Source organism: Comamonas sp. FG99, assembly GCF_057808605.1.
This window is the reverse complement of the sequence record NZ_JBMDII010000024.1, coordinates 1-54155: the sequence shown is the minus strand read 5'-3', so window position 1 is coordinate 54155 and position 54155 is coordinate 1. Positions and strand designations below refer to the sequence as shown.

The following is a 54155-nucleotide window of genomic DNA, read 5'->3' as shown; positions in this document are numbered from 1 at the left end:
TGACCTCGGCCTCTCCGGGCAGCGGCACCTCCAACCACATGGCGCTGGAGCTGCTGGCCTACCAGACGGGCGTGAAGTTCACGCACGTGCCCTACAAGGGCAGCGGTCCGGCCGTGCAGGATGTGATCGGCGGCCAGGTGGACATGATGTTCGACACCGCGCTGGTGGTGGGCCCGCACATCCAGTCCGGCAAGCTGCGCCCCATCGCGGTCACCAGCTCCAAGCGCCTGGAATCGCTGCCCGATGTGCCGACCATCGCCGAGGCCGGCGAGAAGGGCTTCGACATGGGCTCGTGGCAGGCGGTGTTCGCGCCCGCGGGCACGCCCAAGCCCATCGTGGACCGGCTGCATGCCGAGATCATGAAGATCGTCGCCACGCCCGAGGTGCAGGCGCGCCTGAAGGGCTTCGGCATGGTGCCATCGAGCATGACGCCGGCCGAGCTGGGCGAGTACCAGAAGGCCGAGGTGGCCAAGTGGGCCAAGGTGATCAAGGCCGCAGGCATCAAGGCAGACTGATGAGCATCCCGACACCGCTTTGCATCAGCATGCACCCGGCGGACAACGTGGCCATCGTCGCCAACGACGGCGGCCTGCCCGCCGGCACGGCGATGCCCGGCGGCCTGGTGCTGCTGGAGCGGGTGCCGCAGGCGCACAAGCTGGCGCTGGTGGACATTCCCGAAGGCGGCGAGGTGCGCCGCTACAACGTGGTCATAGGCTATGCGCTCGGGCCGATACCGGCCGGCAGCTGGGTGCACGAGCGCCTGCTGCGCATGCCCGCCGCGCGCTCGCTGCAGGGCCTGCCCGTCGCTACCGCCAAGCCGCCGGCCATGGAGCCGCTCGAAGGCTATACCTTCGAGGGCTACCGCAATGCCGATGGCAGCGTGGGCACGCGCAATATTCTCGCCATCACCACCACGGTGCAGTGCGTGGCCGGGGTGCTGGATTTTGCGGTGCGCCGCATCAAGTCCGAGCTGCTGCCGTGCTACCCCCATGTGGACGACGTGGTCGGGCTGGAACACAGCTATGGCTGCGGCGTGGCCATCGACGCCGTGGGCGCCGAGATTCCGCAGCGCACGCTGCGCAACATCGCCCACAACCCGAACTTCGGCGGCGAGGTGATGGTGGTGAGCCTGGGCTGCGAGAAGCTGCAGCCCGAGCGCCTGCTGCCGCCGGGCTCGTTTCCCATCGCCGATGAAAGGGAGCCCGCGCTGGACGTGGTCTGCCTGCAGGATGAGGCGCATGTGGGCTTCATGTCCATGATCGACTCCATCATGGGCAGCGCCAGGGTGCATCTGGAGCGGCTGAACGCGCGCCGGCGCGAGACCGTGCCGGCCAGCGCCCTGGTGGTGGGCGTGCAGTGCGGCGGCAGCGATGCCTTCAGCGGCGTCACGGCCAATCCGGCCGTGGGCTTTTGCACCGACCTGCTGGTGCGCGCGGGCGCCACCGTGATGTTCAGCGAGGTGACCGAGGTGCGCGACGGCATCGACCAGCTCACCTCGCGCGCCTCCAGCCCCGAGGTGGCCGAGGCCATGATCGCGGAGATGGCCTGGTACGACGCCTACCTGGACAAGGGCCGCGTGGACCGCAGCGCCAACACCACGCCCGGCAACAAGAAGGGCGGCCTGTCGAACATCGTCGAGAAGGCCATGGGCTCGATCATCAAGAGCGGCACGGCGCCCATCACCGGCGTGCTGTCGCCGGGCCAGCGGCTGGCCGACCGGGGCATCAAGCGCGGCCTGGTCTACGCGGCCACGCCGGCCAGCGACTTCATCTGCGGCACGCTGCAGCTGGCCGCCGGCATGAACCTGCACGTCTTCACCACCGGCCGCGGCACGCCCTACGGCCTGGCCCAGGTGCCGGTGATCAAGGTGGCCACGCGCAGCGACCTGGCGCGGCGCTGGCACGACCTGATGGACGTGAACGCCGGGCGCATCGCCGACGGCGCGGCGACGATCGAGGAGGTGGGCTGGGAGATGTTCCGGCTGATGCTCGACGTGGCCAGCGGCCGCAGGAAAACCTGGGCCGAGCAGTGGCAGCTGCACAACGCGCTGGTACTGTTCAACCCAGCACCCGTCACTTGACATCAGGAGCAGGCAATGAGACCCAATCGACTCAGGGAAATCTGGCAGGGCGGCGGCGCCGCCATCAACGGCTGGCTGGCCATACCGAACGGCTTCGCGGCCGAGACCATGGCCCACCAGGGCTGGGATACGCTGACCATCGACATGCAGCACGGCGTGGTTGACTACCAGGCCATGGTGGGCATGCTGCAGGCCATATCGACCACGCCCACCGTGCCGCTGGTGCGCGTGCCGTGGCTGGAGCCCGGCATCCTCATGAAGACGCTGGACGCCGGGGCCTACGGCGTGATCTGCCCCATGGTCAATACCCGCGAGGATGCCCAAAAGCTCGTGGCCTGGACCCACTATGCGCCGCGCGGCACGCGCAGCTTCGGGCCGGTGCGGGCGCTGCTGTATGGCGGCGCCGACTACCCCGCGCATGCCAACGACACCATTGTCACCTTCGCGATGATCGAGACCGCGCAGGCGCTGGACAACCTGGACGCGATCATGGGCGTGGAAGGGCTGGACGCGGTCTACATCGGGCCCAGCGACCTGTCGCTGTCGCTGGGCTGCAGGCCGGTGTTCGACGGGCTCGACCCCAAGGCGCAGCAGGCGGTGGACCATATCCTCGAACGCGCCAAGGCCCATGGCCTGGTGGCCGGCATCCACAACGGCACGCCCGAGAGCGCGCTGGAGCGCATCGCCCGGGGCTTCCAGCTCACCACCGTGAGCTCCGACGCGCGGCTGATGGCCGCAGGCTCGCAGCAGGTGCTGCAGGCCATGCGGGCGAGCGCTCCAGCGCCTGCCTCGGGCGCATATTGAAATTTCTCATTCCCAAGGACAAAGACATGAAGCTTGGATTCATAGGCCTCGGCATCATGGGCGCGCCGATGGCGCTGCACCTCATCAACGCCGGCCACACGGTCTACGTGAGCGCGGCCCGCAGCGTGCCCGAATCGATCAAGGCATCGGCCGCCATACCCTGCGCCAGCCCACAGGAGGTGGCGGGCAACGCCGAGGTGATCTTCCTGATGGTGCCCGACACGCCGGACGTCGAATCGGTGCTGTTTGGCGAGAGCGGCGTGGCCGCCGCGCTGGGCCAGGGGGGCGAACGCAAGGTGATCGTCGACATGAGCTCGATCTCGCCGATGGCCACCAAGGCCTTCGCGCAGAAGATCAACGCGCTGGGCGCGGACTACGTCGACGCGCCGGTGTCCGGCGGCGAGGTGGGCGCCAAGGCGGCCTCGCTGACCATCATGTGCGGCGGCGAGCCGGCGGTGTTCGAGCGGGTGCGGCCATTGCTCGAAACCATGGGCAAGAACATCACGCTGGTGGGCGGCAACGGCGACGGCCAGACCACCAAGGTGGCCAACCAGATCATCGTGGCGCTGAACATCGCGGCGGTGGGCGAGGCGCTGCTGTTCGCCAGCAAGGCCGGCGCCGATCCGGCCAAGGTGCGCGCGGCGCTGATGGGCGGCTTCGCCTCCAGCCGCATCCTCGAGGTGCATGGCGAGCGCATGATCAAGCGCACTTTCGCACCGGGCTTTCGCATCAAGCTGCACCAGAAGGACCTGGGCCTGGCGCTGCAGGGCGCGCGCGAGCTGGGCCTGGCGCTGCCGCAGACCGCTGGCGCCGCGCAGCTGATGCAGGCCTGCGCCGCCAACGGCGATGCCGAGCTGGATCACTCGGCGCTGGTGAAGGCGCTGGAGCTGATGGCCGCGCACGACGTGGCTTGAATCTGGCCTAGGCCGGCGCCAGCTCCTCCAGCCGCGACAGCGCCCGCGAGGCGCCGCCCAGGCGCGCGGCCAGCAGCTGTGCGCGCTTGAGGTACAGGTGGGCAGCGTGCTCCCAGGTAAAACCCATGCCGCCGCAGACCTGGATGGCGGTGCGCGTGGCCTGCAGCGCGCCCTCGATGGCGGTGAATTCGGCCGCGGCGCAGGCAAAGCGCGCATCGGGCAGGCGCCCGTCCAGCGCCGCGCCGGCGTAGAGCGCGGCCAGGCGTGCGTTGTCCACCCCCATCCAGGCATTCGCCAGCTGGTGCTTGACGGCCTGGTAGCTGCCGATGGGCCTGCCAAACTGCACGCGCTCGATGGCATGGCCGCTGGCCAGCGCCAGCGCGGCCTGCGCCAGGCCGATGAGTTCGGCGCAGTGCATCAGCCGCCAGGCGGCGCGTGCATGGGCACGGGCTTCGGCAGGCATGGCCAGCGTCTGCCAGGGCGTGGCGGGCGGCAGCGCCACGGCGGCGGCCTGCAGCAGCGTCGGGTCCAGGCCGGGCTGCATGGCCGCGGGCGCACCGCAGAGCATGGTGAGCTGCAGGGGCTGGCCCGGGTCTTCGAGCCCGCGCACCACGAGCATGTCGGAGCATTGCCCGGCATGGTCCCAAATCCTGTCGTGCTCCGCTACGCAGTGCACGGCGCGCTCGCCTGCGGCGACGGACCGGGCCAGCTCGCGCAGCGCCGGTGCATCATCGGCTGCGGCTTGCAGCCACAGCGGCAGCAGCACCGCGCTGGCGGCCCAGGGCAGGTTCAGCAGCTGGCTGCCGGCGGCCTCGGCAACCAGACAGGCCTCGGTCAGCCCCAGGCCCAGGCCGCCCTGCGCTTCGGGGCGCAGCAAATCCATCCAGCCCATGGCCGCCATGCCCTGCCACAGTTGCTGCTGCGCCGGATCGCTCCAGGGCAGGGCCTGGCGCGCGCGGGCGAGCGGATGGCGTGCGGCAAAGAAGCGCGTGGCCGATGCGTGCAGCATCTGCTGCTCGGCGTTGAGTGCGAAATCCATGTGGTTCAACCCTTGGGCAGCCGCAGCAGTTGCTCGGCGAGGATGTTGCGCTGCACCTCGGAGGTGCCGGCGAGAATGGTTTCGGCCCGCGTCCACAGCGCATCGCGCACCCAGGCGGCCGCCTCCCGGTCGGCGCCGCCCGGCGCCGGCCCGGCCAGCGCGCGTTCGCCCAGCAGCTCGGTGGCCAGCGCCAGCAGCTTCTGGTGCGACTCGCTCCAGTGCAGCTTGGTGGCCGAGCCCTCGGGCCCCGGCGGGCCGCCGCGCAGCGCGCTGGTGAGCGCGCGCCACGACTTGAGCTTGAGCACATGGCTGTCCACCGCCAGGCGCGCGATCTCGCGGCGCAGGTGGGGGCAGTCGAGCTGGCTGCCGCCCTGGCCGTCCGGTGTTTGCGCGGCCAGCCGCCTGAGCGCATCAAGCTCCTGCGCAAAGCGCACCTGGCGCGGGATGAAGTAGGTGCCGCGCTCGAAGCTGGCCGCCGCCATCGCCAGGCGCCAGCCGCCGTTTTCCTCGCCGACCAGCGCGTCGAGCGGCACCCGTACATCCTCGAAGAAGACTTCGTTGAAATCGGCCTCGCCGGTGATCTGGCGGATGGGCGCGACGCGCACGCCGGGCAGCTTCATGTCGACCAGCACAAAGCTGATGCCCTTGTGGCGCGGGGCCGCGGCATCGGTGCGCGCCAGCACGAAGCCGTAGTCGGCGATGTGCGCGAACGAGGTCCAGATCTTGTGGCCGTTGAGCACATAGTGGTCGCCGCGGCGCTCGGCACGGGTAGCGAGCGCGGCCAGGTCCGAGCCCGCGCCGGGCTCGGAATAGCCCTGGCACCAGATGTCGCGGTTGGCCAGGATGCCGGGCAGATAGCGCTGCTTCTGCGCCTCGCTGGCAAAGTGGATCAGCGTGGGGCCGAGGATGCCGTGGCCGATGATGTTCACGCCCAGCGGCGCGCCGATGCGGGCCTGCTCCTCGTGGAAGAGGGCCTGGCGCGTCAGCGGCCAGTTCCTGCCGCCATATTGCTCGGGCCAGCCCAGGCCCGCCCAGCCGGCGCGGCTCACATGGTCTTCCCAGGCGCGGCGCCAGGCGAGGTCGTTGGGATCGGGTTCGCCCCGGCTCCGCGTCCACTCGGCCTTGAAGCGCGGGTAGTGCGTCTCGAACCAGTCGCGCAGCGTCAGCCGGAAGGCTTCGTCCTGCGCCGAATAGCCCACTTGCATGGAAATCTCTCTTGTATCTGGTTTAAAAAAGAATAGCTGTCAGCGCCTATGTATCAAAGATTTCAAATGCATTTATTGTTGAAATCGTTTGGTGGCAATCGCTAACAGCTATCAATATAGAAGTTCTTCAATCCACCTTGGCGCCGGATTCCTTGACCACCCGGGCCCATTTGGCGATGTCGTTCTTGAGGAAGGCGGCGAATTCCTCGGGGGTGTTGCCGATGATCTCCAGCCCCAGCGAGGCGAACTTCTCCTGGATCGCCGGCTCCCTGAGGGTCTCCTGCAGCGTGGTGTAGAGCCTGGCCACCGCCGGCGCGGGCGTGCCCGCGGGCGCCACCAGGCCCAGCCAGGGCATGGCCTCGTAGCCGGGCAGGCCGGATTCGGCGACGGTGGGCGTGTCCGGCAGCAGCTTGGAGCGCCGGGCGGTGGTCACCGCCAGCAGGCGCAGCTTCTTGTCGTTGATGAAGGGCTTGGATGAGGCATAGGCATCGAACATCACGTTGATGTTGCCGCCCACCAGGTCCAGCAGCGCCGGCGCGCTGCCCTTGTAGGGCACGTGCTCCATGCGCACGCCGGCCATGGTCTTGAACAGCTCCGACTCCAGGTGGGTCGAGGTGCCCGCGCCCACCGAGCCGTAGCTGCCCTTGCCGGGGTGGGCCTGGAGCCAGGCGACCAGCTCGGCCACGCTGTTGGCCGGCACGCTGGGGTGCACCTCGAGCACATGCACCACCGATGCCACCAGCGACACCGGCGTGAAATCCCTGATCGGGTCGTAGCCCACCTTCTTGTACAGCGCCGGCGCAATGCCCAGCGACGAGGCGGCGAGCAGCAGCGTGTGGCCGTCGGGCGCGGCGCGCGCCACATAGTCGGACGCGATCACCGTGCCCGCGCCGGGCTTGTTCTCGACGATCACCGGCTGGCCCAGCTTGCTCGCCATGCGCTCGGACAGCGCGCGCGCCATGATGTCGGCGGCGCCGCCGGGCGAGAACGGCACGACCACGGTGACCGGCTTGCCCGGATAGTTCTGCGCCTGCGCCATGCCGCAGGCGGCGAGGGCCGCGACGGCCACTGCCGCGATCATTTTCTTGAACATGGTTGGTCTCCTTCTTGGTTGGTAAAAATCGCCCCCACGCTGGCCCACTGCGTGTGGCGGCGGCCCGGCGGCAAAAGCGGGATTCAGGTAGCGGCAGGCACCACCAGCGCATCGAGCGCGCACACGCCCCGGCCCGCGGGCTTGACGAGCAGCGGGTTCACCTCGATCTCGCTGGCCTGCTCCTGCAGCGCCAGCACCGCGCGCGAAAAGCCGGCGATGGCGCGGCAGGCCGCATCCACATCGCCCCGGGGCTGGCCGCGAAAACCGTCGAGCAGCGCAAAGGCCTTGAGCTCACCCAGCATCTCGCGCGCCATGGCCTCGTCGACCGGCAGCAGGCGGTGGCTCACGTCCTGGTAGATCTCGGTGAGCACGCCGCCCAGGCCCACGGTCAGCGCCATGCCGAATACCGGGTCGTGCGTGGCGCCCAGGATCAGCTCGGCCGCACCCCCTTGCACGGTTTCCATCTTCTGCACCAGCGCGCCTTCGATGTGCGCAGCGGGCGCGTAGCGATGGCACGAAGCCATGACCTCGTCGAAGGCCGCGCGCACCTCGGCCGCCGAGCCCAGGCGCAGCTTCACGCCGCCGGCCTCGGTCTTGTGCGCGATGTCGGCGGACAGCACCTTCAGCACCACCGGGTAGCCCAGCGCCTCGGCGGCCTGCACGGCTTGGTCGGCGTTCGCCGCCGCGCGCTCGGCCACGCCGGGCACGCCAAACTGCGCCAGCCATTGCTTGCAGCGGTGCTCGTCGAGCACCGCGGGCAGGGCGCTGCGTGCCGGCGGCGCCTCGCGGCGCACGGCCAGCCAGCGGTTGTTTTTGCGGCGTTCCTGCCACAGCAAGAAGGGCGACAGCGCCGACACCGCCACGCCGATGTCCTCGAACACCGGCACGCCGCCGCGGCGCAGCTGCTCGCGCTTTTGCGCGGCGCCGGTGTCGATGGCGGCGAACAGGCGCGGGTACTTTTGCGCCACCGCGCACAGGTCGTCGGCCATGCGGTCGAGCAGGTAGCCGGGCGCATAGACCACCACCGCGTCGATCGCATCGCTTTGCGCCAGCGCCTCCAGCGCGGTGCGCACGAAGCCCGGATCGTTGACCACGTTGCCGGTCACGTCCACCGGGTTGCTCACCATGCCGTAGTCGGGAATGCCGGTGCGCAGCAACTGCTGCAGCGGCTGCGGCAGCGTGGGCACGTCCAGGCCCTGGAGCAGGAACTTGTCGGCCAGGATGGCTCCCAGCGCGCCCGAGATGGTGATGATGGCCACCCGCCTGCCCGCGCTGCGCTGGCGGTACTGCGCCAGGTTGGCCAGCTGCGCCATCTGCGCGAAGTCGTCGCTCTGGATGATGTTCAGCTGGCGGAAGGCCGCGCGGTAGATCTGCTGGTCGCCGGCCAGCGCCGAGGTGTGCGAGCGCACCGCTTCGCAGCCCTTGTCGGTCTCGCCGGCCTTGTAGAGGATGAGCAGCTTGCCCTGCCGCGCGAAAGCCTCGGCCGCGGCGATGAAGCGCGGGCCGTCGCGCAACTCCTCGATGTAGCCCATGCAGACCTCGGTGCCGTCGTCCTGCGCCAGGTATTGCAGGTACTGCGCGAAGTCCACGCAGGCCTCGTTGCCGGTGTTGATGAAATGGCTGAACTCCACGCCCAGGCGGCGCGCGATCGCGTACACCGCGGCGCAGACATTGCCGCTTTGCGTGAGCAGGCTGACCGTGCCGCTGCCCGCCTGCATCGGCGCGGTGTTGAACACCGAGGCGAAGCTGGTGTGCACCTGGCGGTTGAGGTTGGCAAAGCCCATCAGGTTGGGGCCGGCCACCACCATATCGGTCGTGGCTGCGTAGGCTTCAAGCTCGTCCTGCAGGGCCTGGCCCCGGGCGCCTTCCTCGGCGAAGCCGGCGGCATAGACGATCACCGCGCGCGCGCCCTTGGCGTGGCAGCGCCTGAGCATGGGCGTCACTTCGGCGGCGGCGATCGCCAGCACCACCAGCTCGGGCGCCTCGGGCAGCGATTCGATGTCGGCATAGCAGCGCTGGCCGAAGACTTGCTGGTACTTCGGGTTGACCGGGTAGATGCGGCCCTGGTAGCCGAATCTGGTGAGGTGTGCGATGGGCATGCCGCCGATGCGCGCCGCATGGCTGCTGGCGCCGACGATGGCGATGGAGGCGGGGTTGAGCAGCGGCTCAAGGCGGTGGGGCTGCATGGCTCAGGCGTTCTTTTCCGGGTGCTTCTGGATGGCCTGGGCCAGGCCCCGGTCGCGCGCGCTGAGAAAGCCCTCGGACAGATGCGAGAGCTGGTGCGTGTCGAAATGCGCCGCGAGAGCCGTGCGCAGGCCCTGCGCGTCCAGCGAGCGGTTGATCGAGCGCTTGATGAGCTTCAGGCCAAAGGGCGGCGCCTTGGCGATCTGCTGGGCCAGCGCGAGCGCGGCGTCGGCGAGATCCGCATCCGCCACCACGCGGTTGACCATGCCGATCTCCCTGGCCTCCTGGGCGCTGAGCCTGCCGCCGGTGAACAGCAGCTCCTTGGCCTTGCGCGCGCCCATCACCCAGGGGTGGATCAGCACCTCGGTGGCGGCCGCGCCCAGCGTGTGGCCGACCGGGTCGGAGAAATACGCCGATTCGCTGGCCACCACCAGGTCGCACATGTTGGCGATCATGAAGCCGCCGGCCACGCAGGCGCCCTGCACCTGGGCGATGGTGGGCTTGGGAAAATCCCAGATCTTCAGCGAATAGTCGAAGTAGCGCAGCTCCTCGTAGGCCCAGCGCTGCTCCACGCTGAAGTTCGCGCGTTCGGCCTGGGCCTGCTTCAGGTCGTGGCCGGCCGAGAAATGCTCGCCCTGGCCGCCGATCACCACCGCGTTCACGCTCTCGTCCGCGCGCGCCTCGTCCAGGGCCGCCGCCAGCTCGTCCAGCATCTGCTGGCTCTGGGCATTGCGCTGCGCGGGGCGCGCCAGCAGGATGCGGCGCACCGCGCCGTGGTGCTCTATCGCCAGGGTTTCATAGGCCATGGGGTGTCTCCAAATCAAAAGTCCGGAGGCAGTTTAGACTTGCGTTTTCCTGCATTGCAAACATAGAAAACTGTTTTTCCCACAATATGGACAAATTGGATGGAGTACCCGGCGCCCAAAGCCTGCGCCGCGCGCTGCAGCTGCTGCGCCTGCTGGCCGAGCGCCACGAGGCCGGCATCACGCTGAGCGAGGCCATGCAGGCCTCGGGGCTGGAGCGCTCGACCGCGCACCGGCTGCTGTCATGCCTGGCCGAGGAGCAGTTCGCCGAGCGCGATGCCGAGACCAAGGCCTACCGGCTGGGCATCGACGCGATGCAGCTCGGCTTGGCCTCGATGCGGCGCGTGCCGCTGCTCGACGCCTGCCGGCCGCTGATGCAAAGGCTGGCCCGCATGTCGGGCGATACCGTGTTCCTGGTGATCCGCCAGGGCGACTACTGCCTGTGCCTGCACCGCGAGGAAGGGCATTTTCCGGTGAAGGTGTTCACCATCGACGTCGGCGGGCGCAGGCTGCTGGGCGTGGGCGCCGGCGGGCTGGCGCTGATGGCGGCGCTGGGCGACGAGGAGATAGAGCGCATCTTCGAGCGCCATGCGGCCGAGTACGTGCAGGCCGGCTTCACGCGCGAGCGCCTGCGCCGCGCGGTGCAGCAGACGCGCGCCGCCGGGCATGCGGACATCGAGGACACCGTCACCGTGGGCGTGTCGGGCGTGGGGCTGACCTTCGCGGCCTCGGCCACCACGCTGGCGGCCATCAGCTTTGGCGCGATCACGCCGCGCCTGACGGCCGCGCGCAAGCAGGAGCTGGCTGCGCTGCTGCATGCCGAGCTGCCGGCGCTGCGGCCGCAGCCGGCCGGCGGCAAGCGCCGCTGATCAGGGCTTCCAGCGCTCGCGCAGCTCGGCGCAATGGTCCTGGGGCGGCAGCGCGGGCGTCTGCACCACCCAGTCGCGGTCGCTGGCGTCGGCCTGGGCCTCGGCGCCGGCCTGGCCCAGGGCCACGGTGGCGCGCAGCTGCGGCGGCAGCCAGGTGGGTATGCCGATGCTGCGCAGCACATGGCCGCGCCCGGCGATCAGCGCCACGGTGCGGCCGGGCTGGGCCAAAGCGGCGGCGGTGCGGGCCATGCTGGCATCCCTGGCGAGCTGGACGCGCGCCATCGGCACCAGCTGGCCAGGCGGCAGCAGGCCGCAGTGGCCGCTGCGGATGGCGTCGATCTGGCGCTGCCAGCCGGCGGCGGGCAGGTGCCGGTCCCAAGCGGATTGCTGCATGGCATCGCGCATCTGCGCGCGCGGCAGGTTGCCGCCATGCACCGGCACGCCGGCGCGCACCGCGGCCATCACCACCGGACCATAGCGCTGCCAGGGCCAGCCCTTGTCGTTCCAGGCCAGGGCCTGCCGCACCGCGGCTTCGGGCGCGTCGGGCGGCAGGCCGCGGGTGCTGCGGCCGGCGTCGGCCATCTCCAGCACCAGCGCCGCGAGCTGGCCGCGCGCGGCCAGCTGCGCCACCGTATCGTGCTGCCATTGCTGGTGTGCGCCAGCATCGTGCTGCTCGCCGAGCAGCAGCACATCGCCCGGCGCGAGGGGCGGGGCGGGCGGTGCGCTGGCACAGGCGGCCAGCGCCAGCGTGGCCAGAGCGGCAAGGTGTGTGAGGGGCTTGGGTTTGCGCATGCGGGCATCATAGGGTCTGCCCGCCCGGCGCTCTTCCTGGCCTCGGCCGCCTGGACCTGCGCCGGCTCCTGCGGCTTGCCGGTGCTGGGCGTGCGGGTAAGCCTGCCGCGGGCGCCGCCTATGCCGGTTTCTTGCGCAGCTCGCCCGGATTGCTTCCCGTCCAGCGCTTGAAGGCGTTGCGGAAGTTTGCGGCATCGCTGAACCCGACCAGGATGGCGATGTCATCGATGTTCATGCTGGTGGTCCTGAGGTACTCCGTGGCCAGCGAGCAGCGCACGTCGTCCAGGATTTTCGAGAAGGGCATGCCCTCGGTGTCCAGGTGCCGGCGCAAGGTGCGCGAGGTCATGTTCAGCGCTTCGGCGATCGCCTCCATCGGCGGAAACTGGCCGGGAGAGCGCACCAGGATCTGGTAGACCTTGCCGGCCACGCCGGTCGATGACTTGGCCTTGGCGATGAGGCCTTCGCAGGTTTCCTGGAACATGCCGGATGTCAGCCGGTGGGCCAGCGGCGGCCGCTCGTCGAGGATGCTGCGCGCGTACTGCAGCTCGCAGCGGGCCTGGCCGAACGCGCAGGGGCAGCCGAGGTAGTCCTGGTAGATGGCGGCGTGGGCGGGCGCCGGAAACGAGAAGTGCGCCTTGCGCGGGAACAGGGGACGGCCGGCCACATCCTGCAGGTGCGTCACCTGCTGCATGAACTGTTGCTCCAGCAGAAAGCGCCGCAGCTCGGGCGCGGCGGCGAAGGTGAATTCGTCCGGATACGTCCACACCACGGCATCGTGCGATTCGTTCCATTCGATGGTCAAGGTGGGGGAGGCCAGCAGGTGGTAGCGCACGCCGAGCCTGAAATAATCCCGCAGCGACAGGCAGGACATCAGCGCATAGCCGTACATGCCGTACGCGAAGAGATGCAGCTTGCCGCCAACCTGGAAGGGGGTGCGGGGATCGCAGCCGAGGCGCAGCGCATTGGTGCAGGCCTGGGCGTACTGGCGTACCGAGGTCCGGGTGGCCGCGTCGTGCAGCTGCTGCGGCGCGATGCCGATGCCCTGCAGGCAGGCCTCGGCGGCAATCCCCTGTTCGCTCAGCGTCTCGACGAGCGCGGCGATCTTGAAGGGCGCGTACATCCGCTCGTGGTGCATGGATACCTTTTCCTGATTCACCGTTTTCTCCGAATGTCCTCCAACCACCCCTGATTTGTCCGCACACCACGCTGGTGGCCGCCGCGCAATCTACCTAGCATAGCCGACTGCCAACAGTTCAGATCGAATAGGAGACAAGGCATGGCAGGCTTGGGCAGGAAGGTCATCATCTCGTGCGCCATCACAGGTTCGGCGCATGTGCCGTCGATGTCCGAATATCTTCCGCTGACACCGCAGCAGATCGCCGACCAGGCGATTGAAGCGGCCGATGCGGGCGCGGCGATTCTGCACCTGCATGCGCGCGACCCGGCCGATGGCCGGCCGACGCCGTCGCCGCAGGTCTACGATCAGTTCGTTCCCAGGATTGCGGCGGCCACGGATGCGGTCATCAACATCACCACCGGCGGCAGCGTGGCGATGACGCTGGAGGAGCGGCTGGCCTATCCGCTGCAGCTCAGGCCCGAGATGTGCTCGCTGAACATGGGCTCCATGAACTTCTCGCTGCACGAGATGGCCAGCCGCATCCCCACCTGGCGCTACGACTGGGAAAAGCCCTATCTGCAAGGCATGGAGCAGAGCATCTTTCGCAACACCTTCGCGGATATCAAATCCATCCTGGAGCAGCTGGGCAGCCACGGCACGCGCTTCGAGTTCGAGTGCTACGAGCTGGGGCACCTCTACAACCTGGCCTATTTTGCGGACAAGGGCCTGGTCAAGCCGCCGTTCTTCATCCAGGCGGTGTTCGGCGTCCTGGGCGGAATGGGCACCGACCCGGAGAACCTGGCGTTCGTGCGCACGACGGCCGACCGGCTCTTTGGCCGCAGCAACTACATGTTCTCGGTGCTGGGCGCGGGCCGCCACCAGCTGCCGCTGGTCACCATGGGCGCCATCATGGGCGGCAACGTCCGCGTGGGCCTGGAGGACAGCGTCTATCTCGGCAAGGGCGTCAAGGCCAAGTCCAATGCCGAGCAGGTGCGGCGCATCCGCAGCATCCTGGAGATGCTGTCGCTGGAGATCGCCACGCCGGCCGAGACGCGCGAGCTGCTGAGATTGAAGGGCGCCGGCCAGCTGCGGCGCTGATCGCCGGGCATCCGCCATACCCAGGGAAAACAAGACCACCAAGGAGCAACCATGAATGCGCAGACACTGCAGGAGCCGGACGCACTGCACGGTGCGGCGACACGCAAGGCGATACGCCATCTCGTTCCGCTGATGATCTTCATCTACTTCCTGTCGTTCATCGACCGCACGAACGTGGCGCTGGCCAAGTCCGCGTTCGAGACGCAGCTGGGCATCAGCGCCGCCGCCTACGGCCTGGGTGCCGGCATTTTCTACCTGGCCTATGCGCTGCTCGAGGTGCCGAGCAATCTGCTGGCCTACCGCTACGGCCCCAGGCGCTGGATTGCCCGGATTGCCGTCACCTGGGGATTGGTCTGCATCGCGATGATGTCCGTGCAGGGGGTGAATTCGTTCATCTCGCTGCGCATCCTGCTGGGCATCACCGAGGCGGGGCTGTTCCCGGCATTGATGTATGTCACCACCCTGTGGTTCGCGCAGAAGGACCGGGCCGTCGTGGTTGGCTGGATCTATATCGCGCCATCGCTGGGCCTGATCGTGGGCAATCCCATCGGCGGCGCCCTGATGCAGCTCGATGGCATGGGCGGGCTGCATGGTTGGCAGTGGATGTTCCTGCTCGAAGGTGTGCCGACGGTCCTGTTCGGCATCTACCTCTTCTTCAAGTTCCCGGACGGGCCTGCATCAGTTTCCTGGCTCTCGCCCGCCGAGGCCCGTTCCCTGGAGCGCAATGCGGCCGGTGCCCAGGCCGGCGGCCATTCGCACGGAACTTCCTCGCAGTGGGTGGCGGCGCTCAAGCGGCCGACCACGGTGCTGCTGGGCCTGGTCTACTTCCTCAACCAGGTCGGCTTCGTGGGGCTGTATTTCTTCGTGCCGGGCATGGTCAAGCAAATGGATGTGTCCAGCCCCTTCATGATCGGCTTGCTGTCCAGCGTGGTCGGCGTGGGTTTCCTGCTGGGCGTGCTGGTGCTCCCCAGGCTGCACCGCCGCGCGGCGAGCGACTTCGGCTTTCTGGGCTGGGTGACCGGCGGCCTGATCCTCAGCGCCGGCCTGTTTCTGGGGGCTGACTCGCCACCGCTCAAGCTCGCCATCATCTGCGCCACGGCCTTCTTCGGCGGCGGCATCCTGCCCAGCTACTGGTCCATCGCCATGCGGCGCCTGCACGGCCTGGAGGCCGCGGCGGGGCTGGCCTTCATCAATACCATCGGCTTGATGGGTGGATTTGTGGGGCCCTACCTGTTCGGCCTGGTGGAGGCGCGCACGGGCAGCAGCTCGGCGGGATTCGGCATCATCCTGGCCACCGCCGTGATGGGGCTGGCGCTGCTGCCGCTGCTGGCCCGGGCTTCACGGCCCGGCGCCGCATCCGGCCTGGCGGGGGCCAATCCCTAGGGCGCCCATGCCGCCTTGCGCCGGCCCTCAACACCATCCCCTTGCATTGTTTCATTGTTTATCGGAGGCATTGGACAGCCATGAGCATCATTGATCTGCTGAAACCCGCACCTGGCCTGAAGGTGCTTGTGACCGGCGGCGCGGCGGGCATAGGCGCGGCGATAGCCGGCGGCTTTCGCGAGGCCGGCGCTAGCGTCTATGTGTGCGACATCGATCCCGCGGCGGTCGAAGCCATGGCCCGCGGCGGCGCGGGCATCCACGCCGCGGTTGCCGACGTCGGCAAGGAGGCGGATGCCGCGCGCATCGTCGATGCCGCGGCCCAGGCGCTGGGCGGGCTGGATGTGCTCGTCAACAATGCCGGCATTGCCGGGCCGACGGCCGGGGTCCAGGACATGAGCCCGCAGGACTGGGAGCGGACGGTCGCCACCAACCTCAACAGCCAGTTCTATTTTCTGCGCCGCTGCGTTCCCTTGCTCAAGCAGTCGGGCGCGCCCAGCATCATTGCCATGTCGTCGGTGGCCGGGCGCCTGGGCTATGCGTTCCGCACCCCGTATGCCGCGACCAAATGGGCCATCGTGGGTTTGGTCAAGTCGCTGGCGATCGAGCTGGGGCCGGACAACATCCGGGTGAATGCCGTGCTGCCGGGCGTGGTGGCCGGGCCGCGCATGAGCCGCGTGATCGGCGCGCGCGCCCAGGCGCTGGGTATCGGCTATGCCGAAATGGAGCAGACCTATCTCGACAAAATCTCGCTGCGGCGCATGGTGACGCAGGAAGACATTGCCGCAATGTGCCTGTTTCTCTGCGCTCCCGCCGCCAAGAACCTGAGCGGCCAGGCCATCAGCGTTGACGGGAACGTCGAATACCTGTGACGGCCCGCAGGGGCCTTATTCCATGGCCGGATCATCCACGGCGCGAAGCCTGGCCGCAGACATGGCTGCAGCAAGGCAGGGCAATCATTCCGGCGCTATGCCCGCGGCCTTGATCACCTGGCCCCACTTCCGGGTCTCGGCGGCCTGGAACTTCGCCAGCTCCTGCGGCGTGCTGGTCCAGGGCTCGGAGCCCGACATGTCGAAGAAGGCGGTGGCCGCCTGGCTCTTGACCGCGGCGCCCAGCAGCTGGTTGAGCCTGCCGACCACGGCGGCGGGCGTTTGGGCCGGGGCGTAGGCGGCGAACCAGTAGCCCATGTCGTAGCCCTTGACGCCGGCCTCGTTCAGCGTGGGCACGTCGGGCAGCTGCGGGCTGCGCTTTTGCGTGGAGTAGCCCAGCGCGCGCAGCTTGCCGGCCTTGATCTGCGGCACGCCGGTGGACACGTCGGTGATCATCAGGTCGATCTGGCCGCCCAGCAGGTCGGTGATGGCCAGCGGATTGCTCTTGTAGGGCACATGCAGGATGTCGACATGCGCCAGCTGCTTGAGCATTTCGCCGGCCACGCGGCTCGACGAGCTGCCGCTGCCGAAGCTGAGCTTGCCGGGGTTGGCCTTGGCATAGGCCAGCAGCGCGCCCACGTTCTGGTAGGGTGCGCCGGCCGGCACCACCAGCACCTGGCCGCCCTTGCCCAGGCCGGTGATGGGCGCGAAGCTCTTCACAGGGTCGTAAGGCAGTTTCTTGTACAGGTGCTCGTTGGCCGCGTGCGTGGTGTTGGTGGTGATGAGCACGGTATAGCCGTCGGCCGCGGCCTTGGCCACCTGCTGCGCGGCGATCATGCCGCTGGCGCCGGCCTTGTTCTCCACCACCACGGGCTGCCTGGTCTGCTCGGTCACCGACTGGGCCAGCGCGCGCGCCAGCTGGTCGGTGGCGCTGCCGGCGGCAAAGGGCACGACGAAGGTGATGGTCTTGGCCGGGTAGGGCGCATCGGCCCGGGCTGCGGGGGCGAGGGCCAGCACGGCGGCGAGGGCCAGAAGATGGCGGCGGGTGGCTGGGGAAAAGTGCATGTTTGTCTCCTTTGGATTGGGTGAAAGTGGGTGGTTCAGGCCGGGCCGGCAAGGTGGGGCGCCAGCGCCTGCGGCAGCGTGATGGGCATCTCCAGCACGCGAAAACACAGGGTCTTGCCGTGGCTGTCGAGGTTGAGCGCGTCGTTGACGCCGCCGTCGAGCACCTCGTCGATGACCAGGTTCATCGCCTGTAGCCTGGGCAGCAGGTAGCGCGTGACCCGCGCGGGCCGGCGCTCGGCAAAGAGCTGCAGCACCGCGGCCTCGGTGACCTGCGCGCAGATCACCTCCCACAGCGCGGGGTGCCAGGCGATGACGCTGATGTTGGAGCGGTTGCCCTTGTCGCCGGTGCGGCCGTGGGCCAGGCGGTAGAGCGGGACGGTGATGGTTCCGGTATCCATGGTCTTATTCCTCCACCCACTCGAAGCCGGTTGGTATCTGGGATTGCGCGACGGCGCAGGACACCAGGCCCAGCCGCTGGCGCAGCGCGGTGCGCACGCCGCCGCCGCCCGCCGGGCCGCAGCAGTACAGCGCATTGATCTCGCGCGGCAGGCGCTCGGCGGTGGCGCGGTCGGCATGCTGCCAGGCCATGCGCAGGCGCACGTCGTGCGCGGCGCCGGACAGGTCTGCGCCCGCCAGCCAGCGGCTTGCATCGTCGCCCCAGACGCTGGTGACGCCGATCAGGTCGGTGCGCAAAGGGGAAGAGGGCGCAATGCCCTGCAGCCGCGCGGCGATGGTCTGCGCGGCCAGGCGGGCGCGCTCGGCCGCGCGTGCTCCGGCATACGAGATCTCGCCTTCGGCAAACCAGCCCGCGGCATGGCAGACGTTGACCTTCAGCGTCCCGGGCCGTGCATGGCCGCGCACGCCAGTGAGACGCACGCGGCCGGGCGCCACTTGCGCCACCTCGGCCTCGGTGATGTCGGCGATCACGTCGGGCGTCAGGTAGCGGGCCGGGTCGTGGATCTCGTAGAGCAGCTGCTCCTTGACCGTCTGCGGCGTGACGCAGCCGCCCGTGCCCTCGGGCTTGAAGATGGTGCAGCGGCCGTCGGCGTCGATCTCGGCGATGGGATAGCCCAGGCGGTCCAGGCCCGGCACGTCCTTGTAGCCGGGGTCGGCGAAGTAGCCGCCCGTTACCTGCGTGCCGCATTCGAGCAGGTGGCCGGCCATGGTGGCGCGGGCCAGGCGGTCCCAGTCGTTCCAGTCCCAGCCATAGTGGGCCATGGCCGGGCCCACCACCAGCGAGGGGTCGGCCACGCGGCCGCAGACCACGATGTCGGCGCCGGCGGCCAGCGCCTCGGCGATCGGCCGTGCGCCTATGTAGGCATTGGCGCTGACGATGTCGGCCGGCAGCCGCTCGCCCAGCGCCTGTGCCAGCAGCGCGCGCTGCGCGGGGCCGCTCAGGTCGTCGCCATGCACCACCGCGATGCGCGGCGCCCGCGTGCCCAGCGTGCGGGCCAGCGCCGCGATCGTGCACGCCGCGCCCACCGGGTTGGCCGCGCCGAAGTTGCTGACGATGCGGATGCCGTGGGCCAGGCAGTCGGCGAGCACCGGCGCGAGAAAGTCGGGCAGCAGCGGCTCGAAGCCGGCATCGGGGTTCTGGCGCCGCGCCAGCTGGGCCAGCGCCAGCGTGCGTTCGGCCAGGGTCTCGAAGATCAGCACCGCGGGCTGGCGCAGCCGGATCAGCTCTTGCACCACCGGGCCGGCGGCATCCACGCGGTCGCCGGAAAAACCGGCCGCGCAGCCAATGAGCAGGGGCTGCAGGGGCGGCAGGGGTTGTTTGTGTGTGGTCACCTTGGTATCTCCTGAGCCGCACTATAGGCAGCCGGCGCTATGCTGTGAAATCGATAATTGAGATCGATTGATTTGCAATGCGGATGAATATCTCGGCGCGCGACATCAACGCCTTTCTGGCGCTGGCGCAGCACCAGCACTTCACGCGCGCGGCGGCGCAGTGCCATCTGTCGCAGCCGGCGTTCAGCGCGCTGATCCGGGCGCTGGAGGAGACGGTGGGCCTGCGCCTGTTCGAGCGCAGCACGCGCCATGTGCTGCTCACGCCCGAGGGCGAGCGCTTTTTGCAGTCGGCGCTGCGCATCCAGGCCGAGATCGAGGCCTGCCGCCAGGCCATGCGCGACACCGCGCAGCTCAAGCGCGGCCGCGTGGCGATCGCACTGCTGCCGTCGCTGGCGGCGGGCTGGCTGCCGGGCGTGCTGCAGGTTTTTGTGCAGCGCCATCCGGGCGTGGAGCTGGAGATCGCAGATGTGCTGTCCGAGCCCTGCATCGCGCGCGTGGCCGGCGGCGAGGCGGATTTCGCGCTGGCCGCCATCCGCGCCGACACCCCCGAGCTGCAGGCCGAACCCTTTTGCAGCGACGGCTTTCACCTGGTCTGCCGCAGCGACCACCCGCTGGCCGCGCGGCGCCGGCTGCGGCCGGCCGACCTGCGGCATTGGCCCTTCGTGCACCTGGCGCGGCACAGCAGCGTGCGCCAGTACCTGGACGCGGCCTTCTTCCCCGACACCATGCAGACCCTGGTCGAGGTGGAGCAGCTCGCCACCGTGATGGGGCTGGTGGCGGCGGGGCTGGGCATCAGCGTGGTGCCGGCGCTGTCGCTGTTCCATTTCGACAAGCCGGGGCTGGTGACGCGGCCGCTGCCGCTGCCCGAGATGGACCGGCAGATCTACCTGGTACGCCGCCGCGGCGCCAGCCTATCGGTGGCGGCGCAGGCGATGTATGCGCTGGTGCGGGAGATGCGGCCCTGAAGCCGGCATGGGGTTATCCGTCTTTTGATTTATGATTGAAATAAGAATTGTTCTCATAGTTATTGCCCCATGACTCCTGCTTCCCAAGCCGCAGCGTGCCTGCGGCTTTTCGTGCGCGCCGCCGCCGATCAGGCGGCACGGATGATGCCCTGAGGTAAAGAAAGCCAACCATGTCGATGAACAGCCGAACCATCAAGGCCTGGGCCTGGGTGCACAAGTGGAGCAGCATCGTCTGCACCGTCTTCATGCTGCTGCTGTGCCTGACCGGGCTGCCGCTGATCTTCCACCACGAGATCGGCCACTTGCTGGGCACCGAGGTGGAGGCGCCGAAGATGGCGCCCGGCACGCCGCACGCCAGCCTGGACAAGGTGCTCGAAGTGGCGCGCGCCCAGCACCCCGACCGCGTGGTGCAGTTCGCCTCCAAGAGTGAGGACGACGACAACCTCTGGTTCGTCACCCTGACGCCCACGCCGGCGCCCACCGACGACTTCCGCTCGGTGGCCATCGATGCGCGCACCGCCCAGGTGCTGGCGCAGCCGCGCTTCGACCAGGGCTTCATGTACGTGATGCTCAAGCTGCATGTGGATTTGTTCGCGGGCCTGCCCGGCAAGCTCTTCCTCGGGCTCATGGGCCTGCTGCTGCTGGTGGCCATCGTCAGCGGCGTGGTGCTGTACGCGCCCTTCATGCGCAAGCTCGATTTCGGCACCGTGCGGCGCGACAAGCGCACGCGCCTGAAGTGGCTGGACCTGCACAACCTGCTGGGCGTGGTCACGCTGGTGTGGCTCTTCGTGGTGGGCGCCACCGGCATGATCAACACCTGGGCCGACCTGGCCATCAAGTACTGGCAGTACGACCAGCTCGGCGCGCTGCTGGCGCCCTACAAGGGGCAGCCGACGGTGCCGCTGGCCGAGCGCGGCTCGGTGCAGCGCTCGATGGAGGCGGCGCAGGCGCAGGTGCCGCAGTCCAAGCTGTCCTTCATCGCCTTCCCCGGCACGGCCTTCTCCAGTCCGCACCACACGACCTTCTTCCTGCGGGGCAACGAGCCCTTCACCTCGAAGCTGCTGCAGCCGGTGCTGGTCGACGCCAAGACCACCGAAGTCACCGCCGCGCCCAAGCTGCCCTGGTACCTGACCGCCTTGCTGGTATCGCAGCCGCTGCACTTCGGCGACTACGGCGGCATGCCGATGCAGATCATCTGGGCGCTGCTCGATATCGCCACCATCATCGTGCTGGGCAGCGGCCTGTACCTGTGGCTGGGCAAGGGCCGGACCGCGTCCGAGCGCAAGCCTGAAGCAGCCGAAGCCGCGCCGGCCCTGGCAGCAGCACCGCTGGAGACCGCGCCATGAAGCCGCGCCACAACTTCTGGACCCTCTGGGGCTGGCCCATCGCGATGGGCGTGCTCACCGCCATCGGCCTGGTCTCGGCGCTGTTCAGCGACGGCGGCTTCGGCGACATGCTGGCCTGGGCCACGCTGGGCATTCCGACGGTGGCGTGCATCTGGTTCGGCTGGCTGCGGCGCGCGCGCTGAAGTCCGTATTTCGATGCTCGTCGCAGCCAAGGTGCCGACGCTAGTGCCGATAGATGAGGCCGAGGTGCAGTTCTCGGCCATCCGGGCCCAGGGCGCGGGCGGGCAGAATGTCAACAAGGTCTCAAGCGCCGTGCACCTGCGCTACGACATCGCCGCCTCCAGCCTGCCGCAGGAGGTGAAGGAGCGGCTGCGGGCACTGCGCGACAGCCGCATCACGGCCGAAGGCGTGCTCATCATCAAGGCCCAGAGCCACCGCACCCAGGAACTCAATCGCGCCGATGCGCTGGCGCGGCTGCAGGCGCTGGTGGACAGCGTAGCCCGGCCGCCGCGCATCCGCCGCGCCACCAAGCCCACCCGGGCCTCGCAGCGGCGCCGGCTGGAAGGCAAGAGCCAGCGCAGCGAGATCAAGCGGCTGCGCGGCAGCCGCCCGGGGGATTGATGCTGTATTTATTTGATAGCTGGTAGCGCTTGTTGCATAAGGTTTTCAGATATGAATCTATCTGAAAACCTTTGTTGGCAAGCGCTAAAAGCTATGGTTTTTACTTCTTGGCGTCGGCCTTGACCTTCAGGCGCCAGGCGTGCAGCAGCGGCTCGGTGTAGCCCGAAGGCTGTTCCTTGCCCTTGAACACCAGGTCCAGCGCGGCCTGGAAGGCGGCGCCCTGGGGGTTGGCGGCCAGGCTCTTGTAGGCGGGGTCGCCGGCGTTTTGCTCGTCCACCACCTTGGCCATGCGGGCGAAGCTGTCGCGCACCATGGCTTCGCTGACGATGCCGTGGTGCAGCCAGTTGGCGATGTGCTGGCTGGAGATGCGCAACGTGGCGCGGTCTTCCATCAGGCCCACGTTGTGGATGTCGGGCACCTTGGAGCAGCCCACGCCCTGGTCGATCCAGCGCACCACATAGCCCAGGATGCCCTGGACGTTGTTGTCCACTTCCTGCTGCTTCTCGGCGTCGGACCAGCTGGGGTTGGCGGTCACGGGCACCTGCAGGATGGCATTGAGCAGGTTGTCGCGCTCGCCGTCGGCGTTGGTTTTTTCCAGCTCTTGCTGCACCTCGGCCACATTGACCTGGTGGTAGTGCAGCGCGTGCAGCGTGGCGCCGGTGGGCGAGGGCACCCAGGCGGTGTTGGCGCCGGCCTTGGGCTGGGCGATTTTTTGCTCCAGCATGGCCTTCATCAGGTCGGGCATGGCCCACATGCCCTTGCCGATCTGGGCGCGGCCGCGCAGGCCCAGGCCCAGGCCCACCAGCACGTTGTTGCGCTCGTAGGCGGGCAGCCAGGCGCTGCCCTTCATGTCGGCCTTGCGCACCATCGGGCCGGCGTGCATCGCGGTGTGCATCTCGTCGCCGGTGCGGTCCAGGAAGCCGGTGTTGATGAAGGCCACGCGGGCCGGGGCGGCGGCGATCGCGGCCTTCAGGTTCACCGTGGTGCGGCGCTCCTCGTCCATGATGCCCAGCTTGACGGTGTATTCGGGCAGGCCGAGCAGCTTTTCGACGCGGCCGAACAGCTCGTTGGCAAACGCGGCCTCGGCCGGGCCGTGCATCTTGGGCTTGACGATGTAGACGCTGCCCTTGCGGCTGTTCTTGATGCCGTTGGCGCCATGGCCCTTGAGGTCGTGGATGGCGATGGCGGTGGTCACCACCGCGTCGAGGATGCCTTCGGGGATCTCGCGCTGGGCTCCTTGCGCGTCGGTGTACAGGATGGCCGGGTTGGTCATCAGGTGGCCGACGTTGCGCACGAACATCAGCGAGCGGCCGTGCAGCTTGAGCGGCTGGCCGTCGGCACCGGTGTATTCGCGGTCGGCATTCAGGCCGCGGGTCACCGTGCGGCCGCCCTTGTCGAAGGATTCGGTCAGCGTGCCCTTGAGGATGCCCAGCCAGTTGCTGTAGCCCAGCACCTTGTCTTCGGCGTCCACGGCGGCCACGGAGTCTTCCAGGTCGAGGATGGTGGACAGCGCGGCCTCCACCACCACGTCGGACACGCCGGCCGCATCGCTCTTGCCGATGGGGGTGGACTTGTCGATGATGATGTCGATGTGGATGCCGTTGTTCTTCAGCAGCACCGCGCTGGGCGCGGCGGCTTCGCCCTGGTAGCCGACGAACTTGGCCGCGTCCTTCAGGCCGCTCTTGCTGCCGTCCTTGAGCGTCACGGCCAGCTTGCCGCCTTCCACTGCGTAGGCGGTGGCGTCCTTGTGCGAGCCGCTGGCCAGGGGGGCGGCCTGGTCGAGGAAGTTGCGCGCGAACTCGATCACCCTGGCGCCGCGCACGGGGTTGTAGCCCTTGCCCCCCTCGGCCACTTTTGCGGCGCCGCCTTCTTCGCCGATCACATCGGTGCCGTACAGCGCGTCGTACAGCGAACCCCAGCGGGCGTTGGCGGCGTTGAGTGCATAGCGGGCGTTCAGGATCGGCACCACCAGCTGCGGGCCGGCCTGCACCGCCAGCTCGTCGTCCACATTCGCGGTAACGGCCTTGGCGCCCTGCGGCTGCTCGACCAGGTAGCCGATGGTCTCCAGGAACTTGCGGTAGCCGGCCATGTCGGTGATCGGGCCGGGATGGGCCCGGTGCCAGGTGTCCAGCTCGGCCTGCAGGCGGTCGCGCTCGGCCAGCAGCGCGATGTTGCGCGGCGCCAGGTCGGCCACGATGGCGTCGAAGCCGCTCCAGAAGGCCTGGCTGTCCACGCCGGTGCCGGGCAGCACTTGGTTTTCGATGAAGTCGTTCAGGGACTTGGCAACCTGCAGGCGGTGGTGGGTGATGCGGTCGGTCATGGCGTCTACCTCGGATAGGGAAATGGGGGAGAGTGCCATCGCGGGCGGCGGCTTTATATGCCAGTCCATATAGAGCCCATCGATGGCAGCGTGTTACCCAACTGTATTCGATACTTGGGTGATATTCAATTGCGAAAAAGGCGTTTTATAAATGACTTTTTTGAATGTAATCTCCAGATCCCAGGCATGAAAACGGGCCCTTGGGCCCGCTGTGCCTGGCGGCTGCCCGCCTTCGATCGTGAACTTGTTCTTAGTCCCACCAGAAGTACCAGACCTTGGCATTCAGCAGGGTCTCGGCCAGCGCATGGATGGTCTCGGTGCCCTGGTCCACGATGTCGTTGCAATACAGGTACTGCTGCTGGGCCAGCTCCAGCGCGTCGGCGATGGTGGTGGGGGGATGCTGCACCGTCATCTCGATCACGTCGTGCGTCATGCAGGCCACCTGCGCGCCATAGCGTTCGCCCCAGTAGCGCATGAAGGCGGCATGCACATGGGCGGGCGGGCAGGTGTTCCAGCCGCCGAACTTGAGGTAGCAGGGCGCCTGCCAGCTGTGCTTGGTGGGCAGGATGGCGAGGAACACCTCGTCATACGGCTTGCCGTCGGCATCGCTGAAGGCGTTGAAGGCCGGCAGCGCGCCGTCGGGCGCGGCCGCCTCGGCCTCTTCGTTGCCGGGGGCGGGGGCATCGTCGCTGTCGGCGAGCATCAGGTCGTCCAGCGACACGCCGGCCGCAGCGGTCTCGCGCGGGTCGGCCTCGTCGTCGGCATCCTGTTCGAGCTGGGCCTGGGCCAGCCAGGCCTGCGGGTCCACCGCATGCGCCTGACTGACCAGCGCCTGCGGCGAGACCTGGGCCATGTCGGCCATCAGCGCTTCGAGCAATTGCAGCGATTGCTCGTTGCCCAGGATGACGACCGTTCCCTGCTCCTGCTGCCTGAGCTGCTCATAGGTATCCAGCACCTGGGTGCCGGCCACGTCGACCAATTGGTAGGGAAAAGCCATGATCACTCCTTTTCCTCGACTGGGGCCCGGACGCGGGGTTCGGTCCGGGTCATTGCTTCCATGGCAGTGTAGTACCTGCGGCCGGATATGGCTATGCGCAGGCCAGCATGGTCGATCAGAGCGTTTCGCGCTGCCCGAAGCCCTGCAGGGCCGCGGGCGGCGCCTCGCTTACCTCCACGCTGTCCACCCGCGCGGCCGGCGGCCCCTGGCGCGCCCAGTCGATCAGCGCCTGCACCGCCGCGGCGGGGCCGCAGGCCAGGGCCTCGACGCTGCCGTCGCTGCGGTTGCGCACCCAGCCGCCCAGTCCCAGGCGCGTGGCGGCTTCGACCATGGACTGGCGGTAGTACACCTTCTGCACCAGGCCGCGGATGCGCAGCTGGCGGGTGATCGGAGAGGAGATTTCTGGCATAGGCCCGTACTGTAATGCCGGGCGGGGCGCCGGTATGGCATGCTGCGCGCATGAACGCCCCACGGACGGCCGCCGCGCGCAAGGCCTTGCCAGTCATCGATCCCGGCCGCTGTACCGGCTGCGGCTGGTGCGTGGGCGTGTGCCCGCCGCATGTGCTGTCGCTGCAGGTGCCGGAGGGCGCGCGCTGGGGCCCCAAGCGCTCGGTGCTGCACGACGCGCCCGGCTGCACCGGCTGCGCGCTGTGCGCGGTGCGCTGCCCCTTCGATGCGATCAGCATGGTGCGCACCGCAGCGGCGCCCTGAGCCGCCATGAACCGCAGCAAGGCGCTGCACTACCCCGGAACCCGGCCGGGGCGGGCCGTTGATAATAGCCGCTGTGACCCACAGGAACTGGACGGGTTCTTACTTGCAAGCCAAGCTTCATGGACCGGCTCAAACAACTCGAATCTTTTGTTGCGATCGCCACGCGCGGCAGCCTGACGGCCGCCGCCAGGGCAGAGGGAGTGGCACCGGCCATCATGGGCCGGCGCCTGGATGCGCTGGAGGAGCGCCTGGGCGTCAAGCTGCTGGTGCGCACCACGCGCAAGCTGTCGCTCACGCATGAGGGCAGCGCTTTCCTGGAGGACTGCCAGCGCCTGCTGGTGGACCTGGCGAACGTGGAGGCCAGCGTCAGCGCCGGCGGCGTCAAGGCCACCGGGCATCTGCGCATCACCGCGCCCGCGGGCTTCGGCCGCCGCCATGTGGCGCCGCTGGTGCCGCTGTACTGGGAGCGGCACCCCGATGTGACCGTGTCGCTGAACCTCTCCGACCGGGTGGTCGACCTGGCCGGCGAGGGCTTTGACTGCGGCGTGCGGGTGGGCGACTTTCCCGACTCCTCGCTGGTCAGCGTGCGCGTGGGCGACAACCGGCGCCTGTGCGTGGCCACGCCCGAGTACCTGCGGCGCCACGGCACGCCCCAGCATCCGTCGGAGCTGGCGCAGCACCGCTGCCTGACGCTGTCGAGCGACGCATCGCAGACCCGGGGCTGGGCCTTTCGCATACCGGGCGAGGACGGCTCGGCCGAGGTGGTGCATTTCCGTCCCGGCGGGCCGATGGACTGCTCGGACGGCCAGGTGCTGCACGACTGGTGCCTGGGCGGCTGGGGCATCGCCTGGCGCAGCACCTGGGAGGTCGAGGCCGAGGTTGCCGCCGGGCGCCTGGCCGTGGTGCTGGAGGATTTCGCCGCGCCGCCCAACGGCATCCACGTGGTGTTCCCGCAGCGCAAGCACCTGCCGCTCAGGGTGCGGCTGTGGATAGACTTTCTGCGGCATTACTACGAGCAGCCCGAATTCTGGAAACATGGAGTGAATCAATGACATTGGAAGCTGTACTGGCCGCGTTTCACCTGCTGGCCATCCTGACCATGGTGGTGTTCCTGTCGAGCGAGGCGGCGCTGTGCCGCAGCGAATGGATGAATGCCGCGGTGGTGCAGCGGCTGGCGCGGCTGGACCTGATCTACGGCATCGCGGCGGCGGCCGTGCTGGCCACCGGGCTGGCGCGGGTGCTGCTGGGCGCCAAGGGCATGGGCTGGTATGTGTCGCAGCCGCTGTTCCATGTGAAGATCACGCTGTTCGTGGTTGCCGCGCTGATGTCCATCAAGCCCACGCTGGTGATCCGCCGCTGGCTGCGCGAGCTGCAGGGCAACGGCCAATTGCCCGACGGCCAGCAGGTGCTGGCCACGCGCCGCTGGATCATGTGGCAGGCGCACCTGATTCCGGTGATCGCGGTGATCGCCGTCTTCTGGGCACGGGGCATGTAGCCCGGCGCGACCCCTGCCATCATGCATCTCCAGGAGGAAACGACGCCCATGCGCCCTGTATCTGCCCCTCTGTCCCGCGCCGGCGCCATGCTGCGCGGCGCTGCCATCGCCGTGGCGGTGGCGATCGCGGCCGGCTGCGCCCAGCAAGTGCACAAGCCGGCGCCGCCGCCCGGCATCGTCAGCGTCACCTATGCCGATCCGGCCGGCTTCAGCGACACGCGCCGCGGCCCGCCCGAAACCGACAAGGCGCGCCGCGCCTGGCTGGATGCGCTGGCGCTGCACCTGTCCGAGCGCGCCGCTGCCGCCTTGCCCGAGGGCCAGCGGCTGGCGGTGCGCCTCACCGACGTGCAGCGCGCCGGCGGCTTCGAGCCCTGGCGCGGCCCGCAGGCGGGGGATGTGCGCATCGTGCGCGACATCTATCCGCCGCGCATCGATCTCGAATTCAAGCTGCTGGCGGCCGACGGCAGCGTGCTGCGCACCGGCCGGCGCGAGCTGCGCGACACCGGCTTTCTGATGCGCACCGACATGTACCCCGGCGACCCGCTGCGCTTCGAGAAGACGCTGCTCGACGACTGGGTGCGGCGGGAGTGGGGCGGGCGCTGAGCGGCCGCCTGCCGGGTGGCAATCACATGCGGTACTGCATGCTCAGCAGGAACGAGCGCGGCGTGCCGTAGTAGTTGTGGTCGTAGCTGATGGAGCGGAAGTAGCGCCTGTCCGTCAGGTTGCCGATGTTCAGCGCAAGCGACAGCTCCTTGGTGGCCTGCCAGGCCAGGCGCGCATCGAGCACGGCGTAGCCGCCCTGGGTGCGGCCGTAGTAGGCGAAGTCGGACGAGCGGCTTTGCACGCGGATGCCGCCGCCAACGCTCAGCCGGCTCCATGCGCCGGGCAGCCGGTAGCTGGCCCAGACGCGTGCCATGTGCCTGGGCACTCCCGTATTGGCCGAAATGTCGTAGCCGACCGAGGGCACGTCGGCGCTGCGGTAGCGCGTATGCGTATAGGTATAGGAGGAGGCTAGCTGCAGGCCGCGCGCGACTTCGCCGCTGAGCTCCGCCTCCAGGCCCTGGCTGCGCATGAGCGAGGATGCGCGGTAGCAGGTGCCGCCGCACAGCGTGTTGGCCACTTCCTCGGGCACGCTGTCGTCTTGGTAGGCCACGTTCTTTTGCTCGGTGCGGAACAGCGCGAACGAGGCATTGGCCCGCCCGCCGGGCAATTGGCCCTTCAGGCCCAGCTCCCAGGTCTTGCCGGTGACCGGCTGGAGAATCTGGCCCGAGGCATTGCGCTGGGTCTGCGGCTTGAAGATGTCGGCATGGCTGCCATAGACCGACCATTGCCCGTCGAGCTGGTAGATCAGCCCGGCAAACGGCGTGAACTTGCGGCTGGCCTTGGCGGTGCTTTCAGAGTAGCCCCAGGCGCCGTCCGACACATAGGTCTGCTCGAACCATGACAGCCGGGCGCCAAGCACCAGTGACAGTGGCTGGCTCAGTTCATAGCGCGCGCTCGCGTAGATCCCCTTCTTGTCGGAGCGGTAGCCGTCGTCCATGCGGTTGGCGGCCAGGATGTCGGCGCCGCTCGGCTCGGGCGCCGTGGAGCCTTGGTCGTAGCTGCCGCTCAGGCTTTCGAGGTTGCGCTTCCAGCCCCAGATGTCGGTGCTGCGCAGGTGGGAGAAGTTGGCCCCGGCGGTGATGGCCAGCTTGCGGCCCAGCAGCTGCGTGTTGCCGCTGAGGTAGGCGTCGCCGCCGATCTGGCGCGAAAGCATGTCGAAATAGTAGGCGTCGCCGCGCATGGTGTTCGGCGGCCCGAGCCGGCCCGTGCGCAGCAGGTACTTGAGCTCGTTGGCCTCGCGCACGCGCACCAGCGCGGCGTTGAATTTCCAGTCGTTGCCGAAGCGGTGGGCGAGGTCGAGGTACCAGCTGTCCTGGGTCTTGTCGGCCCGGCTCCAGGGCGGGCTCAGGTTGGTGGAGCGCGCATAGGCGGGCATGCTGCCGTCGCCGTAGTTGGGCAGGCCGGTCCAGTCCAGGCTGCCGGCGGGCCTTTCGCGGCTGAAGCCCAGGCCCAGCGTGGTGGCGGGGCCCAGGTCGATGTCCAGTGCCCCATAGGCGGTGCGCTCGCGTGAGTCGTAGTGTTCGCGGAAGGAGTTGGCGCTGTCGTAGTCCAGCACCACGCGGCCGCGAATGGTGCCGCTGGCGTTGAGCGGGCTGCTCAGGTCGGCTTGCGCGCCGCGCTGCTCCCATGAGCCGAGCCTGCCAGTCAGCACGAACTGGCGCTGCGGTGTTGGGCGCTTGCGCACCAGGTTGACCGCGCCCGAGGGGTTGCCGGCGCCTTCGAGCAGGCCCTGTGGGCCGCGCATGATCTCCACGCGGTCGTAGATCGCCAGGCTGCTGTTGAAGGCCGAGCCGCGTGCATAGAGCTGGCGCTCCAGTGGCACTCCGTCGAACTGGTAGCTTTCGATGAAGAAACCGCGCGAATAGAACTGGCCGCCAGGGTCGTTGGCGATCATGCTCACGCCGGGCGCGTTCTGCAGTGCTTGCTTGATGTCGGACAGGCCCTGGTCCTGGATGCGCTGCTGGGTGATGACCGACACCGACTGGGCGATCTCGCGCAGCGATTGTTCGCCCTTGCCGATGGTCACGAGATCCGAGGTATAGGAGCCGGTGCCTTCGGTCGTGCTGCTGTCGCGCAGCGCGGCGGCGGTGACGCGCACTTCGGCCAGGCTGGCTTGCTCGGCAGCTGGCCGCGCCGCGGCGTGCGGTGGTGGCGCAGGCCGCAGCGCCCAGCGGCCCGCTTCGGTATGCACCAGCTCCAGCCCGCTGCCCGCGAGCGCCGCGCGGGCGGCCTGCTCGGCGGTGTAGCTGCCATGGATGGCGGGGGCGCTGCGGCCGCGCACCAAGTCTGCATCGATGCTCAGCTGCTGGCCGCTGCCTGCGGCAATGCGGGCGAGCGCGCTGCCCAGCGGCTGGGCGGGCAGGTTGTAGTTCTGGCGGGTTTGCGCGTGGGCGGCCACGGCGCAGGCAAGCACGGCGGCAATGGCCAGCGGGCGCGGCAGAAAGGTCCGGATGGCAGGCATGAAGTCCTCGGGAATGTTGGATGACAAAGGGTTCCGAGGGGTTTGTCGGCCGAGCGCGAAAAAGTGCTCAAATTTCTCCGCGGCGCCAAAGGCGCTCGCATGCTTGCAGTGGCGCCTATTCGATCACCACCAGCCATCCGCGCTGGTATGTGCGCAAGGTGATGGGCAGGGTTTCGGCCAGTGCGGCGAGCGCCTGGCCGGTGTCATCGAGCGTATAGCTGCCGTAGACGCGCAGCGCCGCCGCGCGCGGCGAGATGCGGATGAAACCGGCGCGCCAGGGGCGCAGCAGCGCGATCACTTCACCCAGCGGCTGGTCGTGCACTTCCAGCAGGCCGCGCCGCCAGGCGCTCGCCGCCGAGGGGGATGCTTCGTCCAGCGCCACGCCCTGCGGGCCGAAACGTGCGCCCTGGCCGGCATCCAGCTCCAGCTGCCGGCCGTTGGTGGCGGTCACCTCGCTGCGGTGCGCGAGCATGCCCACGTAGCTGTCGATGTCGCCTCGGCGCAGCACGAAGCGCGTGCCCAGCGCGCGCACCTGGCCATGGACGGTGCGCACGACGAAAGGCGCGCCGCCGTGCCGGCCGGCTGGGGCGGCGTCGGCGATCAGCGCGCCCTCGCGCAGCGTGACCACGCGGCGGCCGGGGCCGAAGTCGATATCGGCCGCCGAGCGCGCGGCCAGCTGCACCGTGCTGCCGTCGGGCAGCGTGAAATCGCGCCGCTCGCCGGTGCCGGTGCGCAGGTCGGCGGCCAGCTGCGCCAGCGGGGTGTATCGATTGGCGGTCAGCAGCGCCGCTGTCGCCGCGGTGGTGACGCCGCCCAGCGCCAGTGCGCCGCGCAGCATGCGGCGGCGCCCCTGGACGCGGGTTTCGGCGCGGGCCAGGGCCGCGCTCAATGGGCCAGCAGCGCCGGGCGTGCGCGCAGCCACGGCACGGGCGGGGGCCAAGGCCTCGCTGAGCGGGCCGGCCAGGGCTTCCCAGGCGGAACGGTGGCCGGGCACGTCCAGCCAGGCATTGAAATCGGCGCGCTCGGCATCGCTGACCGCGCCGGAATTGAGCGTCACCAGCCAGGCGATGGCGGCCTCGGTCGCGTCGGCCTGCGTGCTGGCGCTCATGGGCGCGGGTGCGGCAGGCCAATGCCGGCATCCTGGCGCGCCAGGGCCAGCGCGATGCGGCGAAAGCCCTCGGCCATGTGGCGGCGCACGGTGCTGTGCGATATCCCTAATGCAGCGGCGATGGCGTGGTAGCTCTGCCCCTCGACCTGGCTGAGCAGGAAGGCCTGGCGCGCCTTGAGCGGCAAACCGTCCAGCGCGTGGACGATGTGTTCCAGCGTCTCCAGCAGCACGGCCCGGTCTTCGGGCGATGGGGCCGTCTCCTCGGGGTGCTGCGCCAGCGCGTCCAGGTAGGCCTGCTCCAGCTCGCGCCGGCGCCACAGCGAAAACAGCAGGCGCTTGGCGATGGTGGTGAGAAATGCCCGCGGCTCCTTCACATCCACCGGCTGGCGCGCGGCGATGACGCGCAAAAATGTCTCGGCGGCCACATCCTGCGCCTCGGCGGTATTGCGCAGCCGTGCCTGCAGCCGCGACAGCAGCCAGGCGTGGTGGCCGGCATAGAGCTGCTGCGCCTGTTGCATCGGACTGCAGGGCGGACTCGGCAAGGACATGGGGATAGGCTGCTTTGCAAATGAGAATTGTTACTATTTTATGGGTTTTTATCCGTGCCGCCGCAGGCAACCCCATACCTGGGCGGCAGGACATGGTGCGGCCACGTAAAATCCCGTGATGCTCTCCGTCAAACAGGAATTGCTCGCGGCCCTGGCCGCGGAGCTTGAAAAACTATCGCCCGGCGCTGGCGCGCGCGCCGCATTTGAAAACCCCAAGGTGGCGGCCCATGGCGACTTTGCCTGCACGGCGGCCATGCAGCTGGCCAAGCCGCTGAAGGCCAACCCGCGCGCGCTGGGCGAGCAGCTCAAGACCGCGCTGGAGGCTACCGCAGCCTTCCAGCAGTGGGTGCAGGGCATAGAGATCGCCGGCCCGGGCTTTTTGAACATCCGCCTCAAGCCCGCCGCCAAGCAGCAGGCGGTGCGCGAGGTACTGGCGCAGGGCGAGCGCTTTGGCTTCCAGCCCGCGCGCGGCGAGAAGATCCTGGTCGAGTTCGTCTCGGCCAACCCCACCGGCCCGCTGCACGTGGGCCACGGCCGCCAGGCCGCGCTGGGCGACGCGATCTGCCACCTGTACGCCACCCAGGGCTGGGATGTGCACCGCGAGTTCTACTACAACGACGCCGGCGTGCAGATCGACACGCTGACCAAGAGCACGCAGCTGCGCGCCCGGGGCTTCAAGCCCGGCGACGAGTGCTGGCCCACCGACCCGGAGAATCCGGCCAGCAAGGCCTTCTACAACGGCGACTACATCCAGGACATCGCGAACGACTTCCTGGCCGGCAAGAGCGTCAAGGCCGACGACCGCGAATTCACCGCCAACGGCGACGTGGCCGACTACGACAACGTGCGCCAGTTCGCGGTGGCCTACCTGCGCAACGAGCAGGACAAGGACCTGCAGGCCTTCAACCTCAAATTCGACGAGTACTACCTCGAATCCAGCCTCTACACCTCGGGCCGGGTCGAGAAGACCGTGCAGCGCCTGGTGGCCAACGGCCATACCTACGAGCAGGACGGCGCGCTGTGGCTCAAGTCCACCGACTACGGCGACGACAAGGACCGGGTGATGCGCAAGAAGGACGGCAGCTACACCTACTTCGTGCCCGACGTGGCCTACCACATCGCCAAGTGGGAGCGGGGCTTCCACAAGGTGGTCAACATCCAGGGCACCGACCACCACGGCACCATCGCGCGCGTGCGCGCCGGCCTGCAGGCTGCAGGCGTCGGCATTCCCCAGGGCTATCCCGACTACGTGCTGCACACCATGGTGCGGGTCGTCAAGGGTGGCGAAGAGGTCAAGATCAGCAAGCGCGCGGGCAGCTACGTCACGCTGCGCGATTTGATCGAGTGGACCAGCAAGGACGCGGTGCGCTTCTTCCTGCTCAGCCGCAAGCCCGACACCGATTACACCTTCGACGTCGACCTGGCGGTGGCGCAGAACAACGACAACCCGGTGTACTACGTGCAGTACGCCCATGCGCGCATCTGCTCGGTGCTGCGGGGCTGGCAAGAGCAGGGCGGCGCGGGCGCCGGGGCGCTGCAGGGGGTGGACCTGTCCGCGCTCGAAGGCCCGCAGGCCCAGGCGCTGATGCTGCAGCTGGCCCGGTATCCCGAGATGCTCACCGCCGCCGCCAGCGACAACGCGCCGCACGATGTAACTTTTTATTTGCGCGACTTGGCGGCCTGCTATCACAGTTACTATGACGCCGAACGCATCCTGGTGGACGACGAGGCTGTCAAGCTGGCGCGCCTGGCCCTGGTGGCCGCCACCGCACAGGTGCTGCGCAACGGGCTGGCCACGCTGGGCGTCAGTGCGCCGGAGCGCATGTAATTGCAGAGAGAAACGAGACCGTTCATGCGACAACATCAACGCGGGGGAACCATTCTGGGGCTGATCCTGGGCCTGCTCGTCGGCCTGGGGGCTGCGCTGGCGGTGGCCATCTACGTCACCAACGTGCCGGTGCCCTTTGTCAACAAAGGTGGCGTGCGCACCGACGCCAAGGACAAGGAAGAGCAGCAGCGCAATCAGAACTGGGACCCGAACTCGCCCCTGTACGGCAAGAACCCCGCGCGCAGCAGCACGCCCGCGGTGCAGGGCGTGGTGGTGCCCGATCCGCCCAAGCCCGGCGCCGACACCGCGCCGCCGCCGCCGGCCGTGGCGACCAAGCCCGAGGTGGTGCTGCCCGACACCAAGCCGGGCGCGGCCAAGACGGCCGACAAGGCCAGCGACAAGCCCACAGACAAGGCGGGCGACAAGACCGCCGTTGCCAAGCTCGATCCCAAGGCCGGCCAGTCGGCCGATCCGCTGGGCGACCTGGCCAAGTCGCGCGGCGCCGCTGGCGCCGCCGATCCCTACCAGTATTTCGTGCAGGCGGGGGCTTTTCGTACCCAGAACGACGGCGAGGCGCAGCGCGCCAAGCTGGCGATGATGGGCTGGGAGGCCAGGGTCACCGAGCGCGAGGTGAACGGCCGCGTGGTGTACCGCGTGCGGGTGGGCCCCTTCGCCAAGCGCGACGATGCCGACGGCCTCAAGGGCAAGCTCGATGGCGCTGGCGTCGATGCGCAGATCGTGCGCGTGCAGCGTTGAACTTTTTCGCTGGCCCCCGCTCCCATAGCCACTACCGCACCAGGAGAAAGCTTTTTATGAAACGCCGTGATTTCTCGTTGACCGCCGCTTCGGTGGCGGCCGCATCCCTGGCCCTGCCGACGCAGGGCGCCTTGGCCCAGGCCAAGTTCAAGGAGGGCAAGGACTATGTCAAGCTGCGCACGCCGGTCAATCCCGAGGCGCCCGCCGGCAAGGTCGACGTGATCGAATTCTTCTGGTACAGCTGCCCGCACTGCAACGCCTTCGAGCCCGAGTTCGAGGCCTGGGCGAAGAACGCGCCCAAGAACCTGCAGGTGCGCCGCGTGCCGATCGCGTTCAACAACACCTTCGTGCCGCAGCAGAAGATCTACTACACGCTGGAGACCATGGGCAAGATCCCCGAGGTGCATGTCAAGGTGTTCCACGCCATCCATGTGGAGCGCCAGCGCCTGAACAAGGACGACGAGATCTTCGCCTTCATGGAAAAGCAGGGCCTGGACATGGCCAAGTTCAAGGAGGTCTACGGCTCCTTCTCGGTGGCCAACCAGGTGCGCAAGGCCACCCAGCTGCAGGACGCCTATGGTGTCGAGGGCGTGCCCGCGATGGGCGTGGCCGGCAAGTACTACACCGACGGCACCCGCGCCGGCTCGATGACCAATGTGCTGCAGGTGGTGGAATACCTGGCGGCGCAGTCCAAGTCGTAAATCTCTGGAATCGCCAAGGATTGCCAAGGCCCAAAGCCCGCGTCAGCGGGCTTTGGGCTTTTTCCGCGGGCCGCGGCGACACGAAGTGAACAGGCCTTGGGGCCATTTCCGGTGAAGGCGCCGGGCAGGCTGGCTACAATCGGCGGAGCAAAAAACATGCCGCGTATGAAGATTCGTTTCATTTCTGGGGTTCTCGCTTTGGCCATGCTGGCCTGGGGCGGTGGTGCGCATGCGGAAAAAGCCGACCGCATGAAGCCCATGAACATCGAGGCCGACGAGGGCCAGCACGACGAGCTCAAGCAGACCAGCGTGTTCACCGGCAATGTGGTGGTGACCAAGGGCACCATCGTCATCCGCGGTGCCAAGCTGGAGGTCAGCCAGGACCGCGACGGCTACCAGCGCGGCGTGGTCACGGCCGGCGCCGGCAAGCTGGCGTTCTTCCGCCAAAAGCGCGATACCCTGCCGGGCGCGCCCGCCGAGTACATCGAGGGCGAGGGCGAGGTCATCACCTACGACGGCCGCGACGACACCGTGCACCTGAACCGCCGGGCCGAGCTGCGGCGCTACCGCGAAACCACGCTGACCGACCAGGTCAGCGGCTCGGTGATCGTCTACAACAACCTGAGCGACACCTTCACCGTCAACGGGCAGAAATCCGCGCAGGCCAGCGAGCCCAAGCCGGGCGCCAAGAGCGGCGGCCGGGTGCGCGTGATGCTGTCGCCCAAGGATTCGCAGGGCGCGGGTAGCGGTGGCAGCGGGGGTGGCAGCGGCGCCAAGCCGGCCGCGCCGCCCGCTGCCGGGCCTGGCACGCAGCTGCGCTCCAGCCCGCAGCTCAATGAAGGGGCGAAATAATCGTGGCGGAGCCTGTCAGCACCATCGCGGTGCGCGAATTGGCCGCCGGCAGCGACCTGAGCTGCCTGGAGGCGCGGCACCTGCAGAAGTCCTACGGCAGCCGCAAGGTGGTCAAGGACGTGTCGCTGTCCGTGCGCAAGGGCGAGGTCGTGGGCCTGCTGGGGCCCAACGGCGCCGGCAAGACCACCTCGTTCTACATGATCGTCGGCCTGGTGCGCAGCGACGCGGGCGACATCCTGATCGACGGCCACTCGGTGGCCAACATGCCCATCCACCAGCGTTCGCAGCTGGGGCTGTCGTACCTGCCGCAGGAGGCATCGATCTTCCGCAAGCTCAGCGTCGAGGACAATGTGCGCGGCGTGCTGGAGCTGCAGCGCGACGAAGGCGGCCGGGCCTTGCCGCGCAGCGAGATCGAGCGCCGCCTGACCTCGCTGCTGCAGGAGCTGCGCGTGGAGCACCTGCGCGAATCGCCGGCGGTGGCGCTGTCCGGCGGCGAGCGCCGGCGCGTGGAGATCGCCCGGGCGCTGGCCACGCAGCCGCGCTTCATCCTGCTGGACGAGCCGTTCGCCGGCATCGATCCGATCGCGGTGATCGAGATCCAGCGCATCGTCGGCTTTCTGAAGGACCGCGGCATCGGCGTGCTCATCACCGACCACAACGTGCGCGAGACCCTGGGCATCTGCGACCACGCCTGCATCATCAGCGATGGGCGGGTGCTGGCGCAGGGCACGCCGCAGGAGATCGTCGAGAACGCCGATGTGCGCCGGGTGTACCTGGGCGAGCACTTCCGCATGTGATCCGAGCGGGCCTGTAGAGTCGTGTCCATGATGCCCGGCCTGTCGCTCAAGGTTTCGCAGAACCTGACGCTGACCCCGCAATTGCAGCAGTCCATCCGGCTGCTGCAGCTGTCCACCCAGGAGCTGCAGCAGGAAGTGGAGCAGATGCTCGACGAGAATCCGTTCCTGGAGCGGGCCGAGGATGAGGCCGAGACAGCGGCGGAAGCCGCGCCGCGCGAGCCGGCCGCCGACGAGGTTGCTTCTGATTTTGTAGCTGATAGCGTGCGTGAGACAAGCGCCACCGCCGAGTTCGATGCCGAACCCGTGGCCGAGGTCAGCGCCGAAGCCCTGCCCTGGGAGGGCGACGACGGCCGCGACACCGCCACCGACGACTGGGGCGGCGACATGCCGGCGCGCGGCGCCGGCAGCGACGACGAGGACTACTCCGCCCTCGACCACACCCATGCCCACGAGTCGCTGCAGGACGCGCTGCACCGCCAGGCGCTGGCGCTGCGGCTGTCGCCCGAGGACCGGGCCGCGCTGTATTTCCTGATCGAATCGCTTTCGGACGACGGCTATCTCGAAGAGCCGCTGGTCGAGCTGGCCGGAAACCTGGCCGACGCGGAGGATGCCGAGGCGCTGGACACCGTGATGCACCACCTGACGGTGGCGCTGCGCCTGTTGCAGAGCATGGAGCCGGTGGGCGTGGGCGCGCGCAACCTGCAGGAATGCCTGGTGCTGCAGATCAAGGCGCTGCAGCGCGGCCGGCACAAGAGTGCCGAGGCGCTGGAGACGGCCCTGCTGGTCTGCCATGAGTCGCTCGATCTGCTGGCGCGCCGCGATGTGCGCAAGCTGGTGCAGCTCACCGGCTGCAAGGAGGCGGTGGTGCGCGAGGCCATGGCGCTGATCGCCGGGCTGGAGCCGCGCCCGGGGCGCCCCTACGCCAACGTGGAGCGCAACGTGATCGTGCCCGACGTGATCGTGCGCCCGGGCGCCGCCGCGCGCGCCGGCCAGGCGCCGCAGTGGCGGGTGCAGCTCAACCCCGAGGTGATGCCCAAGCTGCGCGTGCACGATCTCTATGCCAGCGCCATGCGCGGCCACAAGGGCGAGCAGGGCCATGCCGGCATGCAGCAGCGCCTGCAGGAGGCGCGCTGGTTCATCAAGAACATCCAGCAGCGCTTCGACACCATCCTGCGCGTGTCGCAAGCCATCGTGGAGCGGCAGAAGAACTTCTTCGTGCACGGCGAGCTGGCCATGCGCCCCATGGTGCTGCGCGAGATCGCCGACGAGCTGGGCCTGCACGAATCCACCATCAGCCGCGTGACCACGGCCAAGTACATGGCCACGCCGCAGGGCACCTTCGAGCTCAAGTACTTCTTCGGCTCGGGCCTGGGCACCGAGGCTGGCGGCAGCGCGTCCAGCACCGCGGTCAAGGCGCTGATCAAGCAGCTGCTCGATGCCGAGAATCCGAACAAGCCGCTGTCGGACAGCAAGATCGCCGAGCTGCTGCAGCAGCAGGGCATCGAATGCGCGCGCCGCACCGTGGCCAAGTACCGCGAGGCGCTGCGGATACCGCCGGCCAACCTGCGCAAGACGCTGTAGTCACAGCACCATCTGCTGCCCGGCCTGCAGCATGGCGTCGCGGAACTCCTGCGTCAGCGCCGACAGATGGCCTTGCTCGCGCCACAGCAGCGCCAAGTCGTGCTGCCAGCGCATGCCTTCGCCCGCCAGGCCCACCAGCCCGGCGCCTTCTGGCTGGCCCAGCGTGTGCGATGGCAGCATGCCGATCAGGTCGGTGTGGCGCAGCAGCTCGGTGAAGGCGAGCTGCGAGCCATTGCTCTCCACCGCGATGCGCGGCAGCGGCAGCCCCAGCCGCACGAAGCGCTGGTTCAGCCATTGCCGCAGGTAGATCGAGCTGGCGGGCACGATCCAGCGCTCGCGCGCCAGGTCGGCAAAGCCGCGCAGCTCCTGCAGGCGCGGATGGCTGGCGCTGACCGCGATCTGCACCTGCAGCGCGCCAATGGGCGCGACCGCGATCCCGGCGGGGATCTCGTCCGGGATCGAGGCGCACACCAGATCGACCTCGCCGGTCTGCAGCTGCGCCAGCAGGTGGGGGCTCAGGCTGGTGGAGACCGAAAAGGTGGCCAGCGGGCGCGATGCCAGGAAGCGGCGCATCACCGGCGACACCAGGCTGGGCAGCAGGTGCGGCAGTGTGGCCAGGCGTACCTTGCCGGCGCGCGCGGCGTGCATGTCGCCCATCTCGGCATGCATCGCGTCGAGCGTGATCGAGATGTTCTGCGCGTACTTGGCGAAAGTGCGGCCCAGCTCGGTGAGCGCGATGCCCTGGCGCGAGCGCTCGAACAGCCTGAGCCCGGTCTCGGCCTCGAGCCGGGCCAGGGTCTTGGTCAGCGTCGACTGCGACACGCCCAGCTCGGCGGCGGCCTGGTTCAGGCTGGGAAAGCGGGTGACCGCCTGGAAGGTCTGCAGGTCTTCGATGCGCATGGTGGTATCCCGGATATTCTCACAAGGCATTGCAATGCCAGCTTGTGGGAATTACTGATAACGGATGTCTTTCCTACACTGAAAACGCTGTAACGGCCGTGAATCCACGGCAAGCCCCACGTATCAGGAGACATCATGCAATCACAGTATTCCAGCAGCCGGCGCGCATGGCTGCAGCTGGCGGCTGGCTGCGGCGCGGCATTGTGCGCGCCGCTGGGCCGGGCGGCGCCGGCCTGGCCGGCCAGGCCGGTGAGCCTCATCGTGCCTTTCCCCGCGGGCGGGCCCATCGATACCCAGATGCGGGCACTGGCCCATGCGCTGTCGGCGCAGGGGCCGGCGGTGGTGGTGCTCAACCAGCCTGGCGCCAGCGGCACGCTCGGCCCCACCACCATGGCCCGGGCCGCGCCCGACGGCGCGACGCTGGCGGTGATCACCACCGCGGTCTTTCGCCTGCCGCACCTGCAGAAGGTGAGCTACGACCCGCTCAAGGACTTCAGCTACATCGTCGGGCTGACCAGCTACACCTACGCGGTTTCGGTGCCGGCGGGCTCGCGCTGGAAAAGCCTGGCCGAGGTGGTGGCCTATGCCAGGGACAATCCCGGCAGGCTCAACGTGGCGGCCGTGGGCACCGGCTCGCTGGGGCAGATCGCCACCGGCCAGTGGCAGAAGAAGGCCGGCATTGCGGTGAACTATGTGCCTTTCAAGGGCGGCGCAGATGCCATGGCCGCACTGCTGGGCGGCCATGTGGATGTGATGTTCGAGGCCGGCTGGGGCGCGATGGCCCAGGCCGGCAAGGTGCGCCTGCTGGCGGTGGCCGAGCCCGGGCGCCTGCCGGGCTGGCCCGATGTGCCCACGATGGCCGAGCTGGGCTATGACATCACGGTGCAGTCGGTCATCGGCATTGCCGGCCCCAGGCAGATGGATGCCGCGCTGGTCGCCCGCATCCAGGATGCGATCCAGCGCGCCACCCGCGACGGGAACTACCAGCGCGCGCTGGCTATGGAATCCATGCCCGACCGCTTCCTCGGCGCGCGCGACTACTCGGACTATGCCGCGCGCCAGTTCGCGGCCGACCGCGACAATATCCGCGAACTGGGATTGGCCCTCCAATGACGGCGCACCTGCAAGCAGCGGACATGGCCACCGGCTACGATGCGGGTTACTGGCGCGGGCGGGGCGTGGGCGAGGCCGAGTGGCGGCTGCGCCAGGACCTCGCGGCGTTGTACCGCGCGGTGCAGCGCTACGGCATGAGCGACCTGATCTACAACCACATCACGGCCCGGGTGCCCGGCGAGGACGAGGCCATCCTGCTCAACCCCTACGGGCTGCTGTACACCGAGGTCAGCGCATCCAGGCTATTCAAGATCCGCCTGAACGGCGACATCCTCTATGAGCCCGACATCGGCCTGGGCCTGAACCCGGCCGCCTATGTGATCCACACCGCGGTGCATGCGGCGCGCCACGACCTGCAGTGCGTGCTGCATGTGCACACGCGGGCCAGCACGGCGGTCTCGGCCATGGAGTGCGGGCTGCTGCCGCTGTCGCAGCAGGCCTGCCTGTTCCACGGCCGCATCGCCTACCACGACTTCAGCGGGCCCGAGGTGCTGCTGCCGCAGCAGGAGCGCCTGGTGCAGGACCTGGGCGGGCACCATGTGGCCATCCTGCGCAACCACGGTCTGCTGGTGGGCGGGCGCACCATCGCCGAGGCCTTCTTCAACCTGTATTGGCTGGAGTCGGCCTGCCGCATCCAGGTGGATGCGATGGCGGCCGGGCAACTGCGGCTGGCCGATGCGACCGCGGTGCAGTCCACGCGCGACGCCTTTGCCAGGGTGCCCGTGCGTGGCGAGCGCGAATGGGCGGCCATCCGCCGCGAGATGGACCGGCTCGACTCCAGTTATCGCGATTGAAGCTTTTGAGAGGAATTTCCATGCAAGCCACTTTCACTGAAGAGCTGGCCGGCGTTGCCGTGCCCGCATCCATCCACCAGCTGGGCGACGATGTCTACTGCTACGAGCGCGTGCCCGGCCAGGCGCCGCTGTTCATCTGCTGCCGCGAAGGCGGGCCGCTGGCCGAACGCCAGGCTTTCCTGGACTGGGTGCGCGTCTCGCGCCCGCAGCTCGACCGCCTGATCGTCGCGCACGGCGGCATCGTGCTGCGCGGCTTTGCGCTGGAGGAGACGGCGGATTTCGGCGCGCTGACCGCGCTTTTCCCGCAGTTCGCGGGCAGCTACGAGGGCGGGCGCGCGCCGCGCAAGGCCATCCAGGGCCAGGTGATGGAATCGACCCGCCTGGCCAGCTCGGTGCGGCTGGCCATCCATTCCGAAATGGCCTACATGCGCGACTACCCCCGGCGCATCGCCTTTTTCTCGCGCCAGACCGCCATCGAAGGCGGAGAGACCATCATCGGCGACATGCGCGGCTTCGTCGCCGCCATGCCGGCCGCCATCCGCGGCAGGCTGGAGCAGCTGGGCACGCGCATGACGCGCAACTTCGGGCCGCCCAGCCAGGCACTGGACGACAGCTACGCCGACATGGACCAGCGCGGCTGGAACCAGGCCTTCTTCACCGACGAGCGCGCCGATGTCGAGCGCATCTGCGCCGGCAAAGGCCTGCGGCCGCTGTGGCACGACGACGGCAGCCTCACGGTCTTCAACGACCTGGAGCCCTTCGTCACCCACCCGGCCACGGGGCAGAAGCTGTACCGCTCGGTCATCCACATGCGGCCGCAGGTCGAGGACGAGGCGCGCAGCCAGGCCTACCGCCGGCACCAGAAGTACCGCACCGGCGCGTCGCTGGGCAATGGCGAGCGCCTGAGCGAAGACGAAGTGGCGCAGATGGAGGCGCTGTGCGATCGCTTCACCTACCAGTGGCCCTGGCGGGACGGCGACGTGATGATCCTCGACAACCTGCAGGTCTGGCATGGCCGCAACCCCTACCGCGGCCCGCGCGAGGTTCAGGTGGCGCTGCTGGATTGAGCGCCCGTCACCACCAGACGAAGGCCGCCACCACCGCGATCATCAGCCCGAACTTGGTGAGCTTGTAGGCCGTGGGGTTCCAGGCCTTGAAGCGGCGGCGGTACTGGCCCATGTAGAACGAGATCTTGAACAGCTTGCTGATCAGGCCGCGCGGGTCGCCGTCGTTGTTGGGCGAGCTGGCGGCGGCCACCACGTTCTTGCCCAGCCAGCCGTTGAGCCACTGGGCGAAGCGGTTGGTCATGGGCCGCTCCACGTCGCAGAACAGCACGATGCGGTTGCCTTCGCTGCGGTTCTCGGCCCAGTGCATGTAGGTTTCGTCGAAGATCACGCCTTCGCCCTCGCGCCAGCTGTAGGGCAGGCCGTCGACTTCGATCATGCAGCGGTCGTCGTCGGGCGCCAGCACCGCCAGGTGGTAGCGCAGCGAGCCGGCGTACGGGTCGCGGTGCAGGTTGAGCTTGGCGCCGGGCGGCAGCTCGGCGAACATCGCGGCCTTGACGTTAGGAATGGATTTCACCAAGGCCGTGGTCTTGGGGCACAGCTCCATCGCCGAGGGGTGGGCATCGCCGTACCACTTGAGGTAGAAGCGCTTCCAGCCGGTCTTGAAGAAGGAGTTGAAGCCCGCGTCGTCGTTGTTGGCCGCGGCCTTGATCTGCATGGCATTGTGCAGGTTGATGGCTTCCTCGCGGATTTCGCGCCAGTGGGCCTGCAGCGGCGCCAGCTCGGGGAAGGTGCTGGTGGGCAGGTAGGGCGTGCGCGGCACCTTCGAGAAGGCCAGCATGAACACGTTGAACGGCGCGGTGAAGGTCGAGTGGTCGAACATCTGCCGCAGCGCCTTGTGGCGTACCTTGCCGCGCAGGTGCATGTACAGCCCGCAGCCGGCAAACAGGGCAACGATGAGCAATAAGACGGTTTTGGCCATCCCGCGAGTGTAGCTGCAGGGCCTCGACCCTGGCGGCAGCAGGCGATATTGCTATATAAATAGAAGCATAAAGCGGTTGATGGGTAAGCGTTTACGGCCGATATCGCCTCAATTTCTGGGCTGCTGCGCGAAGGCGGCGTCGAGCCGCTTGAGCATGTCGCGGTTGAGCTCGCGCTGCTGGCGCGTCCAGGGCGTCATGGCCTTGTGCAGCTCGGCCTGCAGCCGGTTGGCGGTGTCCCAGTCGCCGCGGCTGGCGGCCCAGATCGCGTATTCGGCGGTCACGTCGAAGCTGCCGGACTTGTCGCGCGCGAAGTCGAAGGACTTGCGCGCCATCGTGTTGTCGCCCTGTGCGGCATAGGCCTTGGCCACCAGCAGGCCCACCGCCTCGGCGCGGTAGTGGGCATCGGTCTGGGCGATGGCCTGCAGGTGCTGCAGCGCGGTGGTGCTCTGGCCGGCATCGTAGGCGGCCTGCGCGGCGCCCCAGCGGATGTCCAGGTCATTGGCGAACGGGCCCTTCATGCAGGCCTCGAAATGTTGCAGCGCCTGCGCCGGCTGGCCCGCCGCGAGCAGGGCCTGCGCCAGGCGGACTTGGTTCTGCGCGGTGGGCGTGTAGTCGAATGCGGCCTGCGCCTCGCGCACCTCGCGCGTTGGATCGAGCGCCTTCACGGCGGTGCTGGCCAGCCGGGTGGCCTGGCGCTGCAGGCGCGAGCTGGGCAGGTAGATGGCCAGGAAATAGATCAGGCTGCCCAGCAGCGGAAACGCCAGCAGGATGAACAGCCAGTACATCTGCTGCCCGGTGCGCACCGCGTGCACGGCAAAGAAGATGGCGACGATCAGGTGCAGGCCGATTCCGGCAAATGGCATGGGGTTGTCCTATCGAAAATGCAACTACAACAGTTTAGTGCCCAGCGGCACCTCGCCATCGGGCACGCACAGCGCCACATGTCCGTCGGCATTGTGAAAGCCGGTGATGAGGCATTCCGACATCAGCGGGCCGATCTGCTTTCTGGGGAAGTTGACCACGCCCACCACCAGCCGGCCGACCAGCTCCTCGGGCTGGTAGAGCTGGGTGATCTGCGCGCTGGATTTGCGCAGCCCGAGCTCGGGGCCGAAGTCCACCTGCAGCTTGTAGGCGGGTTTGCGCGCCTCCTTGAAGACCTCGGCTTGCACGATGCGGCCCACGCGCAGCTCGACGCGGGTGAATTCGTTCCAGGTGATTTCGGTCATGGCGGTATCGGATTCCTTGTGCATGGCGGCCATCATGCCGCCGGCGGGCGCGCCGATTGTCGCAAGACGCTTGGGGTGGGTCATCCGCCCATGCCGGGCAGCAGGGCCTGCAGGGCTTCCGATGCCCGGGTGCGATAGCGCTCCTTGTGCCGTACCAGGCTGAAGACGCGGGTGCCGAGATCGATGGCGATCAGCGCGAGGCGTCCTGCATCGATGTGGGGGCGCGCCACCAGGTCGGAGACCACCGTGAGATGGGTGCTGGAGCGCACCGCCACGCAGACGGCTTCGTTGGTGGGCAATTCCAGCGCCGTGGCGAGCCGCGCGGGGTCTACGCCGAGTGCACGCAACGCGGCCTCGAACGCGGAGCGTGTTCCGGAGCCCTCTTCGCGCAATATCCATGTCGCCTCGGCCAGGTCCTGGGGCGAGGCCTTGCGTGCCGCCAGCGGATGCTCGGGCGCGGCCACGACGACCAGGCGGTCGCGCGCCACTGCCGTGAGCGCCAGCGCGGGGGCGTCGATGGCCCCTTCGGCAAAGCCCAGGTCGGCCGTGCCGTCCAGCACGGCGGCCGCGACGTCGGCGGAATTGCCTTCGCGCAGCACCACGCCGATCGCCGGATACGCCGCCTTGAAGCCCACCAGGAAGGGCGGCAGCCAGTAGCTGGCGATGGTCTGGCTGGCCTGGATGGTCAACGTGCCCCGCTGCAGGCCGCCCAGCTCGGTCAAGGCCAGCTCGGCCAGCCTGGCGCTTTGCTGGGTGGCCTTGGCCTCGGCCAGGAACAGCCGCCCCGTCTGGCTCAGCTCGATGCGGCGCCCGATCCGGTGGAAGAGGCGGACCCCGTAGCGGCTTTCCAGGGCATGGATGGCCGCGCTCACCGCCGAGGGGGTGAGGTGCAAGGCATCGGCGGCACGTGTGAGGTGTTCGCGCTCGGCGACGGCGATGAAGATGCGAAGTTGGTCCAGCGTCATTTGTGCAGAATAATCGAACGAAACATTCATTACATTAAGATGGAATGAATGTTAATCCATGGGCAAGATCGGTCTCCAAGAGGAATGACCATGCCCGCTGCCCACACCGCTCCCGTCCCCACCCATCCCACCCGCTCGGCCCCTGCACGGCTGCTTCCGGGCATGGGCCTGTGCATTCTCGTCACCGCCGTGGCCTATCTGCTGGAGGCGATCGAGGTCGATCTGGTAGGCCGCCCGTGGCTGGAGGCGCTGGTGTTCGCCATTCTCCTGGGCGTTGCGGTACGCAGCGTCTGGACGCCGCCCAGCGCCTTGCACGCCGGCATCGATTTCAGCGCCAAGACACTGCTCGAAATCGCGGTCGTGCTTCTGGGGGCATCGGTGAGCGTGCGCGCGCTGCTGGCCATCGGGCCTGAGTTGATCGCCGGCATTGCCGCCGTCGTCGTCGTGGCGATCGCGGCGAGCTACGCCATCAGCCGGGCGCTGGGCCTGCCGCAGCGCATGGCCATCCTGGTGGCCTGCGGCAATTCGATCTGCGGCAATTCCGCCATCGCCGCCGTGGCGCCGGTCATCGGCGCCAATGGCGAGGACATCGCCTCGTCCATCGCCTTCACGGCCGTGCTGGGCGTGATCGTCGTGCTGGTGCTGCCGCTGTTCGTGCCGCTTCTGCAGCTGTCGCTGACGCAATACGGGGTCCTGGCCGGCCTGACCGTCTACGCCGTGCCCCAGGTGCTCGCCGCGACGCTGCCGATCGGCGCCCTCAGCAACCAGGTGGGAACGGTGGTCAAGCTGGTGCGCGTGCTGATGCTCGGCCCGGTCGTGCTGCTGATGTCCCTGGTGGCGTCGAAGCTGCGCAGCGAAACGGACGCACCCGTGCCGCAGGCGGCTGCCGGCGTTCATGCGAAACCGGCAAGGCCCGCGCTGCACAAGCTCGTGCCCTGGTTCATCATCGGCTTTCTCGTCGTGGCGGGCGTTCGCACCGCCGGATGGATCCCCGAGCCGGTGCTGCACCCGACGGCCGTCGTCGCCAACTTGCTGACCACCGTGTCGATGGCGGCGCTGGGCCTGGGCGTGGACATCCGGGTCGTGGCCAAGGCCGGACCGCGGGTGACGGCGGCAGTCACCCTGTCGCTCATCGTCCTGGGCGCGATCAGCTTCGGGCTCATACACCTGATCGGCGTGGCTTGAGCGCGCTCAGTGCCCCATGGTCTTGGAGAACAGGTTCATCACCAGCACGCCGGCCACGATCAGGCCCATGCCCAGCAGCGCCGGCAGGTCGAGCCTTTGCCCGAACAGCAGCCACGAGACCGCGGTGATCAGCACCACGCCCAGGCCCGACCACACCGCATAGGCCACGCCCACCGGCATGTGGCGCAGCGTGAGCGACAGGCAGTAGAAGGCCATGCCATAGCCCAGCACCGTCAGCACCGACGGGCCCAGCCGCGTGAAGCCGGCGCTGGCCTTGAGCGACGAGGTGGCGATCACCTCGGCCGCGATCGCGGTCAGCAGGTAGATCCAGGTGAGCGTATGGGTCGACAGGGATGTGGGCATGCGGTGATTGTAGGAATATCCGTGAAATTGCCGCTTGGCGCTTGTGGGTATTGTGCGGGCAGCTATTGATTTTGATAGCCAATGCACGGCCGCCGTGCTGTGCCATCGCCGGCTGCTGCTGCCAGGGCGCGCGCCAGCGCGTATGCTTGCGGCCATCCTATGAATCCATTGCAATTGTTTCTGCCCTGCGCCGCCGGCGTCGAGGGCTTTCTGGCCGATGAGGTCCATGCCATCACCGGCTATACCGGCCACGACCTGATGGTGGGCCGCGGCGGCGTGATGGTGCGCGGCACCTGGCGCGATGCCATGCTGTTGAACCTGCACAGCCGCCTCGCGCAGCGCGTGCTGGTGCAACTGTCGCAGACGCTGTACCGCAGCGAGAACGACCTGTACCGCGCCGCCGGCGACGTGGCCTGGGAGATCTGGTTCTCCACGCGCGAGACCTTCAAGATCGAGGTCACCGCCCAGCACAGCCCGCTGCAGAGCCTGAACTTTGCCGCGCTGCGGGTCAAGGACGCGATTGCCGACCGCTTCCGCGCCAAGCGGGGCGACCAGCGGCCCAGCGTGGAAACGCGCAGCCCCGATGTGCGCGTGCACCTGCACCTCACCACCGACCAGGCCACCATCTACATCGACACCTCGGGCGAGGCGCTGTTCAAGCGCGGCTGGCGCGAGGACAAGGGCGATGCGCCGCTCAAGGAGACGCTGGCCGCCGCGATGATCGCCGCCAGCGGCTGGGACCCGCACGGCCCCAACCCGCAGCCGCTGTACGACCCCTGCTGCGGCAGCGGCACCGTGGTGATCGAGGCCGCGCAGATCGCGCGCCGCATACCGGCCGGCATCCTGCGCCGCTTCGCGTTCGAAAAGCTGGTGCCGTTCCAAAGGCATGTGTGGGAAGCCATGCTCGACGAGGCCGAGGCGGCCATCCTGCCCGAAAGCCCGGTGGGCATCCATGGCTCGGACATCTCCTTTCGCATGGTCGACTTTGCGCGCCGCAATGCCGAGCGCGCCGGCGTGGGCGATACGGTGCAGCTGCGCGGCGGCGATGCGCTGCAGCGCATGCCGCCGAGCGAGCAGCCTGGCATGATGCTGCTGAACCCGCCCTATGGCGAGCGCATCGCCGCGGCGGGTAGCGCCGGGCGCAATGCGGCCGAGCGCATGGGGCAGCTTGAGCGCGCCGGCCGCGAGAGCGCGCAGACCGAGGACGGCGTCGAATTCTTCAGCCAGCTGGCCGCGCACTGGAAGAAGCACTACAGCGGCTGGAGTGCCTGGATGCTCACGCCCGACCTGAAGCTGCCCGGCAAGATGCGCCTGAAGGAGTCGCGCCGCACGCCCATGTGGAACGGCCCCATCGAATGCCGGCTGTTCCGCTTCGACATGGTGCAGGGCGCGGTCAAGCCGCGCAAGCCGGCCGCGGACGATAGCGAAAGCCGCGCATGAAGATCGTGCTGCGCTGGCCGCACTGCAACGCCGACTACAGCGGCCCCGAGCCGCGGGCGCTGGTGCTGGACACTAATGTGGTGCTCGACATGCTGATCTTCGACGATCCGCACATCCCGCCGATCCGCGAGCTGCTGGCGCAGGGCCGGCTGCACTGGATCGCGGACCAGGCCCAGCGCATCGAGCTGCAGCGGGTGCTGCACTACAGCCAGATCGCGCCGCGCGTGGCCTTCTACGGCAAGACGGCCGAGGGCGTGCTGGCCGCCTTCGACGCCGCGGTGGAATATGTGGCCGAGGCGCCGAAGATCCGCTACACCTGCACCGACCCCGACGACCAGCATTTCCTCGACCTGGCCTGCGCGCACTGCGCGCTGCTCGTCAGCAAGGACAAGGCCGTGCTGCGCCTGCGCAAGCGGGCGGCGCAGTATGGGGCGCTGGTGGGCAATGTGCTGCTGGCGCAAGAGGCTTTGGAGGTGGAAGATGCCTGATCTCGCAACCCTGGGAGCCTTCGTGGCCGTCGTTCTGGGCCTGTTCGTGATTCCCGGCCCGGCCGTGCTGCTGGTGTTCAGCCGCGCGGCGCAGGCCGGGCGCGGGGTGGGGATCGCCACCGGGCTGGGCATTGCCGTCGGCGATTTTCTCCACACGTTGTTCGCGGCCGTGGGGCTGTCGGCATTGCTGATGACTTCGGCGCTGGCCTTCAACCTGGTGAAGTACCTGGGCGCAGCCTACCTGATCTACCTGGGCGTGCGTGCCATGCTGGCCAGGCCCGCTGCCGATGCCGCGCTGGCGCAGCAGCCGGCCATCTCGCCCGCCAAGGCGTTCTGGCAGGCGATACCCACCGAATTGCTCAATCCCAAGACCGCGCTGTTCTTCCTGGCCTTCATGCCGCAGTTCGTGCATCCGCAGCAGGGCTCGGCCTTTGTGCAGTTCATGGTGCTGGGGTTGATCTTCGTGGCGCTCAGCGCGGCCTACACCACGGCGCTGGCCTGCTCGGTGCCGCTGCTGGGCTGCTATGTGCGTCGGCTGTCGTGGCTGGCGCGCTGGCAGGGCAAGATCGTGGGCGGCATCTTCATCGCGCTGGGCCTGAAAGTCGCGGTGCAGAGCCGCTAGGCCGCGCCTGCTGCGCCCGCACCTGCGCATGCAGGAACGCGATGAAGGCCTCGGCCGCGGGTGGCAGTGAGCGGCGGCGCTGCGTGAAGATGGAGATGCGCCGCGTCACGCCGGGCGCGACCAGCGGCGCGGCATGCACCTCGAAGCCGCGCAGGTAGGGATGGTTGTTCATCGGCAGCACGCTGATGCCCACGCCGGCGCTGACCAGGCTCAGCACGGTGGTCGAGAACGACACTTCATTCACCACATTCAGTCGCAGGCCCTCGCGCGCCACGGTGTCGTCGATCAGCCGGCGTATCGGGCTGCCCGGCGCCAGCGCGATGAAGGGCTCGCCCTGCAGGTCGCGCCAGCGGATGCGGCGCTTGCGGGCCAGCGGATGCTCGGGCGCGCACAGCGCGATGAAGCCGTCGTCGAACAGGTGGGACTCGGCGATGTCCTCGTCGGTGTCGAGGAAGGTGCCGATGCCGAAATCCACCGCGCCCGAGGCCACCACGCGCAGGATCTCTTCCTCGGCCACGTCGTGCAGCACGAACTGCACGCCGGGGTGCAGGCTGCGAAAGGCCTTGAAGGCGCCGCTGAGCAGGCTGGCCGAGATCACGGTCGAGGCCACGATGCGCACCCGGCCGTTGCGCAGCGCCGCCAGGCCGTTCATGTTGGCGACGGCCGTGTCCAGCTCGCCCAGCAGCTTGTGCGCCACTTCGTAGAAGTCCGCGCCGGCCTCGGTCATCTCGACCATGCGCGTGTGCCGGTCGAACAGCCGTACTCCCACGCCTTGCTCCAGCTCCTTGACCAGGGTGCTCAGCGCCGACTGGGTGATGTGCATGCGCTGCGCGGCCAGCGTGAACTTGCCGGTCTGGGCCAGCAGCGCGAAGGCGCGCAGCTGCCGGATGGTGACGTTGGGCTGCATCGTGGCGCTTTCAATTCAGTGAATTTATTGATGAGTCTATCTAAAAAAACAACTTGTTGAATGAATGCATCTTGCCTTTAATCAAGGCCAACAACTCTTGGAGCAGCCCATGAACTGCCTGACGACCACGATGGAGACCCCCGACAGCACCTGCAGCGCCGCTGGCTCCGGCCTGTCCGCCTTTCAGGTGGACAGCCTGGAGCGCGTGGCGGCCGGCGTGCTGCAGCTGGTGCTGGTGCCGCAGGGCGGGGCCCGCTGCCACGCGGTGGAGCCCGGCGCGCATGTGGACGTGCATCTGCCGCAGGGCCTGGTGCGGCAGTATTCGCTGCTCAATGCCGGCGAACGCCACCGCTATGTGATTGCGGTGGGGCTGGATTCTCGCAGCCGCGGCGGCTCCGCCTATGTGCACGGTGGGCTGCGCCCGGGCGAGCGCCTGATGCTGGGCGTGCCGCGCAACAACTTCGCGCTGGACGGCTCGCGCGCGCCCGCGGTGCTGCTGGCGGGCGGCATCGGCATCACGCCGCTGTGGAGCATGGCGCAGCAACTGCAGCGCCAGGGCCGGCGCTGGACGCTGTACTGCTGCGCCCGCTCGGCGCAGCATGCCGCATTCGTGCAGCAGGCCCGGGCGCTGGCGCAGGCCGGCAGCGTGGGCTGCGTGCACACGCATTTCGACGCCGAGGCCGGCGGCGCGCCCATCGACATCGATGCGCTGCTGGGCCGGCATGCGCCGGACAGCCATTTCTACTGCTGCGGCCCGGCGCCGATGCTCGATGCCTTCGTGGCGGCGGCCGGGCGGCGCGGCATCGCGCAGGCGCAGCTGCATGTGGAGCGCTTCAGCGCCAGCCCCACCGGGCAGGAGCAGGCCGGGGACGAGGCGTTCGAGGTGGTGCTCAACAGCGGCGCGGTGCACCGCGTGCCGCCGCGGCAGTCGATCCTCGATGTCTTGCTGCAGGCCGGAGAAAGCCTGCCCCATTCGTGCAAGCAGGGCATCTGCGGCTCGTGCGAGACCGCGGTGCTGCAGGGCGAGCCGCTGCACCGCGATGCGCTGCTGTCGCCCGCCGAGCGCGCAAGCAACCGGACCATGATGATCTGCGTCTCGCGGGCGCGCTCGGGCCGGCTGGTTCTGGATATTTGAAAGGAGACCCCACGATGCAATGCCTAACCCGAGACTACAGCCAGCATCCGCTGTATGCGACGCTGCGCCAGTTCTGGCACCCGGTGGCCTATGCCGACGAGGTGGGCGAGAGCCCGCAGCAGGTCGTGCTGATGGACGAGAAGATCGTGCTGGCGCGCATTGCCGGCAAGCTGGTGGCGCTGTCCGACCGCTGCGCGCACCGCGGCGCGGCGCTGTCCAAGGGGGCGGTGGTGGACGGCTGCTTCGAATGCCCCTACCACGGCTGGCGCTACGACGCCGAGGGCCGCTGCGTGAAGATACCGGCGCGCAACGAACTGGTGGAGATCATGAAGCCGTCCATCCGCAGCTACCCGGTGGCGCAGGCCTGCGGCATGGTGTGGGTATGCCTGCAGGAGCAGCCCCGGTTTGCGCCGCCGCAGTTTCCCGAGTTCGACGATCCGGCCTACCGCGTCATCCGCGGGCCGGCTTACGACTGGGAGACCAGCGCGCCGCGCCGGCTGGAGAACTTCGTCGATTTCTCGCACTTCGCCTTCGTGCACGACGGCAGCATCGGCAGCCGCGAGCGGCCCGAGGTGGACACGGTCGAGCCCTGGCGCGAAGAGGGCGTGCTGCGCTTCGAGCGCGCCCCGACGCGCGAGCCCAGCGTGGGGCGCAAGCGCGAGCTGCTGGGGATCGAGGGCGATGCCTGGATCTCGGTGGCCAACTCCTACCAGGTGAGCATGCCGCACACGGTGCACCTGCGGCGCACCTTCGAGAACGGCAGGCACTATGCGCTGCTCATGGCCGCGTCGCCGCTCTCGGCGGTCAGCACGCGCAGCTTCTGGTGGATTGCGCGCGACTTCGGCGTCGAGCCCGAGCACGATGCGTTCTTCCTGGATTTCGAGCGCGTGGTGCTGGAGCAGGACCAGCCGGTGATCGAATCGCAGGAGCCCAAGCTGATTCCCATCGTGGGCGAAGAAAGCCGGCTGGAGCTGCCGGTGCGCGGCGCCGACGCGGTCACCATGGCCTATCGGCGCTGGCTGCTGGAGATGGTGCGCGAGCGCCAGCTCGCGAAGGAGGCCGCATGAAGCACAAGCCGATCTTGCTGGGATGCGCCGGCCGCGGCGTGCAGAACTCCAGCCCCGAGCGCCCGGTGTCGCTCGATGAGCTGCCGGTCGACACGCAGTTCCGCATGGTCGTGGAGTCGGGTGTGTTCGATTTCTTCGACCGCCTGCCGCTGACCGAGAAGGTGGACGACTATGTCCGCGCGGTCGAGAAGTACGGTTTTCCGGTCTGGGGCTCGGCCTGGACCTACCGCATCGGCGCCGAGCCGCTGCAGGTGCTCGAAGGCCACCTGAAGAACTGCGCGGCTACCGGCGTGCGCTTCCACAACATGATGGTGCTGACCCACCATGCGCAGGGCCATGTGGTCACCGACGGCGAGCTGGCCGAGCTCTACCTGCGCGCCTACGAGCTTGGCCACCGCTACCGCGTGGAGATCGGCTTCGAGGTCCACATCCTGATGTGGTCGGAGGATTTTCGCCGCGTCTCCCCGCTGGCGCGCCGCATCCGCGCCGAGGGCGTGCCGTTCAACTTCGTGATGGACTACAGCCACTGCATCTTCAAGATCGCCAATTCCGAGGAGCAGGAGATCTCGGGCATCCGCGAAGACGTGCAGGCCGGCCGCGTGGTGCTTGATCCGTTCGAGGACGGCAACCTGGCCGACGAATGGCTGGGCATGAACATGGTCTGGTGGCAGCAGAACCGGCCGGCGGCTCCGGCCGGCCCGCGCAACCGCTGGGCGCTGGGCGACGATGGCCGGCCGGGCCGCGGCGTGCAGTACCCCTTCGTGCGGCCGCGCCCCGGCGAGTGGTACGACGAATGGCATGCCTATCTGCTGGAGCCGACCAAGGAGGTGGTGCGCAAGACCCTGCGCCACCACCTCACGCATGCGGACAGCCCGCTGCAGCTGATGACGGTGGACTACATCAACCTGCCGGACTATGGCCTGGGGGTGCACTACAACACCTTCGAGTCCAGCGTCGCGGTGGCCCGCTTCATCCGCTCGGCCCATGCGCAGATCTGCGCCGAACTCGAGCAGGAGGCCGCCGGGACCAAGCCCTGACGTTGGCCGCCCCCCAGCGCGCATGACCCTATGACAAGCCAGGTCCGCGGCGGCGGGCCGGCGCATGAAGGAGACACGATGAATACCGAAGAATATCCCCCGGCGGGGGGGGGGGGGGGGGGGGGGGGGGGGGGGG

Annotated in this window: 55 protein-coding genes (1 of these 55 running past the window's edge); 32 read left to right on the top strand and 23 right to left on the bottom strand. The window is 68.6% G+C overall.

The features are described from left to right. The 4 genes in view from ACODRX_RS16670 to ACODRX_RS16655 are tightly spaced (at most 26 nt apart) and all read left to right on the top strand, a layout consistent with a single transcriptional unit that may run on beyond the window. Positions 1-515, top strand: the 3' portion of a protein-coding gene (locus ACODRX_RS16670) for a Bug family tripartite tricarboxylate transporter substrate binding protein (RefSeq protein ID WP_488872648.1). The gene continues 487 nt to the left of window position 1, outside the view; only the last 515 of its 1002 coding nucleotides appear in the window; its start codon lies beyond the left edge, outside the window; the stop codon is at positions 513-515. After that, positions 515-2080, top strand: a complete 1566-nt coding sequence (gene garD / locus ACODRX_RS16665; protein ID WP_488872647.1) for a galactarate dehydratase — start codon at positions 515-517, stop codon at positions 2078-2080. The genes ACODRX_RS16670 and garD overlap by 1 nt, the downstream gene beginning before the upstream one ends. Positions 2081-2095: 15 nt before the next feature. Next, positions 2096-2884, top strand: coding sequence for an HpcH/HpaI aldolase family protein (locus ACODRX_RS16660; protein WP_488872646.1), 789 nt, complete (start codon positions 2096-2098; stop codon positions 2882-2884). Positions 2885-2910: 26 nt separating this feature from the next. Next, entirely contained in the window at positions 2911-3798 is an 888-nt protein-coding gene (locus tag ACODRX_RS16655; RefSeq protein ID WP_488872645.1) for a 2-hydroxy-3-oxopropionate reductase, read from the top strand. Between the two features lie 7 nt (positions 3799-3805). Here the strand turns inward: ACODRX_RS16655 and ACODRX_RS16650 are convergent, their stop codons facing one another. The 5 genes from ACODRX_RS16650 to ACODRX_RS16630 all read right to left on the bottom strand — a co-directional run bounded on the left by ACODRX_RS16650 (position 3806) and on the right by ACODRX_RS16630 (position 10125). Further along, a complete protein-coding gene (locus ACODRX_RS16650; protein WP_488872644.1) occupies positions 3806-4837 on the bottom strand; it encodes an acyl-CoA dehydrogenase family protein in 1032 nt (343 codons plus the stop codon). A gap of 5 nt (positions 4838-4842) precedes the next feature. Next, positions 4843-6042: an acyl-CoA dehydrogenase family protein gene (locus ACODRX_RS16645; RefSeq protein WP_488872643.1), complete on the bottom strand. Its 1200-nt coding sequence runs from the start codon at positions 6040-6042 to the stop codon at positions 4843-4845. 127 nt (positions 6043-6169) lie between these two features. Further along, positions 6170-7135: a tripartite tricarboxylate transporter substrate binding protein gene (locus ACODRX_RS16640; RefSeq protein ID WP_488872642.1), complete on the bottom strand. Its 966-nt coding sequence runs from the start codon at positions 7133-7135 to the stop codon at positions 6170-6172. Between the two features lie 83 nt (positions 7136-7218). Next, positions 7219-9321 (bottom strand): acetate--CoA ligase family protein, encoded by a 2103-nt coding sequence (locus tag ACODRX_RS16635; RefSeq protein WP_488872641.1) that lies wholly within the window; start codon positions 9319-9321, stop codon positions 7219-7221. A 3-nt stretch (positions 9322-9324) separates the two neighbouring features. Next, complete coding sequence (locus tag ACODRX_RS16630; RefSeq protein WP_488872640.1) at positions 9325-10125, bottom strand: enoyl-CoA hydratase; 801 nt, start codon at positions 10123-10125, stop codon at positions 9325-9327. Positions 10126-10211: 86 nt separating this feature from the next. On the opposite strand from ACODRX_RS16630, the gene ACODRX_RS16625 reads away from it, so the two are divergent. Next, positions 10212-10991, top strand: a complete 780-nt coding sequence (locus ACODRX_RS16625) for an IclR family transcriptional regulator (RefSeq protein WP_488872639.1) — start codon at positions 10212-10214, stop codon at positions 10989-10991. Here the strand turns inward: ACODRX_RS16625 and ACODRX_RS16620 are convergent, their stop codons facing one another. Continuing rightward, entirely contained in the window at positions 10992-11783 is a 792-nt protein-coding gene (locus tag ACODRX_RS16620; RefSeq protein ID WP_488872638.1) for a ChaN family lipoprotein, read from the bottom strand. Positions 11784-11901: 118 nt separating this feature from the next. Then, the gene (locus tag ACODRX_RS16615) at positions 11902-12918 is read right to left on the bottom strand and encodes an AraC family transcriptional regulator (RefSeq protein ID WP_488872637.1); all 1017 of its coding nucleotides are present in this window, start codon (positions 12916-12918) and stop codon (positions 11902-11904) included. Between the two features lie 141 nt (positions 12919-13059). Between ACODRX_RS16615 and kce the strand changes: the two genes are divergently transcribed. From kce to ACODRX_RS16600, 3 genes are all read left to right on the top strand, one after another. Continuing rightward, a complete protein-coding gene (gene kce / locus ACODRX_RS16610; RefSeq protein ID WP_488872636.1) occupies positions 13060-13998 on the top strand; it encodes a 3,5-dioxohexanoate:acetyl-CoA acetone transferase in 939 nt (312 codons plus the stop codon). 51 nt (positions 13999-14049) lie between these two features. Next, a complete protein-coding gene (locus ACODRX_RS16605; RefSeq protein WP_488872635.1) occupies positions 14050-15381 on the top strand; it encodes an MFS transporter in 1332 nt (443 codons plus the stop codon). 80 nt (positions 15382-15461) lie between these two features. Further along, the gene (locus ACODRX_RS16600; RefSeq protein ID WP_488872634.1) at positions 15462-16250 is read left to right on the top strand and encodes an SDR family oxidoreductase; all 789 of its coding nucleotides are present in this window, start codon (positions 15462-15464) and stop codon (positions 16248-16250) included. An 84-nt stretch (positions 16251-16334) separates the two neighbouring features. Here ACODRX_RS16600 and ACODRX_RS16595 read toward each other — a convergent pair whose 3' ends face one another. The 3 genes from ACODRX_RS16595 to ACODRX_RS16585 are packed head-to-tail and all read right to left on the bottom strand — an operon-like array spanning position 16335 to position 19100. After that, entirely contained in the window at positions 16335-17312 is a 978-nt protein-coding gene (locus ACODRX_RS16595) for a Bug family tripartite tricarboxylate transporter substrate binding protein (protein WP_488872633.1), read from the bottom strand. Between the two features lie 35 nt (positions 17313-17347). Then, positions 17348-17710 carry an AtuA-related protein gene (locus ACODRX_RS16590; RefSeq protein ID WP_488872632.1) on the bottom strand — a complete coding sequence of 121 codons (363 nt, stop codon included), beginning with the start codon at positions 17708-17710 and terminating at the stop codon, positions 17348-17350. Positions 17711-17714: 4 nt separating this feature from the next. Next, entirely contained in the window at positions 17715-19100 is a 1386-nt protein-coding gene (locus ACODRX_RS16585; protein WP_488872631.1) for an acyclic terpene utilization AtuA family protein, read from the bottom strand. A gap of 83 nt (positions 19101-19183) precedes the next feature. Between ACODRX_RS16585 and ACODRX_RS16580 the strand changes: the two genes are divergently transcribed. The 4 genes from ACODRX_RS16580 (at position 19184) to arfB (ending at position 22032) form a co-directional block, all read left to right on the top strand. After that, positions 19184-20065, top strand: a complete 882-nt coding sequence (locus ACODRX_RS16580) for a LysR family transcriptional regulator (RefSeq protein ID WP_488872685.1) — start codon at positions 19184-19186, stop codon at positions 20063-20065. Positions 20066-20241: 176 nt separating this feature from the next. Continuing rightward, positions 20242-21411 (top strand): PepSY-associated TM helix domain-containing protein, encoded by a 1170-nt coding sequence (locus ACODRX_RS16575; protein ID WP_488872684.1) that lies wholly within the window; start codon positions 20242-20244, stop codon positions 21409-21411. Next, a complete protein-coding gene (locus ACODRX_RS16570; protein WP_488872630.1) occupies positions 21408-21593 on the top strand; it encodes a hypothetical protein in 186 nt (61 codons plus the stop codon). The genes ACODRX_RS16575 and ACODRX_RS16570 overlap by 4 nt, the downstream gene beginning before the upstream one ends. A 13-nt stretch (positions 21594-21606) precedes the next feature. Continuing rightward, on the top strand, positions 21607-22032 hold the full coding sequence (gene arfB, locus ACODRX_RS16565; protein ID WP_488872629.1) for an alternative ribosome rescue aminoacyl-tRNA hydrolase ArfB: 426 nt from the start codon (positions 21607-21609) through the stop codon (positions 22030-22032). 100 nt (positions 22033-22132) lie between these two features. Here arfB and ACODRX_RS16560 read toward each other — a convergent pair whose 3' ends face one another. The 3 genes from ACODRX_RS16560 to ACODRX_RS16550 form a co-directional block, all read right to left on the bottom strand. Continuing rightward, a complete protein-coding gene (locus ACODRX_RS16560) occupies positions 22133-24352 on the bottom strand; it encodes a malate synthase G (protein WP_488872628.1) in 2220 nt (739 codons plus the stop codon). A 250-nt stretch (positions 24353-24602) separates the two neighbouring features. Then, the gene (locus ACODRX_RS16555; RefSeq protein ID WP_488872627.1) at positions 24603-25349 is read right to left on the bottom strand and encodes a DUF4253 domain-containing protein; all 747 of its coding nucleotides are present in this window, start codon (positions 25347-25349) and stop codon (positions 24603-24605) included. Positions 25350-25464: 115 nt separating this feature from the next. After that, positions 25465-25758: an acylphosphatase gene (locus ACODRX_RS16550; RefSeq protein WP_488872626.1), complete on the bottom strand. Its 294-nt coding sequence runs from the start codon at positions 25756-25758 to the stop codon at positions 25465-25467. Between the two features lie 50 nt (positions 25759-25808). Between ACODRX_RS16550 and ACODRX_RS16545 the strand changes: the two genes are divergently transcribed. From ACODRX_RS16545 to ACODRX_RS16530, 4 genes are all read left to right on the top strand, one after another. Then, positions 25809-26060, top strand: a complete 252-nt coding sequence (locus tag ACODRX_RS16545; RefSeq protein ID WP_488872625.1) for an ATP-binding protein — start codon at positions 25809-25811, stop codon at positions 26058-26060. A gap of 119 nt (positions 26061-26179) precedes the next feature. Continuing rightward, positions 26180-27112 carry a LysR family transcriptional regulator gene (locus ACODRX_RS16540; protein WP_488872624.1) on the top strand — a complete coding sequence of 311 codons (933 nt, stop codon included), beginning with the start codon at positions 26180-26182 and terminating at the stop codon, positions 27110-27112. Then, positions 27109-27555, top strand: coding sequence for a DUF2214 family protein (locus ACODRX_RS16535; protein WP_488872623.1), 447 nt, complete (start codon positions 27109-27111; stop codon positions 27553-27555). Before ACODRX_RS16540 ends, ACODRX_RS16535 begins: the two co-directional genes overlap by 4 nt. 48 nt (positions 27556-27603) lie before the next feature. After that, entirely contained in the window at positions 27604-28158 is a 555-nt protein-coding gene (locus tag ACODRX_RS16530; RefSeq protein WP_488872622.1) for a DUF3016 domain-containing protein, read from the top strand. Positions 28159-28180: 22 nt separating this feature from the next. Here ACODRX_RS16530 and ACODRX_RS16525 read toward each other — a convergent pair whose 3' ends face one another. The 3 genes from ACODRX_RS16525 to ACODRX_RS16515 form a co-directional block, all read right to left on the bottom strand. Continuing rightward, positions 28181-30619 carry a TonB-dependent siderophore receptor gene (locus ACODRX_RS16525; protein ID WP_488872621.1) on the bottom strand — a complete coding sequence of 813 codons (2439 nt, stop codon included), beginning with the start codon at positions 30617-30619 and terminating at the stop codon, positions 28181-28183. 115 nt (positions 30620-30734) lie between these two features. Beyond that, positions 30735-31727 carry a FecR family protein gene (locus tag ACODRX_RS16520; RefSeq protein WP_488872620.1) on the bottom strand — a complete coding sequence of 331 codons (993 nt, stop codon included), beginning with the start codon at positions 31725-31727 and terminating at the stop codon, positions 30735-30737. Further along, entirely contained in the window at positions 31724-32275 is a 552-nt protein-coding gene (locus ACODRX_RS16515; RefSeq protein WP_488872619.1) for a sigma-70 family RNA polymerase sigma factor, read from the bottom strand. Before ACODRX_RS16515 ends, ACODRX_RS16520 begins: the two co-directional genes overlap by 4 nt. Positions 32276-32393: 118 nt before the next feature. On the opposite strand from ACODRX_RS16515, the gene argS reads away from it, so the two are divergent. The 6 genes from argS to ACODRX_RS16485 all read left to right on the top strand — a co-directional run bounded on the left by argS (position 32394) and on the right by ACODRX_RS16485 (position 38790). Then, on the top strand, positions 32394-34103 hold the full coding sequence (gene argS / locus ACODRX_RS16510) for an arginine--tRNA ligase (RefSeq protein ID WP_488872618.1): 1710 nt from the start codon (positions 32394-32396) through the stop codon (positions 34101-34103). Between the two features lie 24 nt (positions 34104-34127). Next, positions 34128-34859, top strand: a complete 732-nt coding sequence (locus ACODRX_RS16505) for an SPOR domain-containing protein (protein WP_488872617.1) — start codon at positions 34128-34130, stop codon at positions 34857-34859. A gap of 56 nt (positions 34860-34915) precedes the next feature. Continuing rightward, complete coding sequence (locus tag ACODRX_RS16500) at positions 34916-35560, top strand: thiol:disulfide interchange protein DsbA/DsbL (RefSeq protein WP_488872616.1); 645 nt, start codon at positions 34916-34918, stop codon at positions 35558-35560. 165 nt (positions 35561-35725) lie between these two features. After that, a complete protein-coding gene (lptA, locus tag ACODRX_RS16495; RefSeq protein ID WP_488872615.1) occupies positions 35726-36412 on the top strand; it encodes a lipopolysaccharide transport periplasmic protein LptA in 687 nt (228 codons plus the stop codon). A gap of 2 nt (positions 36413-36414) precedes the next feature. Further along, complete coding sequence (lptB, locus tag ACODRX_RS16490; RefSeq protein WP_488872614.1) at positions 36415-37209, top strand: LPS export ABC transporter ATP-binding protein; 795 nt, start codon at positions 36415-36417, stop codon at positions 37207-37209. A gap of 27 nt (positions 37210-37236) precedes the next feature. Further along, positions 37237-38790: an RNA polymerase factor sigma-54 gene (locus ACODRX_RS16485; RefSeq protein WP_488872613.1), complete on the top strand. Its 1554-nt coding sequence runs from the start codon at positions 37237-37239 to the stop codon at positions 38788-38790. Here ACODRX_RS16485 and ACODRX_RS16480 read toward each other — a convergent pair whose 3' ends face one another. Continuing rightward, positions 38791-39690: a LysR family transcriptional regulator gene (locus ACODRX_RS16480; protein ID WP_488872612.1), complete on the bottom strand. Its 900-nt coding sequence runs from the start codon at positions 39688-39690 to the stop codon at positions 38791-38793. Positions 39691-39825: 135 nt separating this feature from the next. On the opposite strand from ACODRX_RS16480, the gene ACODRX_RS16475 reads away from it, so the two are divergent. From ACODRX_RS16475 to ACODRX_RS16465, 3 genes are read left to right on the top strand one after another with little or no spacing between them, the layout of a single operon-like run. Next, a complete protein-coding gene (locus ACODRX_RS16475; RefSeq protein WP_488872611.1) occupies positions 39826-40803 on the top strand; it encodes a tripartite tricarboxylate transporter substrate binding protein in 978 nt (325 codons plus the stop codon). Continuing rightward, positions 40800-41597 carry a class II aldolase/adducin family protein gene (locus ACODRX_RS16470; protein ID WP_488872610.1) on the top strand — a complete coding sequence of 266 codons (798 nt, stop codon included), beginning with the start codon at positions 40800-40802 and terminating at the stop codon, positions 41595-41597. Before ACODRX_RS16475 ends, ACODRX_RS16470 begins: the two co-directional genes overlap by 4 nt. 20 nt (positions 41598-41617) lie before the next feature. Next, positions 41618-42664: a TauD/TfdA family dioxygenase gene (locus ACODRX_RS16465; RefSeq protein ID WP_488872609.1), complete on the top strand. Its 1047-nt coding sequence runs from the start codon at positions 41618-41620 to the stop codon at positions 42662-42664. 7 nt (positions 42665-42671) lie between these two features. Here the strand turns inward: ACODRX_RS16465 and ACODRX_RS16460 are convergent, their stop codons facing one another. From ACODRX_RS16460 to ACODRX_RS16445, 4 genes are all read right to left on the bottom strand, one after another. Further along, complete coding sequence (locus tag ACODRX_RS16460; RefSeq protein ID WP_488872608.1) at positions 42672-43583, bottom strand: aspartyl/asparaginyl beta-hydroxylase domain-containing protein; 912 nt, start codon at positions 43581-43583, stop codon at positions 42672-42674. Between the two features lie 108 nt (positions 43584-43691). Further along, positions 43692-44447, bottom strand: a complete 756-nt coding sequence (locus tag ACODRX_RS16455) for a hypothetical protein (RefSeq protein ID WP_488872607.1) — start codon at positions 44445-44447, stop codon at positions 43692-43694. A gap of 24 nt (positions 44448-44471) precedes the next feature. Further along, positions 44472-44810: a tRNA-binding protein gene (locus ACODRX_RS16450; RefSeq protein ID WP_488872683.1), complete on the bottom strand. Its 339-nt coding sequence runs from the start codon at positions 44808-44810 to the stop codon at positions 44472-44474. Between the two features lie 80 nt (positions 44811-44890). Next, complete coding sequence (locus tag ACODRX_RS16445) at positions 44891-45775, bottom strand: LysR substrate-binding domain-containing protein (protein WP_488872606.1); 885 nt, start codon at positions 45773-45775, stop codon at positions 44891-44893. Positions 45776-45865: 90 nt separating this feature from the next. On the opposite strand from ACODRX_RS16445, the gene ACODRX_RS16440 reads away from it, so the two are divergent. Then, entirely contained in the window at positions 45866-46960 is a 1095-nt protein-coding gene (locus tag ACODRX_RS16440; RefSeq protein ID WP_488872605.1) for a YeiH family protein, read from the top strand. A gap of 6 nt (positions 46961-46966) precedes the next feature. Here ACODRX_RS16440 and ACODRX_RS16435 read toward each other — a convergent pair whose 3' ends face one another. Further along, on the bottom strand, positions 46967-47323 hold the full coding sequence (locus tag ACODRX_RS16435; protein ID WP_488872604.1) for a DMT family transporter: 357 nt from the start codon (positions 47321-47323) through the stop codon (positions 46967-46969). Between the two features lie 159 nt (positions 47324-47482). Here ACODRX_RS16435 and ACODRX_RS16430 point away from each other — a divergent pair, with 159 nt between their 5' ends. The 3 genes from ACODRX_RS16430 to ACODRX_RS16420 are packed head-to-tail and all read left to right on the top strand — an operon-like array spanning position 47483 to position 49873. After that, entirely contained in the window at positions 47483-48763 is a 1281-nt protein-coding gene (locus ACODRX_RS16430; protein WP_488872603.1) for a THUMP domain-containing class I SAM-dependent RNA methyltransferase, read from the top strand. Next, on the top strand, positions 48760-49251 hold the full coding sequence (locus ACODRX_RS16425) for a putative toxin-antitoxin system toxin component, PIN family (protein ID WP_488872602.1): 492 nt from the start codon (positions 48760-48762) through the stop codon (positions 49249-49251). The genes ACODRX_RS16430 and ACODRX_RS16425 overlap by 4 nt, the downstream gene beginning before the upstream one ends. Next, entirely contained in the window at positions 49244-49873 is a 630-nt protein-coding gene (locus ACODRX_RS16420; RefSeq protein ID WP_488872601.1) for a LysE family translocator, read from the top strand. Before ACODRX_RS16425 ends, ACODRX_RS16420 begins: the two co-directional genes overlap by 8 nt. Here the strand turns inward: ACODRX_RS16420 and ACODRX_RS16415 are convergent. Continuing rightward, positions 49833-50780 carry a LysR family transcriptional regulator gene (locus ACODRX_RS16415; RefSeq protein ID WP_488872600.1) on the bottom strand — a complete coding sequence of 316 codons (948 nt, stop codon included), beginning with the start codon at positions 50778-50780 and terminating at the stop codon, positions 49833-49835. The genes ACODRX_RS16420 and ACODRX_RS16415 overlap by 41 nt on opposite strands. Before the next feature lie 109 nt (positions 50781-50889). Here ACODRX_RS16415 and ACODRX_RS16410 point away from each other — a divergent pair, with 109 nt between their 5' ends. From ACODRX_RS16410 to ACODRX_RS16400, 3 genes are read left to right on the top strand one after another with little or no spacing between them, the layout of a single operon-like run. Further along, complete coding sequence (locus ACODRX_RS16410) at positions 50890-51915, top strand: PDR/VanB family oxidoreductase (RefSeq protein ID WP_488872599.1); 1026 nt, start codon at positions 50890-50892, stop codon at positions 51913-51915. 14 nt (positions 51916-51929) lie between these two features. After that, complete coding sequence (locus ACODRX_RS16405; RefSeq protein WP_488872598.1) at positions 51930-52982, top strand: aromatic ring-hydroxylating dioxygenase subunit alpha; 1053 nt, start codon at positions 51930-51932, stop codon at positions 52980-52982. Continuing rightward, positions 52979-54019 (top strand): apurinic/apyrimidinic endonuclease family protein, encoded by a 1041-nt coding sequence (locus ACODRX_RS16400; protein ID WP_488872597.1) that lies wholly within the window; start codon positions 52979-52981, stop codon positions 54017-54019. Before ACODRX_RS16405 ends, ACODRX_RS16400 begins: the two co-directional genes overlap by 4 nt. Positions 54020-54155 lie beyond the last annotated feature (136 nt).

Excerpts from the sequence above, each read along its gene's own strand:
- ACODRX_RS16485 (WP_488872613.1), top strand. The coding sequence starts at position 37,237 with ATGATGCCCGGCCTGTCGCTCAAGGTTTCGCAGAACCTGACGCTGACC.
- ACODRX_RS16480 (WP_488872612.1), bottom strand. The coding sequence starts at position 39,690 with ATGCGCATCGAAGACCTGCAGACCTTCCAGGCGGTCACCCGCTTTCCC.
- ACODRX_RS16475 (WP_488872611.1), top strand. The coding sequence starts at position 39,826 with ATGCAATCACAGTATTCCAGCAGCCGGCGCGCATGGCTGCAGCTGGCG.
- ACODRX_RS16410 (WP_488872599.1), top strand. The coding sequence starts at position 50,890 with ATGAACTGCCTGACGACCACGATGGAGACCCCCGACAGCACCTGCAGC.
- lptA (WP_488872615.1), top strand. The coding sequence starts at position 35,726 with ATGAAGATTCGTTTCATTTCTGGGGTTCTCGCTTTGGCCATGCTGGCC.
- ACODRX_RS16600 (WP_488872634.1), top strand. The coding sequence starts at position 15,462 with ATGAGCATCATTGATCTGCTGAAACCCGCACCTGGCCTGAAGGTGCTT.
- ACODRX_RS16590 (WP_488872632.1), bottom strand. The coding sequence starts at position 17,710 with ATGGATACCGGAACCATCACCGTCCCGCTCTACCGCCTGGCCCACGGC.
- ACODRX_RS16505 (WP_488872617.1), top strand. The coding sequence starts at position 34,128 with ATGCGACAACATCAACGCGGGGGAACCATTCTGGGGCTGATCCTGGGC.
- ACODRX_RS16660 (WP_488872646.1), top strand. The coding sequence starts at position 2,096 with ATGAGACCCAATCGACTCAGGGAAATCTGGCAGGGCGGCGGCGCCGCC.
- ACODRX_RS16650 (WP_488872644.1), bottom strand. The coding sequence starts at position 4,837 with ATGGATTTCGCACTCAACGCCGAGCAGCAGATGCTGCACGCATCGGCC.
- ACODRX_RS16515 (WP_488872619.1), bottom strand. The coding sequence starts at position 32,275 with ATGTCCTTGCCGAGTCCGCCCTGCAGTCCGATGCAACAGGCGCAGCAG.
- ACODRX_RS16595 (WP_488872633.1), bottom strand. The coding sequence starts at position 17,312 with ATGCACTTTTCCCCAGCCACCCGCCGCCATCTTCTGGCCCTCGCCGCC.
- ACODRX_RS16605 (WP_488872635.1), top strand. The coding sequence starts at position 14,050 with ATGAATGCGCAGACACTGCAGGAGCCGGACGCACTGCACGGTGCGGCG.
- ACODRX_RS16430 (WP_488872603.1), top strand. The coding sequence starts at position 47,483 with ATGAATCCATTGCAATTGTTTCTGCCCTGCGCCGCCGGCGTCGAGGGC.
- ACODRX_RS16545 (WP_488872625.1), top strand. The coding sequence starts at position 25,809 with ATGAACGCCCCACGGACGGCCGCCGCGCGCAAGGCCTTGCCAGTCATC.
- ACODRX_RS16550 (WP_488872626.1), bottom strand. The coding sequence starts at position 25,758 with ATGCCAGAAATCTCCTCTCCGATCACCCGCCAGCTGCGCATCCGCGGC.
- ACODRX_RS16630 (WP_488872640.1), bottom strand. The coding sequence starts at position 10,125 with ATGGCCTATGAAACCCTGGCGATAGAGCACCACGGCGCGGTGCGCCGC.
- ACODRX_RS16400 (WP_488872597.1), top strand. The coding sequence starts at position 52,979 with ATGAAGCACAAGCCGATCTTGCTGGGATGCGCCGGCCGCGGCGTGCAG.
- ACODRX_RS16570 (WP_488872630.1), top strand. The coding sequence starts at position 21,408 with ATGAAGCCGCGCCACAACTTCTGGACCCTCTGGGGCTGGCCCATCGCG.
- ACODRX_RS16425 (WP_488872602.1), top strand. The coding sequence starts at position 48,760 with ATGAAGATCGTGCTGCGCTGGCCGCACTGCAACGCCGACTACAGCGGC.
- ACODRX_RS16470 (WP_488872610.1), top strand. The coding sequence starts at position 40,800 with ATGACGGCGCACCTGCAAGCAGCGGACATGGCCACCGGCTACGATGCG.
- ACODRX_RS16535 (WP_488872623.1), top strand. The coding sequence starts at position 27,109 with ATGACATTGGAAGCTGTACTGGCCGCGTTTCACCTGCTGGCCATCCTG.
- ACODRX_RS16620 (WP_488872638.1), bottom strand. The coding sequence starts at position 11,783 with ATGCGCAAACCCAAGCCCCTCACACACCTTGCCGCTCTGGCCACGCTG.
- ACODRX_RS16415 (WP_488872600.1), bottom strand. The coding sequence starts at position 50,780 with ATGCAGCCCAACGTCACCATCCGGCAGCTGCGCGCCTTCGCGCTGCTG.
- ACODRX_RS16625 (WP_488872639.1), top strand. The coding sequence starts at position 10,212 with ATGGACAAATTGGATGGAGTACCCGGCGCCCAAAGCCTGCGCCGCGCG.
- ACODRX_RS16530 (WP_488872622.1), top strand. The coding sequence starts at position 27,604 with ATGCGCCCTGTATCTGCCCCTCTGTCCCGCGCCGGCGCCATGCTGCGC.
- arfB (WP_488872629.1), top strand. The coding sequence starts at position 21,607 with ATGCTCGTCGCAGCCAAGGTGCCGACGCTAGTGCCGATAGATGAGGCC.
- ACODRX_RS16460 (WP_488872608.1), bottom strand. The coding sequence starts at position 43,583 with ATGGCCAAAACCGTCTTATTGCTCATCGTTGCCCTGTTTGCCGGCTGC.
- ACODRX_RS16540 (WP_488872624.1), top strand. The coding sequence starts at position 26,180 with ATGGACCGGCTCAAACAACTCGAATCTTTTGTTGCGATCGCCACGCGC.
- argS (WP_488872618.1), top strand. The coding sequence starts at position 32,394 with ATGCTCTCCGTCAAACAGGAATTGCTCGCGGCCCTGGCCGCGGAGCTT.
- ACODRX_RS16455 (WP_488872607.1), bottom strand. The coding sequence starts at position 44,447 with ATGCCATTTGCCGGAATCGGCCTGCACCTGATCGTCGCCATCTTCTTT.
- ACODRX_RS16640 (WP_488872642.1), bottom strand. The coding sequence starts at position 7,135 with ATGTTCAAGAAAATGATCGCGGCAGTGGCCGTCGCGGCCCTCGCCGCC.
- ACODRX_RS16445 (WP_488872606.1), bottom strand. The coding sequence starts at position 45,775 with ATGACGCTGGACCAACTTCGCATCTTCATCGCCGTCGCCGAGCGCGAA.
- ACODRX_RS16580 (WP_488872685.1), top strand. The coding sequence starts at position 19,184 with ATGAATATCTCGGCGCGCGACATCAACGCCTTTCTGGCGCTGGCGCAG.
- ACODRX_RS16555 (WP_488872627.1), bottom strand. The coding sequence starts at position 25,349 with ATGGCTTTTCCCTACCAATTGGTCGACGTGGCCGGCACCCAGGTGCTG.
- ACODRX_RS16525 (WP_488872621.1), bottom strand. The coding sequence starts at position 30,619 with ATGCCTGCCATCCGGACCTTTCTGCCGCGCCCGCTGGCCATTGCCGCC.
- ACODRX_RS16465 (WP_488872609.1), top strand. The coding sequence starts at position 41,618 with ATGCAAGCCACTTTCACTGAAGAGCTGGCCGGCGTTGCCGTGCCCGCA.
- ACODRX_RS16405 (WP_488872598.1), top strand. The coding sequence starts at position 51,930 with ATGCAATGCCTAACCCGAGACTACAGCCAGCATCCGCTGTATGCGACG.
- ACODRX_RS16635 (WP_488872641.1), bottom strand. The coding sequence starts at position 9,321 with ATGCAGCCCCACCGCCTTGAGCCGCTGCTCAACCCCGCCTCCATCGCC.
- ACODRX_RS16575 (WP_488872684.1), top strand. The coding sequence starts at position 20,242 with ATGAACAGCCGAACCATCAAGGCCTGGGCCTGGGTGCACAAGTGGAGC.
- ACODRX_RS16440 (WP_488872605.1), top strand. The coding sequence starts at position 45,866 with ATGCCCGCTGCCCACACCGCTCCCGTCCCCACCCATCCCACCCGCTCG.
- kce (WP_488872636.1), top strand. The coding sequence starts at position 13,060 with ATGGCAGGCTTGGGCAGGAAGGTCATCATCTCGTGCGCCATCACAGGT.
- ACODRX_RS16420 (WP_488872601.1), top strand. The coding sequence starts at position 49,244 with ATGCCTGATCTCGCAACCCTGGGAGCCTTCGTGGCCGTCGTTCTGGGC.
- ACODRX_RS16615 (WP_488872637.1), bottom strand. The coding sequence starts at position 12,918 with ATGCACCACGAGCGGATGTACGCGCCCTTCAAGATCGCCGCGCTCGTC.
- garD (WP_488872647.1), top strand. The coding sequence starts at position 515 with ATGAGCATCCCGACACCGCTTTGCATCAGCATGCACCCGGCGGACAAC.
- ACODRX_RS16655 (WP_488872645.1), top strand. The coding sequence starts at position 2,911 with ATGAAGCTTGGATTCATAGGCCTCGGCATCATGGGCGCGCCGATGGCG.
- ACODRX_RS16435 (WP_488872604.1), bottom strand. The coding sequence starts at position 47,323 with ATGCCCACATCCCTGTCGACCCATACGCTCACCTGGATCTACCTGCTG.
- ACODRX_RS16450 (WP_488872683.1), bottom strand. The coding sequence starts at position 44,810 with ATGACCGAAATCACCTGGAACGAATTCACCCGCGTCGAGCTGCGCGTG.
- ACODRX_RS16500 (WP_488872616.1), top strand. The coding sequence starts at position 34,916 with ATGAAACGCCGTGATTTCTCGTTGACCGCCGCTTCGGTGGCGGCCGCA.
- ACODRX_RS16645 (WP_488872643.1), bottom strand. The coding sequence starts at position 6,042 with ATGCAAGTGGGCTATTCGGCGCAGGACGAAGCCTTCCGGCTGACGCTG.
- ACODRX_RS16520 (WP_488872620.1), bottom strand. The coding sequence starts at position 31,727 with ATGAGCGCCAGCACGCAGGCCGACGCGACCGAGGCCGCCATCGCCTGG.
- ACODRX_RS16560 (WP_488872628.1), bottom strand. The coding sequence starts at position 24,352 with ATGACCGACCGCATCACCCACCACCGCCTGCAGGTTGCCAAGTCCCTG.